At 35.5% G+C, this 57,671-nt stretch carries 58 protein-coding genes, 1 riboswitch and 2 other annotated features (2 of these 61 cut by a window edge); of the genes, 24 read left to right on the top strand and 34 right to left on the bottom strand.

From position 1 onward, the window contains the following. The 5 genes from ILT06_RS25460 to ILT06_RS25440 form a co-directional block, all read left to right on the top strand. Positions 1-266, top strand: the 3' portion of a protein-coding gene (locus tag ILT06_RS25460; protein WP_000388758.1) for a DUF3978 family protein. It extends 178 nt beyond the left edge of the window; the window shows 266 of its 444 coding nt (coding positions 179-444); the start codon falls outside the window, past its left edge; it ends in the stop codon at positions 264-266. Positions 267-296: 30 nt separating this feature from the next. Further along, the gene (locus ILT06_RS25455; protein WP_000735052.1) at positions 297-758 is read left to right on the top strand and encodes a L,D-transpeptidase; all 462 of its coding nucleotides are present in this window, start codon (positions 297-299) and stop codon (positions 756-758) included. 365 nt (positions 759-1,123) lie between these two features. Further along, the gene (locus tag ILT06_RS25450) at positions 1,124-1,789 is read left to right on the top strand and encodes a response regulator transcription factor (RefSeq protein WP_000148838.1); all 666 of its coding nucleotides are present in this window, start codon (positions 1,124-1,126) and stop codon (positions 1,787-1,789) included. Next, positions 1,767-3,209: a sensor histidine kinase gene (locus tag ILT06_RS25445; protein WP_000201984.1), complete on the top strand. Its 1,443-nt coding sequence runs from the start codon at positions 1,767-1,769 to the stop codon at positions 3,207-3,209. The genes ILT06_RS25450 and ILT06_RS25445 overlap by 23 nt, the downstream gene beginning before the upstream one ends. A 139-nt stretch (positions 3,210-3,348) precedes the next feature. Beyond that, positions 3,349-4,251: an EamA family transporter gene (locus ILT06_RS25440; protein WP_222655643.1), complete on the top strand. Its 903-nt coding sequence runs from the start codon at positions 3,349-3,351 to the stop codon at positions 4,249-4,251. 41 nt (positions 4,252-4,292) lie between these two features. Here ILT06_RS25440 and metG read toward each other — a convergent pair whose 3' ends face one another. Continuing rightward, on the bottom strand, positions 4,293-5,927 hold the full coding sequence (gene metG, locus ILT06_RS25435; protein WP_064476255.1) for a methionine--tRNA ligase: 1,635 nt from the start codon (positions 5,925-5,927) through the stop codon (positions 4,293-4,295). Positions 5,928-5,977: 50 nt separating this feature from the next. After that, positions 5,978-6,248 (bottom strand) — a binding site (T-box leader). A 112-nt stretch (positions 6,249-6,360) separates the two neighbouring features. Between metG and ILT06_RS25430 the strand changes: the two genes are divergently transcribed. From ILT06_RS25430 to ILT06_RS25415, 4 genes are all read left to right on the top strand, one after another. Continuing rightward, entirely contained in the window at positions 6,361-7,179 is an 819-nt protein-coding gene (locus ILT06_RS25430; protein ID WP_222655642.1) for a class I SAM-dependent methyltransferase, read from the top strand. Positions 7,180-7,591: 412 nt separating this feature from the next. Then, positions 7,592-9,286, top strand: a complete 1,695-nt coding sequence (locus ILT06_RS25425; protein ID WP_064476254.1) for a methyl-accepting chemotaxis protein — start codon at positions 7,592-7,594, stop codon at positions 9,284-9,286. Positions 9,287-9,511: 225 nt separating this feature from the next. Continuing rightward, positions 9,512-11,203, top strand: a complete 1,692-nt coding sequence (locus ILT06_RS25420) for a methyl-accepting chemotaxis protein (RefSeq protein WP_064476253.1) — start codon at positions 9,512-9,514, stop codon at positions 11,201-11,203. Positions 11,204-11,320: 117 nt separating this feature from the next. After that, positions 11,321-11,638 (top strand): metal-sulfur cluster assembly factor, encoded by a 318-nt coding sequence (locus tag ILT06_RS25415; RefSeq protein WP_000082523.1) that lies wholly within the window; start codon positions 11,321-11,323, stop codon positions 11,636-11,638. Positions 11,639-11,680: 42 nt separating this feature from the next. Here ILT06_RS25415 and nprB read toward each other — a convergent pair whose 3' ends face one another. The 7 genes from nprB to ILT06_RS25380 form a co-directional block, all read right to left on the bottom strand. Further along, positions 11,681-13,330: a neutral protease NprB gene (gene nprB, locus ILT06_RS25410; protein ID WP_064476331.1), complete on the bottom strand. Its 1,650-nt coding sequence runs from the start codon at positions 13,328-13,330 to the stop codon at positions 11,681-11,683. Between the two features lie 157 nt (positions 13,331-13,487). Then, a complete protein-coding gene (locus tag ILT06_RS25405) occupies positions 13,488-14,183 on the bottom strand; it encodes a pirin family protein (RefSeq protein WP_064476252.1) in 696 nt (231 codons plus the stop codon). A gap of 51 nt (positions 14,184-14,234) precedes the next feature. Next, positions 14,235-14,645: a MarR family winged helix-turn-helix transcriptional regulator gene (locus ILT06_RS25400; RefSeq protein ID WP_000845460.1), complete on the bottom strand. Its 411-nt coding sequence runs from the start codon at positions 14,643-14,645 to the stop codon at positions 14,235-14,237. Between the two features lie 112 nt (positions 14,646-14,757). After that, positions 14,758-15,192, bottom strand: a complete 435-nt coding sequence (locus ILT06_RS25395) for a DUF3920 family protein (RefSeq protein WP_000422829.1) — start codon at positions 15,190-15,192, stop codon at positions 14,758-14,760. 137 nt (positions 15,193-15,329) lie between these two features. Continuing rightward, positions 15,330-15,923, bottom strand: a complete 594-nt coding sequence (gene uptA, locus ILT06_RS25390; protein WP_000900214.1) for an undecaprenyl phosphate transporter UptA — start codon at positions 15,921-15,923, stop codon at positions 15,330-15,332. Positions 15,924-16,002: 79 nt separating this feature from the next. Then, entirely contained in the window at positions 16,003-17,202 is a 1,200-nt protein-coding gene (locus ILT06_RS25385; protein ID WP_064476251.1) for a cation:proton antiporter, read from the bottom strand. After that, entirely contained in the window at positions 17,203-17,700 is a 498-nt protein-coding gene (locus tag ILT06_RS25380; RefSeq protein ID WP_001026069.1) for a cation:proton antiporter regulatory subunit, read from the bottom strand. Between the two features lie 409 nt (positions 17,701-18,109). On the opposite strand from ILT06_RS25380, the gene ILT06_RS25375 reads away from it, so the two are divergent. The 3 genes from ILT06_RS25375 (at position 18,110) to ILT06_RS25365 (ending at position 20,842) form a co-directional block, all read left to right on the top strand. After that, positions 18,110-19,543, top strand: coding sequence for an alanine/glycine:cation symporter family protein (locus ILT06_RS25375; RefSeq protein ID WP_064476250.1), 1,434 nt, complete (start codon positions 18,110-18,112; stop codon positions 19,541-19,543). A gap of 267 nt (positions 19,544-19,810) precedes the next feature. After that, the gene (locus ILT06_RS25370; RefSeq protein WP_001041897.1) at positions 19,811-20,251 is read left to right on the top strand and encodes a Dps family protein; all 441 of its coding nucleotides are present in this window, start codon (positions 19,811-19,813) and stop codon (positions 20,249-20,251) included. A 393-nt stretch (positions 20,252-20,644) separates the two neighbouring features. Next, positions 20,645-20,842: a hypothetical protein gene (locus ILT06_RS25365; protein WP_000656328.1), complete on the top strand. Its 198-nt coding sequence runs from the start codon at positions 20,645-20,647 to the stop codon at positions 20,840-20,842. Between the two features lie 107 nt (positions 20,843-20,949). On the opposite strand, the gene ILT06_RS25360 is transcribed toward ILT06_RS25365, so the two are convergent. The 3 genes from ILT06_RS25360 to ILT06_RS25350 form a co-directional block, all read right to left on the bottom strand. Further along, positions 20,950-21,453: a DinB family protein gene (locus ILT06_RS25360; RefSeq protein WP_088047825.1), complete on the bottom strand. Its 504-nt coding sequence runs from the start codon at positions 21,451-21,453 to the stop codon at positions 20,950-20,952. 355 nt (positions 21,454-21,808) lie between these two features. Beyond that, entirely contained in the window at positions 21,809-22,087 is a 279-nt protein-coding gene (locus ILT06_RS25355) for a hypothetical protein (RefSeq protein ID WP_222655641.1), read from the bottom strand. 118 nt (positions 22,088-22,205) lie between these two features. After that, entirely contained in the window at positions 22,206-22,784 is a 579-nt protein-coding gene (locus tag ILT06_RS25350) for an LOG family protein (RefSeq protein ID WP_046955625.1), read from the bottom strand. Between the two features lie 73 nt (positions 22,785-22,857). Here ILT06_RS25350 and ILT06_RS25345 point away from each other — a divergent pair, with 73 nt between their 5' ends. Both ILT06_RS25345 and ILT06_RS25340 read left to right on the top strand, forming a co-directional pair. Beyond that, entirely contained in the window at positions 22,858-23,181 is a 324-nt protein-coding gene (locus ILT06_RS25345; RefSeq protein WP_064476247.1) for a MazG nucleotide pyrophosphohydrolase domain-containing protein, read from the top strand. Positions 23,182-23,234: 53 nt separating this feature from the next. Further along, a complete protein-coding gene (locus ILT06_RS25340) occupies positions 23,235-23,741 on the top strand; it encodes a ferritin (RefSeq protein ID WP_061678977.1) in 507 nt (168 codons plus the stop codon). A 25-nt stretch (positions 23,742-23,766) separates the two neighbouring features. Here ILT06_RS25340 and ILT06_RS25335 read toward each other — a convergent pair whose 3' ends face one another. From ILT06_RS25335 to ILT06_RS25315, 5 genes are all read right to left on the bottom strand, one after another. Then, the gene (locus ILT06_RS25335) at positions 23,767-24,000 is read right to left on the bottom strand and encodes a hypothetical protein (RefSeq protein WP_088047824.1); all 234 of its coding nucleotides are present in this window, start codon (positions 23,998-24,000) and stop codon (positions 23,767-23,769) included. Positions 24,001-24,091: 91 nt separating this feature from the next. Further along, entirely contained in the window at positions 24,092-25,273 is a 1,182-nt protein-coding gene (locus tag ILT06_RS25330; RefSeq protein ID WP_064476245.1) for a NupC/NupG family nucleoside CNT transporter, read from the bottom strand. A 353-nt stretch (positions 25,274-25,626) separates the two neighbouring features. Then, positions 25,627-26,808 (bottom strand): NupC/NupG family nucleoside CNT transporter, encoded by a 1,182-nt coding sequence (locus tag ILT06_RS25325; RefSeq protein WP_000673848.1) that lies wholly within the window; start codon positions 26,806-26,808, stop codon positions 25,627-25,629. 364 nt (positions 26,809-27,172) lie between these two features. After that, positions 27,173-28,615 carry an alanine/glycine:cation symporter family protein gene (locus tag ILT06_RS25320; RefSeq protein ID WP_064476243.1) on the bottom strand — a complete coding sequence of 481 codons (1,443 nt, stop codon included), beginning with the start codon at positions 28,613-28,615 and terminating at the stop codon, positions 27,173-27,175. Between the two features lie 332 nt (positions 28,616-28,947). Then, complete coding sequence (locus tag ILT06_RS25315; protein ID WP_064476242.1) at positions 28,948-30,378, bottom strand: alanine/glycine:cation symporter family protein; 1,431 nt, start codon at positions 30,376-30,378, stop codon at positions 28,948-28,950. A 300-nt stretch (positions 30,379-30,678) separates the two neighbouring features. Between ILT06_RS25315 and ILT06_RS25310 the strand changes: the two genes are divergently transcribed. After that, positions 30,679-31,317 carry an NAD(P)-dependent oxidoreductase gene (locus tag ILT06_RS25310; RefSeq protein WP_048542416.1) on the top strand — a complete coding sequence of 213 codons (639 nt, stop codon included), beginning with the start codon at positions 30,679-30,681 and terminating at the stop codon, positions 31,315-31,317. 44 nt (positions 31,318-31,361) lie between these two features. Here the strand turns inward: ILT06_RS25310 and ILT06_RS25305 are convergent, their stop codons facing one another. From ILT06_RS25305 to ILT06_RS25290, 4 genes are all read right to left on the bottom strand, one after another. Continuing rightward, entirely contained in the window at positions 31,362-34,550 is a 3,189-nt protein-coding gene (locus tag ILT06_RS25305; protein WP_149173749.1) for a putative mucin/carbohydrate-binding domain-containing protein, read from the bottom strand. A 550-nt stretch (positions 34,551-35,100) separates the two neighbouring features. Further along, positions 35,101-36,030: a thioester domain-containing protein gene (locus ILT06_RS25300; RefSeq protein ID WP_064476240.1), complete on the bottom strand. Its 930-nt coding sequence runs from the start codon at positions 36,028-36,030 to the stop codon at positions 35,101-35,103. A 124-nt stretch (positions 36,031-36,154) separates the two neighbouring features. Next, entirely contained in the window at positions 36,155-36,994 is an 840-nt protein-coding gene (locus ILT06_RS25295; RefSeq protein WP_000793574.1) for an aldo/keto reductase, read from the bottom strand. Positions 36,995-37,009: 15 nt separating this feature from the next. Then, positions 37,010-38,173 carry an MFS transporter gene (locus tag ILT06_RS25290; RefSeq protein ID WP_222655648.1) on the bottom strand — a complete coding sequence of 388 codons (1,164 nt, stop codon included), beginning with the start codon at positions 38,171-38,173 and terminating at the stop codon, positions 37,010-37,012. Between the two features lie 395 nt (positions 38,174-38,568). On the opposite strand from ILT06_RS25290, the gene ILT06_RS25285 reads away from it, so the two are divergent. The 3 genes from ILT06_RS25285 to ILT06_RS25275 all read left to right on the top strand — a co-directional run bounded on the left by ILT06_RS25285 (position 38,569) and on the right by ILT06_RS25275 (position 41,010). Further along, positions 38,569-38,916, top strand: a complete 348-nt coding sequence (locus ILT06_RS25285) for a winged helix-turn-helix transcriptional regulator (protein ID WP_222655640.1) — start codon at positions 38,569-38,571, stop codon at positions 38,914-38,916. A 430-nt stretch (positions 38,917-39,346) separates the two neighbouring features. Continuing rightward, positions 39,347-39,787, top strand: a complete 441-nt coding sequence (locus tag ILT06_RS25280) for a DUF1641 domain-containing protein (protein WP_001115312.1) — start codon at positions 39,347-39,349, stop codon at positions 39,785-39,787. 44 nt (positions 39,788-39,831) lie between these two features. Continuing rightward, positions 39,832-41,010 (top strand): NAD(P)/FAD-dependent oxidoreductase, encoded by a 1,179-nt coding sequence (locus tag ILT06_RS25275; protein WP_098111089.1) that lies wholly within the window; start codon positions 39,832-39,834, stop codon positions 41,008-41,010. A gap of 196 nt (positions 41,011-41,206) precedes the next feature. On the opposite strand, the gene tyrS is transcribed toward ILT06_RS25275, so the two are convergent. From tyrS to ILT06_RS25250, 5 genes are all read right to left on the bottom strand, one after another. Beyond that, the gene (gene tyrS, locus ILT06_RS25270) at positions 41,207-42,466 is read right to left on the bottom strand and encodes a tyrosine--tRNA ligase (RefSeq protein WP_064476237.1); all 1,260 of its coding nucleotides are present in this window, start codon (positions 42,464-42,466) and stop codon (positions 41,207-41,209) included. Positions 42,467-42,517: 51 nt separating this feature from the next. After that, positions 42,518-42,733, bottom strand: a binding site (T-box leader). Positions 42,734-42,830: 97 nt separating this feature from the next. Beyond that, positions 42,831-43,748, bottom strand: a complete 918-nt coding sequence (gene murB / locus ILT06_RS25265) for a UDP-N-acetylmuramate dehydrogenase (RefSeq protein WP_064476236.1) — start codon at positions 43,746-43,748, stop codon at positions 42,831-42,833. A 388-nt stretch (positions 43,749-44,136) separates the two neighbouring features. Next, positions 44,137-44,532 (bottom strand): SET domain-containing protein, encoded by a 396-nt coding sequence (locus tag ILT06_RS25260; RefSeq protein WP_000573650.1) that lies wholly within the window; start codon positions 44,530-44,532, stop codon positions 44,137-44,139. A 211-nt stretch (positions 44,533-44,743) separates the two neighbouring features. After that, positions 44,744-46,246, bottom strand: coding sequence for a DUF4077 domain-containing protein (locus tag ILT06_RS25255; protein ID WP_064476235.1), 1,503 nt, complete (start codon positions 46,244-46,246; stop codon positions 44,744-44,746). A 34-nt stretch (positions 46,247-46,280) separates the two neighbouring features. Continuing rightward, positions 46,281-47,339, bottom strand: a complete 1,059-nt coding sequence (locus ILT06_RS25250) for an endonuclease/exonuclease/phosphatase family protein (protein WP_000734839.1) — start codon at positions 47,337-47,339, stop codon at positions 46,281-46,283. A 221-nt stretch (positions 47,340-47,560) separates the two neighbouring features. Next, positions 47,561-47,620, top strand: a riboswitch (Fluoride riboswitch). 54 nt (positions 47,621-47,674) lie between these two features. Between ILT06_RS25250 and crcB (ILT06_RS25245) the strand changes: the two genes are divergently transcribed. Both crcB (ILT06_RS25245) and crcB (ILT06_RS25240) read left to right on the top strand, forming a co-directional pair. Continuing rightward, a complete protein-coding gene (crcB, locus tag ILT06_RS25245; protein WP_064476234.1) occupies positions 47,675-48,079 on the top strand; it encodes a fluoride efflux transporter CrcB in 405 nt (134 codons plus the stop codon). Next, positions 48,076-48,432 (top strand): fluoride efflux transporter CrcB, encoded by a 357-nt coding sequence (crcB, locus tag ILT06_RS25240; protein ID WP_064476233.1) that lies wholly within the window; start codon positions 48,076-48,078, stop codon positions 48,430-48,432. Before crcB (ILT06_RS25245) ends, crcB (ILT06_RS25240) begins: the two co-directional genes overlap by 4 nt. Before the next feature lie 33 nt (positions 48,433-48,465). Here crcB (ILT06_RS25240) and ILT06_RS25235 read toward each other — a convergent pair whose 3' ends face one another. The 7 genes from ILT06_RS25235 to psiE form a co-directional block, all read right to left on the bottom strand. Further along, entirely contained in the window at positions 48,466-48,705 is a 240-nt protein-coding gene (locus tag ILT06_RS25235; RefSeq protein WP_000980964.1) for a DUF3947 family protein, read from the bottom strand. 100 nt (positions 48,706-48,805) lie between these two features. Further along, positions 48,806-49,039, bottom strand: coding sequence for a DUF3955 domain-containing protein (locus ILT06_RS25230; RefSeq protein WP_080349982.1), 234 nt, complete (start codon positions 49,037-49,039; stop codon positions 48,806-48,808). A gap of 159 nt (positions 49,040-49,198) precedes the next feature. Then, complete coding sequence (locus tag ILT06_RS25225; protein WP_222655639.1) at positions 49,199-50,392, bottom strand: MFS transporter; 1,194 nt, start codon at positions 50,390-50,392, stop codon at positions 49,199-49,201. A 5-nt stretch (positions 50,393-50,397) separates the two neighbouring features. Next, positions 50,398-51,945 (bottom strand): ABC-F family ATP-binding cassette domain-containing protein, encoded by a 1,548-nt coding sequence (locus tag ILT06_RS25220; protein WP_222655638.1) that lies wholly within the window; start codon positions 51,943-51,945, stop codon positions 50,398-50,400. A 436-nt stretch (positions 51,946-52,381) separates the two neighbouring features. Further along, positions 52,382-52,897: a spermidine N1-acetyltransferase gene (gene speG, locus ILT06_RS25215; protein ID WP_000076834.1), complete on the bottom strand. Its 516-nt coding sequence runs from the start codon at positions 52,895-52,897 to the stop codon at positions 52,382-52,384. 86 nt (positions 52,898-52,983) lie between these two features. After that, positions 52,984-53,118: a hypothetical protein gene (locus tag ILT06_RS32705; RefSeq protein WP_255299509.1), complete on the bottom strand. Its 135-nt coding sequence runs from the start codon at positions 53,116-53,118 to the stop codon at positions 52,984-52,986. A gap of 140 nt (positions 53,119-53,258) precedes the next feature. Beyond that, positions 53,259-53,663: a phosphate-starvation-inducible protein PsiE gene (psiE, locus tag ILT06_RS25210; protein WP_000834706.1), complete on the bottom strand. Its 405-nt coding sequence runs from the start codon at positions 53,661-53,663 to the stop codon at positions 53,259-53,261. Between the two features lie 294 nt (positions 53,664-53,957). Here psiE and ILT06_RS25205 point away from each other — a divergent pair, with 294 nt between their 5' ends. Next, positions 53,958-54,515 (top strand): cysteine hydrolase family protein, encoded by a 558-nt coding sequence (locus ILT06_RS25205; protein WP_064476230.1) that lies wholly within the window; start codon positions 53,958-53,960, stop codon positions 54,513-54,515. 40 nt (positions 54,516-54,555) lie between these two features. On the opposite strand, the gene ILT06_RS25200 is transcribed toward ILT06_RS25205, so the two are convergent. Together ILT06_RS25200 and ILT06_RS25195 are read right to left on the bottom strand one after the other, a co-directional pair. Beyond that, a complete protein-coding gene (locus tag ILT06_RS25200; RefSeq protein ID WP_255449790.1) occupies positions 54,556-54,984 on the bottom strand; it encodes an Lrp/AsnC family transcriptional regulator in 429 nt (142 codons plus the stop codon). A 287-nt stretch (positions 54,985-55,271) separates the two neighbouring features. Beyond that, on the bottom strand, positions 55,272-55,703 hold the full coding sequence (locus ILT06_RS25195; RefSeq protein ID WP_002008929.1) for an Lrp/AsnC family transcriptional regulator: 432 nt from the start codon (positions 55,701-55,703) through the stop codon (positions 55,272-55,274). 166 nt (positions 55,704-55,869) lie between these two features. Between ILT06_RS25195 and ILT06_RS25190 the strand changes: the two genes are divergently transcribed. The 3 genes from ILT06_RS25190 to ILT06_RS25180 all read left to right on the top strand — a co-directional run. Next, the gene (locus ILT06_RS25190) at positions 55,870-56,451 is read left to right on the top strand and encodes a beta-class carbonic anhydrase (protein ID WP_000926488.1); all 582 of its coding nucleotides are present in this window, start codon (positions 55,870-55,872) and stop codon (positions 56,449-56,451) included. Between the two features lie 55 nt (positions 56,452-56,506). Further along, positions 56,507-56,956, top strand: a complete 450-nt coding sequence (gene cynS, locus ILT06_RS25185; RefSeq protein WP_033657709.1) for a cyanase — start codon at positions 56,507-56,509, stop codon at positions 56,954-56,956. Positions 56,957-57,083: 127 nt separating this feature from the next. Next, positions 57,084-57,671, top strand: the beginning of a protein-coding gene (locus ILT06_RS25180; protein WP_064476229.1) for a purine/pyrimidine permease. It continues 693 nt past the right edge of the window; 588 of the gene's 1,281 nt are visible here — the first part of the coding sequence; the start codon lies at positions 57,084-57,086; the stop codon falls past the right edge of the window.

The raw sequence follows: 57,671 nt of genomic DNA, 5'->3' as shown, positions 1-57,671 counted from the left end.
TTAATTCAAATCAAGAAAGCATGATTGGTAAAAGTTACATCATTCCAACGAAAGCTTTCCACTACTTCTTACCAATTATTTCTGAAACTGAAGATGAGCTAAATATTCAAGTTCAAAGTTTTGGACTGCATGGTGAACTTTTACTAAATGAAAGATTACTTATTGATAAAAACAACAAACAAAATCCAAAGATTACTACCTTCTTTGAAACATTAGATGAAAATGTAAATAAAGTATTACGAGGATTGCAAATTCATTGTATGTAAGACTATTACAATAGTAAAAAGGAGAATATAATGAAAAAACTATTATTAAGCGCACTATTATCATTAGGATTTTTAACTATTCCATTCACAAATGCTGAGGCAGCTACAACGAACGATCAACTGATTGTAAACACGCAGTTAAATAAAATGGATTATTATCAAAATGGAAAATTTATAAAGAGTTTTACTGTCGCTACTGGAAAAGCAGCTACTCCTACACCTAAAGGTACTTTTCAAATCGTAAATAAAATTAAAAATCGTCCTTATTATACAGGCAAAATTAAAGGCGGCGATCCACGTAATCCACTGGGTGACCGTTGGCTCGGACTAAACATGGCAGGAACTTACGGAACAACTTATGCGATTCATGGTACGAACAATAATCAGGCAATTGGCAAATGGACAACACTAGGTTGCATTCGTATGTATAACAATGATATACACTGGTTATTTGAGCGTATTCCCCAGCAGGCTACTGTCACTGTAAAATAACCTAACAACACGATTTACGTGTAGCCAAGAATTTTATATCTTGGCTTATTTTATTTCTTCATTTACAGTAGCAAAACAACTGTATTTACATATATAATAGGGATAGATTGTATTAAGTAACATCTAAACATTGATAAACATGGATATTAAAATTATACAGTTATAATATTTTATAAATTTTACAATACATACTATAATAGAATTACTGTAATTCTTAAATATTCAGTTTCACTAAAACAACTCCCCTTGCTACTTTCATGATTATTTTATGGCGGGGGCTTATTATATGTATAAACAATCTGAGTCATCGGAAAAATGATGAATTCGAATATTGCAGTAAAAAGCGTTATTTAGGAGGTGTTACTATGACGCATATACTGGTGATTGAAGACAACCCAGATATACAAGAACTAATTCGTGAATTTCTAATGGCACAAAACTTTACCGTTGATGTCGTTGGCGCTGGAACAGAAGGTATACTTCTTTTCCAAAAAAATTCATACGATCTTGTCCTCCTTGATGTGATGTTACCAGATATAGATGGCTATAGTATTTGTAAAATTATGCGAGGACAATCTGATGTACCGATTATTATGTTAACAGGCTTACATAATGAAGAAAGTGAAATTAAAGGATTTGAATTAGGTATTGATGACTATATTACGAAACCGTTTCATTACACCGTATTTATTAAACGTGTAGAAGCTGTATTAAGAAGGGCAGCAACGAAGGAAGCAGAAACCGCAACTATACTACAATTCCGTGAATTGATGTTAAATTCTACAGCATATGCCGCTTATGTTCATGGTAATCAAATTGAATTAACAACAAAGGAATTTGAAATTATTTATACTTTACTGCAAAATCGGGGAAAAGTATTATCAAGAAGTGATTTGCTGAATAAGGTATGGGGCTATGAACATTATGGTGATGTAAGAGTTATAGATACACATATTAAAAACTTAAGAAAAAAATTAGGGATTCCTTATATTAAAACGGTGAAAGGCATTGGCTACAAAATCGAATCGTAGCACAGACAACATCACCAAAAATATTTTCATCAAAACCTTATTATTTTGTATTCTTTTATCACTTTGTCTTTATCAAATTATTTACTTCCTAGCTTCAAACTACGATAAAGAACGTTTTGCAAAAGAAAATGGAGCGCTGTCTACAGAACAAGCGGATTCAGACAAACAAAACGACCAAAGTAAAACGAATCAAAATAAAGCTGTATCACAGGGAGACATTTTTAATTTCCAATCTTCTATTATAGATTATAAATCACTCTCTACAGCTATCAATCATCTTTTGCAGCCTAGCCAAACTGCAAAAGCAAAAGAACATACACAAAGTAGTACGGGGAAAAATAGCACTTCTGCTCCACTTACAGAGATGGAAAAGCAAGTCGCTACTAATGATGCCTTACATAAACAAAATGCAGCAAGTAAAACAAATGATGCACAAGATAATCCAAAATTAACAGATGTACTGCAGCAATTAGCTCCACATATTGGCGCGACAATGCTTGCATTATCTTTACTCGGATCTTTAATTTATACAAAACTAATTGCCAAACCTTTTCAATTTATGAGCGATGCTTTAAAAGATATTATGAATCTTGATTTCTCAGATAAAAAGCTACTTAACAAAAATACAGACCAAACTGATTTTAATTTACAAGTAGCTGCTTCACAGGTCCCAAATATCGTGAAGAATTTACATGCAAGCAATCAAGATTTAAGAAACGAGCTCAAGAGAGAACAACAATTAGAACAATCTCGTAAAGAATTTATGTCTATGGTATCCCATGAATTAAAAACACCAATCGCAGCCGTTATGGGACAACTAGATGGCATGATTCACGGAATTGGAGCTTATAAAGATAGAGATAAATATTTAAAACGTTCCTATGAAATGATGCAAGATATTAACATATTAACGGAAAAAATGTCGGAATTATCCAAAATACAAAACCCTCAATTTAAACCTGATTTAAAAGTTATCTCATTAACTACTATTATTGAGGATGTTATGAAGAAAGTAGATTACTTTGTATCTGTAAAGCAATTAAATGTTCAATCTAACATTAAGCAAGATGTACAAATTTTAGCTGACCCTAAATTTATTCAAACTGCTATTTTTAACATTATTTCAAATGCAATTCATTACACAATTGACCATCAGCATGTATATATAAAGCTTTATGAAAAGCCAAACGGTTACGCATTAGAAGTACTAAATACAGGTTCACAAATAGATGAAGATAAACTCGCCCATTTATTTGAACCATTCTATCGCGCAAACCCTGACAAACACGGCTTAGTACAAGGTAGTGGTCTTGGGTTATACATTGTAAAACAAATACTAGATAAGCATCAGTTTCCTTATGGGATACAAAACACACCTCAAGGTGTAAAATGCTCCATTGTATTTCCAAAAGCAATGTAAAAACCTACTACAATTTCATACCCCAAATTCATACTTCGTATGAGTGGCGGAATTTTGTAGAGTGTCTTACTCTGTTTCGTTCGCCCGTTGTCCTTATTTGGATAGCGGGCGTTTTTTATTATTTAAAAGGAGGATTTTCATGGAGAAATTTAAGTATTCATTACTTGTTTTATTCGGAGCTTGTAGCTACGGCGTACTTTCAACGATTTTCAAACTCGGATTCATTGATGGATTTTCAGCACATCAACTATTAGGAGGACAATATGTCTTCGGATGGATTGGGCTTCTTCTGCTCGTTCTTTTCGTTTCACGTCATAAAGTAACAAAAAAGCAATTCTTTTCCTTACTAACAGTTGGCACAACAATGAGTATGACTGGTATCTTCTACGCTATTTCTGTAGAAGAACTACCAGCATCTATCGCTGTTGTCCTACTCTTCCAGTTCACATGGATTGGTGTAGTTATAGAAGCAATCGCTAATCGAACATTACCAAGCCGTGAGAAAGTTATATCTATCATTATTTTATTTACTGGAACATTGTTTGCAGGCGGTGTCTTTGAAGGTCTCGGACAAAACTTTTCCACGAAAGGTATTATCTTTGGTCTATTAGCCGCTGTCTCTTTTTCATTCTATGTTTTTGCAAACGGGCGTGTTGCTACAGAAGTTCCGCCTTATACGAAAAGCTTTCTTATGACAACAAGTGCTACTCTTATCGTATGCCTATTCTTCCCGCCAACCTTTTTAACGGATGGTGCCCTGCAAGCCGGTCTTTGGAAATACGCTTTCTTCCTCGGATTGTTCGGCGTTGTCGTACCTGTCATTTGTTTTTCAATTGGTGTACCGAAAGTAGGAACAGGACTTAGTACAATACTAGGAGCAGCTGAATTACCAACGGCCATTATCGCTTCTATTACACTTGTACATGAAGTCGTAACCTTCATGCAGTGGATTGGGATACTCTTTATACTACTTGGCATTTTTATTCCTCAGATGCTTACGGCTAGGAAAGAAAAGAAACATAGTAGCGTGCATAGTGCGTAACAAAAGACCTTTCATTGATTTGAAAGGTCTTTTTCTCTATCTCACTTTACTGCTCCATATAGCTTTTCTATCTCATGCTCGATTTGTTTTACATCAATTCGTTCAAATAGTGGTTGCACACTATCAATTCTATTCGGCAACGTATTTTGAGGCTCCCAATTTCGGTTCACAATCGATAACGTGTTTCTAACTCTTTCACTTGAAAATGGTAAAAACGGTTCAAGGAGATTTGCAAAATTAGCGATAAGATACACACAGTTATAAATCGTTTCTTCGCATGAAACTGGATCATCTTCCCTTTGTTTCCAAGGCTGCCTCTCATCAAAGTATTTATTTGCAAAACGTACGGCATCGAATATTGTTTCTAGCGCCACCTTAAATGTAGTTTGCTCAATCAACTCTCCTACATTTTTATATAATCCTTCTACTTTATCTTTCAGTTCTACATCAATACTTCCCTGCGGCACAATGCCATCATAATATTTTTCAATAAACTTTAATGTCCGGTTCACAAAGTTCCCGTATGCACCTAACAATTCACTATTATGACTGTAAATGAATTCACGCCATGAAAAATCAGTATCACGATTTTCTGGTGCATTTACTGTTAAAAAGTAACGAATAGAATCTGGATTGTAGCGTTCTAATATGTCAGGCACCCATACTGCCCAGTTTTTACTTGTAGATAACTTTCTTTTTTCAACTGTTAAATATTCATTTGAAACGATATGACGAGGAATTGCTCCTTCTCCTATTCCAAGCAATACTGCTGGCCAAATGATGGAATGAAACGGAATATTATCCTTTCCGTGCACATAATATGTTTTCGCTTCTTTATCCCAAAACTCTTGATCATCTTTCCCTGTTTCTTCAGCCCAATGTTTACTCGCCGAATAATATCCTGTCACTGCTTCAATCCATACGTAAATTTTCTTATCTTCATACCCTTCTACTGGAATTGGTACCCCGATTGGTAAATCACGTGATACGGCCCTATCTAGTAATCCTTCCTTTACATATCTCTCTGTTAGCTGAATCGCATTGTCACGCCATGTTCCTTCTTGTTTTGCGATTTCTACTGCCTCTTTAATTTGCTGCTGAAATGTATGCAATGCAAAATAAAAATGCTCTGTTTCCTGTACGGATGGCGTACTACCGCATAACTTACATTTCTTTTCTAACAAATCGAGTGGATCTAAAATAGCTGAACACGCATCACATTGATCTCCTCTTGCTGCTTCATGGCAATGTGGACAAATGCCTTCTACATAACGATCAGGTAAAAACTGCGTACACGTTTCACAATACGCTTGTTCCACTGTTTTTTTATAAATATAGCCTTCTTCCAATAAACGTAAAAAGACATTTTGCACAGTTTCATGATGGTGCTCACTATCTGTACGTGTATAGCAATCATACGTAAAACCAAGGCTACGAAAACATCGCTGGAACTCTTCATGATACTTATCAGCAATTTCCTTCGCCGTCACACCTTCTTGTTTTGCCCTAATTGCAATCGGTGTTCCATTACAGTCACTTCCCGAAACATACAACACATTCTCACCTTTTGCCCGGTAATAACGTGCTAAAATATCTCCAGGTAACAAACTCGCAATATGTCCAAGATGTAACGAACCATTTGCATACGGCCAAGCGCCTCCAATAAAAATACTCATCTTACATTCCTCCTTTTAAATATAAAAAAGCCCCGCCCTTATCTTAAAAAGATAAGGGCGGGGCTGTATAAACAGTCGCGGTACCACCTTATTTCGCCAATTACTCACATAATTAGCCTTAACAAGTACGGAGCTATATGCTCTTATACTGTGGTTTTGATAACGAGTACCAACTCTCGTCGCCGCCTACTATTATCATTTGATAAGTTCAGGACGAAGCTCAAAGGCCATTGTTCAAATGAATATTCTTGCTTCTTCTCAGCTACCGAAGCTCTCTGGACAGAATGATTTCATTCTACTTTTCCTTTTCAACGCTTTTATATATAACACGTATTTTACGACTTAATTGCAGAAAAATCAAACTTAAATTCAAAAAAAAGGAAATTCCCTTCTCCCGCAGAATAAATATACGTTCACAAAAGGAGTGATACGATTGAATCAAAAACAACTAAGCACGCGTAATGAAAAAAGCTGGAATGCAGCTGCTTATGAAGCTTGGACGAATCGCCACGGGGCACCAGCCGATTATGCAAAAAAGCTTATGAAAGATCCCGTGCGCGAAGTAGAACACTATTTACCTTACATACAATCTCCAAAAGGAAAACGTATTATTAACTTACTCGGGTCAAAAGGAAATAAAGCCGTTGCTCTCGCTCTTTTAGGCGCTGATGTAACAGTTGTTGATATTTCAGCAAGTAATGCAAAATATGCAAATGAACTTGCGGAAGCAGCAGGTGTCTCTATCCAGTATGTCGTTTCTGATGTACTAAATGTGCAGCTCTCCGAATCATTTGATATCGTATTACTGGAACTTGGTGTACTCCATTACTTTCTAGATTTAAAACCGCTCTTTCAAAAAATTGCTACCATGCTTAAAGGAGATGGAACGCTTATCCTTCGTGACTATCATCCTGTTTACACGAAATTATTAGGAGTAGACCACCCACCATTTCGGGCCAATGGAAATTATTTCGATGAAGAATTGATTGAAGATGATGTGGCTTATAGCATCCTTCTTACAGAAGCGCAGAAAGAATCATTGCCTAAAACAACCATCCGTCGCTGGACGCTAGGAGAAATTATTACAACACTTGCACAAGAACATTTTAAAGTTGAAAAACTAATTGAAGAACACGGGTCTCATCAAAGGTGGGTCTTCCCTCCTACTGCACCGGAAGGAATTGAAGAACATATACCAGGTCTATATACATTAATTGCGACAGCATGCAAAAAAGGATCCCTTCACGGATAGGATCCTTTTTGCATGCTCACGCATATAAGTTGAGGTTGGAGATTACCATAATTCTGTAGAATAGGACACAAGATATTTCAACATTTCGTCTCTGACTTACGTCGTCAAAAAGGGGTATGACCAACATAACGAAGAGTAATGTTCGTAGTTGATACTGATAATCGTTATCAACTAATTAGAAGTATACATGATGTTATTTCAAATTACAATAGCATTTCTCATTTTTATTTATGAATTTTTTGATATACAAATGTATACATTTTAAGAACATTTCCTCTTATCAATCTGCCATCTTCCATTATCTGCTATAATTTTCATTGAACAGATTAATAACTTCATAATGGTGTTTTTATTAATGTCGTTCTTAATATTTATAAATCATAATAAATAGTTTTTAAAGGTAGGGATAACGATGAAATATGTTAGTATTCGCAAAAAACTACTGTTCACACTCTTAAGCATTTCTTCTTTATTTAGTATTGCTCTTATTGTTATTCTTTCATTCGCTATGAACCAAGCAAGCGAAATTGAAACGTTAAAAAATGATGTATCTAAACGAGCAACAATTTTAAAAGAACGTGGTGATTGGTTCCAAGCACAAGTTGCCGGTTTACAAGAATATTTACTGTCACATGATCAAAAAGGATTGGATAAATTCAACCGAGAAGGAAAAAAACTTGCTGATACTAGAGAGAAAGTAACAAGTGATAAAAAACTCCCAGAAGGAATGAAAGAAGCGATTTTAATGGGAGCAAAATGGCGAAGCGTCATAGATAATGAAGCCCTCCCTCTCGCTCGCGAAGGAAAATGGGACGAAGCATCCAAAATCGCTTTAGCTCAAACCGATTATGTAAACGATCTTTTAAGCCGTTTTACTAAATATGCAAATGAAGAAAATGATAAACGTGACGCATTAATTGCTGACGTAGAGTCTTCTTCATCTCTTATTCAATATATTATTTTCTTCTCTCTTATTACATGTACGTTAACATCTATTTTATTAGCATGGTGGTTCTCTGGTAAACTCGTTAAACCGATACGACAAATTGATGAGAAATTAAAAGAATTAGCCTCTCAAGATGGCGATTTAACTGCTAGATTACACGTAACGAGTAAAGATGAAATTGGTGATATCGCCAATTCCTTTAATCAAATGCTCGCTAACTTACAACGTATCATAAAACAAGTGCAACAAACATCAACAAGTGTAAAAGAAGCGTCTGAAAATGTGTTTATCGAAACCACTGCTTCTATGGAGAATACAGCCAAAACCGAAGAAACTATGAATGCTCTTGCGTATAATATTCGTTCACAAGTTTCAAGTATCGAAGAAAGTTCAACTGCAATGGACGATATGACAACGAGTGTTCAGCGTATTGCAGAATCTGCCTCCTCTGTTGCTAGCCTAGCTGTTACAACTTCAGAAAAAGCAGATAGTGGGAATAAAGTCATTGAGAAATCTATTACACAAATGCATACAATTAACGAAGCTGTTAACGCTACATCACAAGTAGTAGAGCGACTCATTACACATACGAATCATATTGATACTGCACTTCAATCCATTTCTAATATCGCGGAACAAACGAATTTACTCGCTTTAAATGCTTCAATTGAAGCAGCTCGTGCTGGCGAACATGGAAAAGGATTCGCCGTTGTTGCCGATGAAGTACGAAAACTTGCTGAACAATCTCAGCTAGCAGCAACTGACATTAACCATTTACTTCATCAAATTCAAGCTGACACAAAAATAGCAAATGAAATGATGACACAAGGTCAGTCAGAGGCTTCGGAAGGAATTACAGTCATTCGTACCGCTGGATCTTCATTCTCGGAAATTGTTAACCACATTAACAAAGTCTCTACACAAATACAAGAAATGTCTGCAACTGCTGAAGAAATGGCCGCAAGTTCAGAAGAAATGAATGCAGCTTTAAATAACATCGCTTCTATTTCAAATGAAGTTGCCGCCGAAACATCACAAACAGCAACTTCGGCTGGTGACCAAGTAAACAAAATGAGTGTCGTTGCTAAAAAAGCTTCTGAAATGAAAACGACTGTACAAGAACTTGAAGTTCTCGTTTCTCATTTCAAAACAAACGTTTAAAGCGAAACTTTCATTTATACTTCTAGGACCTACAAACTATTAAAAAGAGGGATTTACAATCTCTCTTTTTTTACTTTAAAATATCTCTTTCTATCTCTCATTCCGTCTGCTATAATTCCTAAAGGAAAGAAGAAAGCTTTATTCCAGAAGGAGTAAAGCTTTCTTTCAATTTTTTACATCAATTAATTCTAATACTAAGATTTCACAGAGGAGGCTTTTTATCATATGAATTTTATTAGCATTCGAAAAAAACTAATGTTTATGATGGGAACGATTTGCGCTTTATTTGGCATTGCCTTAGCTTTTATTTTATTTTTTACTATTGATCAATCTCGTCAAGCTCAAGCATTACAAAAAGAAATTTCCCCTTTGGCAACAGAATTGAAAGAACGTGGAGATGCTTATCAAGTACAACTTTCTGCTTTAAGAGGTTATTTATTACAACATGATCAAGTCGAATTAGACAAGTTTAATGAGATGAGTAAACGTCTGGAGGATTCAAAAGATAAACTTCTTTCTAATCCAAATGTTTCTCAGTCCATGAAAAATACAATGGAATCAGGATCGACTTGGAGAAAATTTATTGAAGAAAAAGTTTTCACTCTTGCAAAAGAACAAAAGTGGGAAGAGGCTTTACAAGTAGCTTATGCAGAAAATGGTACTGTTTATAAAGTAATTGGTGACTTCACAAATTACAGTAATGAACAAGCTAAGTTACGTGATCAATCTATCAAAAAAATTGATCAATCTTCACTACAAATTGAATATGTTGTCTTCTTATCACTTGTTATTTGTATTATCGTAGCTATGATTCTTGCATGGTGGTTCTCTGGTAAACTTGTAAAACCAATTCAACAAATCGATAGTAAACTAAAAGAATTATCATCTCAAGAAGGTGACTTAACAGCCCGCCTACAAGTAAATAGTAACGATGAAATTGGTACGATTGCAACATCATTTAATAAAATGTTAGAAAACCTACAACATATCATCAATCGTGTTCAAAAAACATCCGTGGAAGTACAAAATGCTTCTGAAAATATGCTAGAAAAGACGAATATATCACGTGAGGCAACAATAAAAGTTCAAAGCACGATGTCTAGCTTAAATGCAAGTATTCAATCGCAAACTGCTAGCATGGAAGAAAGCTCAACTGCAATGGATGATATGGCAGTAAGCGTTCAGCGTATTGCTGAATCAGCTTCATCTGTAACTGAACTTGCTGTAACTACATCGGAACAAGCTAATGATGGAAGTACTGTTATTCAAAAATCCGTTTCACAAATGACAACGATACACGACGCGGTAAATGCTACGTCAGAAGTGGTCGAACGTCTAATCACCCACACGAAATATATTGATACAGCTGTACAATCTATTTCTAATATCGCAGAACAAACAAACTTACTTGCTTTAAATGCATCTATCGAAGCAGCTCGTGCTGGCGAACAAGGAAAAGGTTTCGCTGTCGTAGCTGACGAAGTTCGAAAACTTGCTGAACAATCTAAAACAGCGGCAACGGATATTAACCAATTACTACATCAAATTCAACAAGACACTGAAACTGCTAGTTCGATGATGTCACAAGGCCGTTCTGAAGCATTTGAAGGCATTCATGTCATTCGTGAAGCTGGCAATTCTTTCACAACGATTGTGGAACAAGTAAATAAAGTATCTACTCAAATGCAAGACATCTCAGCAACTGCTGAAGAAATGGCTGCAAGCGCTGAAGAAATGAACGCTTCACTGAATAACATCGCTTCTATTTCGACTGAAGTGTCTAGTGAAACAGCGGCAACAGCACAATCTGCTGAGAAAAAAGTCACTACAATGAATGAGATGACACAAACTGCTAAACAAATGAAACAAACAGTTGAAGAATTAGATCAACTCGTATCTCATTTCAAAACTGAATAGCTTTCAAAAAATATTCCTCTTTCAAGAGGAATATTTTTTTGAGCTCATTCCCTGCATTATATATATATATCCGTTATAATGAGAACCGATATCATTAATATGTAGGGGGTGCTACACATGTCACAACAAGCATTTGAAGAAAAGTTATATGCAAACTTAGAAGCTGTTATTGATCCTGAACTAGGTGTTGATATTGTTAATCTTGGATTAGTTTATGACGTTACAGCAGATGAAAATAATAATGCTGTCATTACGATGACGATGACTTCTATTGGTTGTCCAATGGCTGGGCAAATTGTATCAGACGTAAAAAAAGTATTATCAACGAACGTACCTGAAGTCAATGAAATAGAAGTAAATGTCGTTTGGAATCCGCCCTGGTCTAAAGAACGCATGTCACGTATGGCGAAAATCGCATTAGGTATTCGCGATTAAATAAAGAAAGACCTGACATCCTAGTCAGGTCTTTTTCTCTTATTATTTTACGCCTACTGCATCATAAGCTTTCGTTACAGCTTGTACAGCTTTAGAGTTTTTACCATATAAATCTTCAGCTGACTGCAGAGCAGCTTGACGCATCATCTTAAAGTCAGAGTTTGCAGTTAAGTATTTCGTAAGAGCACGGTAATAAATTTTTTCTGTCGCTTCACGGCCTACTCCAGTTACTTTCACACCGTAATGCTCTCCGCCATCAGATACTAAATATGCAGCTTTATTGTTAATACTACTGTTAATATGAACGCCGCCATTATCAGCTGTTCCAGTGTAGCGTTTATTGTAATGATCTGGGTAACCTTCACCTGGTTTTAATGGATTTGGAATAGATGCTGGATCTTTCAGAGAACGAAGTGCATCACCAGGTTTTCCAGGTGTATAAATGTCAGCACCTAAATCCCAGCTCTTCTTCTCAACCATGACACCCATAATATCAGATAACGATTCATTTAACGCACCTGACTCATTTTTATAAACAAGGTTTGCTGTATGTTCAGTTACAGCATGCGTTAATTCATGACCGATAACATCTAATCCAGCAGATAATGGAATAAACGTCGTACCGTCTCCATCACCATACATCATTTGTACACCGTTCCAAGCTGCGTTATTCCAGCTTTCTCCGACGTGAACAGTAGAAATAAGCTTCGCACCTTTATCATCGAAAGAGTTACGATTAAATGTCTTTTTGTAGTAATCATATACTTTTCCTGCATTTACATGCGCATCAACCGCTGCTTTATCTTCGAAGAACTTAGATTTACTCTCAACTTCTTCTCCTGTGTATCCAAGCCATTGTGAGAATAAGTTAAACAAGTTTTCATCCATATTTTCTGCATCAAATGTATGAACACCTTGTCCTCGTTTACCATCAAACAAGTTGAACGCTCCTGTTTTCTCATCTTGAGCAATTTCAAATGATTGTCTATCGCCTAATACTCCGTAACCAAATCCTGTAATGTGATCTACAGCGTTATATTTCTCAATCACATTTCCATTCGTTGCATCAACAAAATAATGCCAGTATCCTGGAGCTGGTTTTGAAATCGATGCTTTAACTAAGTATGCAAGATAGTACTTCCCATCTTTTTCATACACAAATAAATCTTTTTTCACACCGTCATAATTCTTTACTTTACCAACTTCTTTTTCAATATCTGCCTTTGCAATCGTTTCAGCTTGCTCTGCACTAATATTTGCAAACGCAGGAATATTTTTATCCTCTAAATTCGGAATAACTTGTCCGAAGAATGCTTTTACATTATTTTCTTTATCTAGTGTAACAGTCTGATCTGAACCATACACAGGAATATTATTATGTTTTTCAACTAACTTCACATGTGTCGTACCAGATTCAGCATCTTTTTCCTCCCCAACGACATTGAAGTGTTTATCAATATTTCCTGCTAATTTAAACATATCTTTCTTACTCTCTAAATATTGAAAGACCGTCTCTTTTTTATCTAGTCCTTCTGGTGCTTTCCATTCTTCACCTATGTATGCAGGTGTTTTAAATTCTTGATGATATTGAATTTTTTGTTCTTCTGCTTTCGTTGTCGTTGCTCCAAATGTTCCAAATCCCCCGGCTATAACAGTTAACGCTAATGCTGATGAAATGACTTGCTTTTTCACTATAACATTCCCCATTCCCATAAAGATTTTTGACACTTTTATACAATTCTTATTTTTCGGGCTAATACCTTTTTCTAAATATTGAGAAAGTTTTTTTCTGACAATTCCACTCAAAAAAAGAGGACATCAATTCGATGTCCTCTTTTCCATAAACGTTCTATTGTCTTTTCAATTCGATTGCTAAATAGTGTGATTGCTCTTTCGCTTCAATATGAATATCTTCTACTGCTTCTGCTGCATCACGCATAACAAGATTTTCACCATTTATTACACTACTCCCTTCAATTTGTACAAGGTACAATTGACGGCCTTCTTGCACCGGGAAATGAATTTCTTTTCCAGCATCTAACGATAAAGAATATAAATTCGCATCTTGGTGAATACGAATTGGTGCCTCTCCTTCTACTGGAGATACCATATGGAACCATTCATTTTCACGCTTGCTCCAATCAAATGTAAACTCACCATAGTTTGGTTTATGATCCGCACGATCTGGTAAAATCCAAATTTGTAATAAACGTAGTGTTTCATTTCCTAAATTATGCTCGCTATGAAATACACCTGTGCCAGCACTCATATATTGAACATGTCCTCGCTCAATTGTTCCGCGATTCCCCATGCTATCCTCATGTGTTAAAGCACCATCTACAACGTACGAAATGATTTCCATATCGCGGTGCGGATGCATATCAAAACCAGTTTGTGCCGCTACTAGGTCATCATTAATTACACGCAATGCTCCAAAGTTCATGTTATTCGGGTTATAGTAATTCGCAAAGGAAAAATGAAAATGTGTATTTAACCAACCGTGATTTGCTCTTCCCATATTTTTATGATCAACTTTTCTAAACATATCCTTCACCTCATATTATCTCGAATTCAAGATTTATTTTAAAAATTTTTCTCACTGTAATTTTTTTAGTAATTGTAATAATTGATGTTGTTCTTCTACATTTAAATTTTGAAACTGCTCCGCTTGGAACGTTTCTTGAGGCGGGACGATTTCTTCATATAAAGCTTTTCCCTTTTCTGTTAACGAAATATATTTTGTAGTACCTTCTTGTTCACGATGAATCCACTCCAGCTGCTCCATTTTATTTAATAGCTGCGTGATATTTCCCTTCGTAACAAATAGTTTATTTCCGAGCTCTTGCTGCGTTAGACGATTATGTCCTCCAACTTGAGCTAGCACATCAAACTGAGCGGCAGATACATTCCATTCTTTCAAATGCTGATTCGTCTCACGAATACTTTTGTTATAAAAACGTGATAAACGAAACCATAATAGTAATCCGAGTCTATCTTCTGTCTTCATTCTATCACCTCGCTCATTTCATACCATTAGTTTAGAACTAAACTTCATAAAAGTCAATCACTTACTTTTAGTAATCAATAAAGAAAGCACAGTGCCATTTCTCCACTATGCTTTACATTAACTTTCTATTTTTATATTCATCTAACTTCCTCTCCGCGAACTTTCTCGCATCTTTCTCAATCCATCTATCTTCGTACACTTCACTTCCAACATACAATACTTCTCTCTTATGCTGCATCGCATGACGAAACTCATGCAGTAGTGTTTTGAGCACCTGCTCGTACTCTTCCCACATACAAACAAAAATTAATTGTTTTTCTTTATGATAAAAACCACCTACTGGGAATAAGAATTCCTCTTCTTCTTCTCCTAATGATAGAAGCACATGATTCGCATCACACGTATCACAAAAAACAACTGGTGTTTTACATACTTCAATCAGTGAAAACAAATCATCTCTAAGCCTTTTGACATCCCAAGGAAGCTCCGAATCCAACACATACCAATTCTCAACTTGTTGATATACATTTTGAAACTGGAGTTCCATTTCTCTATAATCCCCTTTCCAAACTCCCTTTTCCTATATGTATGCCACAATATGTAAAATATTAAACCTACTCTTTCCCCTTTCGAAAAATGACAATAAAAAAAGAATCTATGTCAGCATAGATTCTTTTTACGTAATCACTTTTTTTTCATCATTTTTTTTAATACAAAGTAACCAATTGCACAAACAATAGCTGCAAGTGCAAAGTATTTCACATATGGCCCAGCTACTTTATTAATACTTTCCCACTCTGTTCCTAATTTAAAACCTAAATATACAAATACAATTGACCATGGAATAACAGCTAATGTAGTTAGCGTAATAAACTTAGCATGTGACATTTTCGCAATACCCGCTGGTATCGAAATAGCATGACGCACAACAGGAATAAAACGCGCTGTAAAAATAACACCAGTTCCGTAACGATTAAACCAATCTTCAGCATAATCAATATGTTTCTTTTGAATTAAAATATATTTTCCATATCGCTCAAGGACGGGTCTTCCTCCGTACCGACCGATCCAATAAATGAATAGTTGTGCGATTACACCACCAATTGTACCGAACGCGACAGCGCCCCAAAACGTAATGCTTCCTGTTGATACTAAATAACCTGCATAAGACAATACGATTTCACTCGGAATAACCTCTAACATCAATCCAAGCATAATTCCCCAATAACCAAGTCCTTCTAGAAAAACTAAAACAGAATGAATCAACTCTCCTAACATCATGTACCTCTCTTTACTGTTTTCATTGCAAAAAATAAAAGTACAAGCAGTAAATATCTTGTACTTTTATTTTTAAAAATTAGTTAGTCTTCGTATCCCACTTAAAGATTCTATTTAAAAATTTATATACATTCTTTGACTCTTTCGTCAGAAGTGGACCTAAGATGGATAGTATAAGCACGTATAGTGCCGAGAATGGTTTCAAGACTGACATTAAACCACCGGCGATGCCGATATTGGCCATAATGATGGAGAATTCTCCTCTTGAAACGATTGTTAATCCAATATTTGTTGACGCTTTATGAGATAATCCAGCTTGTCGCCCTGCAATCATTCCTGCAACAAAGTTTCCGATGATTGTAAGAAGGACAGCACCTAACGTTAACCATATCGCTCCGCCTAATGAAAACGGATCAATGCTTAATCCGAAACTGAAGAAGAAAATAGCTCCGAAAAAGTCTCTAAATGGAACAACGAGATGCTCAATTCTGTCACTATGCTCTGTCTCAGAGAAAACTAATCCTAAGAGAAGTGCTCCAATTGCTTCAGCAACGTGAATTGTTTCCGAGAAACCTGCAATAAAGAATAAAGAAGCAAATACTACAATAATGAAAATTTCATCCGAACTAATATTGAGCAATTTATTTAATAACGGCGTCGCTTTTCTAGCTACAATAAAGAATAGAAGCATGTATCCTAAAGCAATCCCAATTGAAGTAAGAGCACCTAGGAAGGAAGCATGATCCCCTAGAACTAAACCAGAGACAACTGATAAATATACAGCAAGGAATATATCTTCAAACATAATAATTCCTAAAATTAATTCGGTTTCATTATTACCAGTTCTTCTTAAATCCACTAACACTTTAGCAACGATAGCACTAGAAGAAATCGTAATAATACCCGCAATAATTAAGATTTCTAGTAAAGGGAATCCCATTATAAACCCGTATAATAATCCAAGTGAAAAGTTAATTAAAATATAGATTGTTCCGCCAATCGCAATGGAACGTCCAGATTTAATTAGTTTTTTCATCGAAAACTCTAGTCCTAGGTAGAACAGAAGGAACAGAACGCCAATCCGTCCAAGGAAGGAAATTACACTCGCACTTTCAATAAATTTGAGATCAATAACACCTATTGTCGGTGCATGCGGTCCTACTAACATTCCAAGAACAATTAGAAAAGGAATTACTGAGAATTTAAACTTTCCAGCAATTACCGCCGCAATTGCTACTAAAACTAAAGCTGTACCAACTTCAAAAATTAACGTATCCATCTAGTCAGTCCCCCTATTCGAAAGTAACTCATTAATAATTTTTTTAATTTCTTCTCTCTCACCTGAAACTACAAGCATATCGCCTTCTTCAATTACCGTTTCTGGTCCTGGATTGAACAGCTTTTTCATATTCTTTTTCATAACTGCAATAATCGTTACGCTATATGTTTTTCTTATTTCAAGGTCGCCAATTGTTTTTCCGATTGCCGGAGCTGCATTCTCCACTTTAAACCACTCAATTGCTAAACCTTCAAAGACCATCTCAACATTTTCTAATGCTCTAGGTTTGTATACCATTCCACCTAATATTGCTGCAATTTGTCTCGCCTCTGAGTCACGTAATGAAATACTTGAGATACTTTCTTCATGATCTGAATCAAAATGATACATTTCTCTACGCCCATCATCATGAATGACAATCACCATCTTTTCGTTACCTTTCGTAACGATTTGAAACTTATAACCAATACCCGGAAGTTCACTTTCTCTAATATTCATATTTAGCTCCTCCATAACTTCTTTATTTTAATTTTCTGTTTTTCTGTCTTTTGTTCATCCAATCAATTTTAGAAATTCTAACCATTCAGGATACCTATGACTTGGAAATCTTTTATTGTAATAATAAGTGGCTCCTAAAAAGATACTTAAAGATGTAATGATAAAAAATATATTACTTCTCATTTTCAAACTCTTAAGGCTTATATTCAATAAAGATTCTTCTTTCAAATTATCCCCTCTTTCTCGTTTTAAATTTAGTTTTTTAAAATGTAAATAATTCTAAAAATATTACGATGTAACATAATCATAACACAAAATACGTTTATGTAACATAATTTTTTAGAAAAATTGATTCTCGTATATTTTTTGCATATAATTTTCTTATTACGGAAAAAAGGAAGTGTATTATATGGTTGATATCTTTAGCAGATTCCTTGAGGTAACGAATAATATTTTATGGTCATATATTCTTATTGCAATGCTAATCGGCTTCGGTCTTTATTTCTCTTTCAAATTAAAATTCGTCCAAATTACTCATTTCGGTGAGATGGTCAGTTTAATTAGTAAAGGGTTTAATCGAAAAGAAAAAAAGAAAGATAGCATCTCTCCATTCCAAGCATTTTGCTTAAGTGCAGCGGCACGTATCGGTATCGGAAACTTAGCTGGTGTAGCATTAGCCATTTCAATGGGTGGACCCGGCGCAATATTTTGGATGTGGTTTATCGCTATCCTTGGAGCAGCTACTAGTTTCGTAGAATGTACGCTCGCGCAAATTTATAAAGTAAAAGATGGAAGCAGGTTCCGTGGTGGACCAGCATATTACATGGAAAAAGGATTAAACAAACGCTGGATGGGTGTTTGGTTTTCACTTCTTATTACAGTTGCGTACGGATTAATTTTCAATTCTGTACAAGCAAATACAGTAACAATAGCGTTTGAAAATGCTTTTGGACTAGAGCGAACGATCGTAGGAGCTCTATTAGCTTTATTAGTTGCAGTTATTATTTTTGGTGGTATCAAGAGCATTTCACGTATTACAGAAATGATTGTCCCTCCAATGGCGATCATTTATATCGGTGTGGCTATTTTTGTCGTAATTAACAACTTCAATATGTTACCAAGCATTTTTACAGAAATATTTAACAGCGCATTCGGTTTAGACCAAGCTATCGCTGGTGGTATTGGAGCAGCAATCAAATTCGGAATTCAGCGCGGTTTATTCGCGACAGAAGCAGGTATGGGTAGCTCCCCTAACGCAGCAGCAACATCAGATGTATCTCACCCTGTAAAACAAGGACTTGTTCAAGCATTAGGTGTTTTCGTAGATACATTCTTAGTATGTACATCAACAGCGTTTATCGTATTATGTTCTGGACTTTACAAAGGATCGACTTTAGAAGGTATTGAATTAACACAACGAGCATTAAGTTCACAAATTGGACCGTGGGCAAGCACTTTCTTAGCGATTATTATTTTCCTATTCGCTTTCAGTTCTTTACTAGGAAACTACTATTATGGTGAAACAAACATCGCATTCATTAAAGAAAGCAAAACATGGTTACTGATTTATCGTGTTGCAGTTGTCGGAATGGTGTTCTTCGGATCTATCGCTGCCCTTCAAACGGTTTGGAGTTTAGCTGATTTCTTTATGGGACTAATGGTATTCACAAACTTAATTGCCATCTCATTCCTTAGCAAGTTTGCATACGCAGCCTTAGTAGACTATATAAAGCAAAAGAAACAAGGAAAAGATCCTGTCTTCATTGCAAGTTCTATCCCTGGTTTACAGAATACAGAGTGCTGGGATGGACAGGATATAGAAGAGAAGCAAAAGGCTGTATAACAATTAAAAGCGGAGGTGACTTGCTCAGAACAATCGGTCACCAGAGCTGGATAACATCTAAAAGCCAAAGCGGCTCTTTTAGAACAAGAGCTATATATCAAACAAAATCCCTATTACTCCACAGTAATAGGGATTTTTATTTATAACAGTTCATAATTTGTTCAAATTAATTCCAGCAAAAGGGTTGATTTATATCAATTACTAGATTATAATAATTATAAATTAGTAATTGATATAACATAACAACTCAAAAGGAGATTGATCATAATGAACAAACAAGTAATCGAAGTATTAAACAAACAAGTAGCAGACTGGAGCGTTTTATTCACAAAATTACACAACTTCCATTGGTACGTAAAAGGGCCTCAATTCTTCACATTACACGAGAAATTCGAAGAACTTTACACAGAATCAGCTACTCACATCGACGAAATTGCAGAACGCATTTTAGCAATTGGTGGCAAACCAGTAGCAACAATGAAAGAATACTTAGAACTATCTTCTATTCAAGAAGCAGCATACGGCGAAACTGCAGAAGGAATGGTTGAAGCAATCATGAAAGACTACGAAATGATGCTAGTCGAACTGAAAAAAGGCATGGAAATCGCTCAAAACTCTGATGACGAAATGACATCTGACCTACTACTAGGCATCTACACAGAACTAGAAAAACACGCTTGGATGCTACGTGCGTTCTTGAATCAATAATAGAACTAAAAGCGGAAGCGGCTTGCTCAGAATCGCAGGGCATTGGAGCTCTCGACCTTGAAGCGCTTTTTGCTTCGAGCGAGAGAGCGAAATGACCGGAGATTCTAGCTACTGGAGCTGGATATCACCTAAAAGCGGAAGCGGCTCGTTCAGAGTCGCTTTTTTTCTATGGAGTGGTCGCACATATCAGTACATGAAATTTATATCAGCGATTTTCCCAATATATCGACTTACCGACAAATCACGACAATATTAGCACCTCTCTCCTCTACTTTTATCAATATATTACAATCTTTTTTATGTTAAAATATAGGTAACACCCTTTAGTAAAATAGACCCAAAAAAGCTTTTCCATATTCATCATTTACTACTTAAATGGCGGGAGTGGTTCAGTTGAAAGACTACTTAATTAGAGCATTTTTTGCGTTAATAACAGTTGGGATTGTCTTACTTATAGCTAATATTTTCAATATACGTGTCGAGGTGAAAGACTATGCTTTCCTCGTTGTTGTAGCAATTGGTGGCGGCTGGGGTGGCTGGTACCTGTATAAGAAACAAAATAATAAAAGTGATAAAGGCATTCCGAAGTAATATGGAATGCCTTTTTTGTATAATACACAATTAAGCTTAAATCACTAATAAAAGCCGTCCACAAAAAACATCATATAAACCCATACTCTATGGTAAATAAAAAAAATTCATTTTGAATATAGAAATAGTCCAAAATCCTGCATAACAGAGGTATGACCCATTTGCCGCAACATTGTGGCTATATTCCCACGGTGATATGCTCCGTGGGTGACGACGTGTAGTATTGTTTCAGAAACCGTCGTATCCAGGTACCCAGCATATGGATTATCAACCTCAAACACTTTTTCATAATCTTGTTGACTACTTAAAAGTTCTTTATATCTTTTAGATAATTCATAAAAACTAGTTTCCATTTCCTCAATATTTTTTGTTTCCAGCTGTTCTTTCAATTGATCTGTGTGTACCATTGCATCACTCATGCTTTTACCAGAAATAATCTCGAGCCAGGCTAAATCTGTAAGGTATATGTGAGACATTACTTTTGCCACCGAAGAAAAACCACTATTAACTTCCTTATGGAAAATGTCTTGCGGTAGTTCTTTTAAGCGATTTAAAATAACTTCATTTGCCCATAAGTGGTAGTTATACATTTTTAATACAGCACGACCCATGCTCATTTCTCCTCCAATTTTCATTTTAATGATTAGATTATGATACATAGCTGATTAAAAATTCATAAAGGATTACATCTATAAAATTTATTCTGATTTCGATTAAAAAAACCTCTATTAACTTCATAAAAAACATTCCCTATCTTCCACAATCTGCCCCTTTAACGGAACAGTTCTATGTCACTCAATAATTCCTTACTTACCTTTTATTCAGATGTTCTTTTTTTAGTCAGCAAAACATACCTCCATCTATACTTCCACTCTTCCAACGATTTCACATCTCACTATCAATATATTTAACCAGATTAAAAACACATACCTTTTTACGATAAAAAAGACATGTGTTTCCAAAAATCTATATAAAAATCAAAATGATAAAATTCAAACCGCTAATACAACCAATTGCAATAAACATGCTAAAACTCTGTACATCACCAGCTAGACTATACTCATCAACGATAAACCCAGACATAAACAACGTTATCGCGGCCACACCGATACACAATATCGAAATAAGCCAAAGCGAAAATTCATTAATTAGCTCTTTCTTCTGTGTTGAAACAATTAGCATAACAAGAATAGATGCTGCTAAAATATTTTTAAAAACAGGACGTAAATACACAAACTCCTCCATCTATTTCTCCTTTTCCAAAAACATTACATCTTAACATTAACATATTTAACCAAATTAAAAACACATGCCTTTTCAAGATAAAATGACATGTGTTTCCAAAAACATCTATAAAATTGTATTATGATAGCTGCTTCCACTTCGTTCCTAAAACAGGACGCTCATAATTTTGGATTGCATGAATTAGTTTATCTGCCGTCTCAGCTGAAACGATCAACTCTTTATTTGATGGATTCATAAATCCTTCTTCTGCTGCACGTTCAACCATTTGCAAAATTGGCCCATAAAAGCCTTTTATGTTCAATAAACCAACCGGCTTATTATGTATACCAATTTGTGACCAACATACTACTTCAAATAGCTCTTCAAACGTTCCGTATCCGCCTGGTAATGCAATAAAAGCATCCGCAAGCTCTGCCATTTTCGCTTTGCGCTCGTGCATCGTTTCTACTTCAATTAATTCTGTTAGCCCTGTATGAACAATTTCTCCTCGGAATAGACCGCGTGGCATAACACCTGTTACACGTCCGCCTAAGCGAAGAACTTCATTTGCCACTTCTCCCATTAATCCAACGCAAGAACCACCGTATACAAGCTCATAATCGTTCTCAACAAACATTTTTCCTAACGCTATTGCCTGCTCTTTAAATTCTGGTCTCTCCCCTAAGTTGGAACCTGCAAACACACAAATCTTTCTCATTCCTACACCCCGAAACTATATATTGTTATGATACAATGAACATTGTACAACATATTGAAGGGATGAGGAAGAAATGGATATCGTCGCATTTCAAAGATGGGTGGAGGAATTTTACGAAAAACGAAGCTGGTCACAGTATAATTCCTTTATTCGCTTAAATTTCTTAACAGAGGAAGTTGGAGAAGTTTCACGCGTTGTTCGCGCCATTGAAATTGGTCGTGATCGTCCTGACGAAAAAGTGAAAACAGAAGAAGAGCTAAAACAGGAACTAAAAGAAGAACTTGGTGATGTACTATCCAACCTTATTATTCTTTCAAAAAAATATGATTTAGATTTACAAGACATTATGGAGGCTCACGTCACAAAGCTTTCGAAAAGGTTCGAGACATCAAAATGAGAATATTATCAATTATGGTATAATATTCTTGTCACAATACTAAGGGGGATTTTATGTTATCTAAAAAATTGCACGACGCATTAAACGATCAAATGAACTTTGAATTTTACTCTGCCCACGCTTATATGGCAATGGCTGCTTACTGTACATCTGAGAGCTATGATGGATTCGCTAACTTTTTCCTTGTACAAGCTGAGGAAGAACGTTTCCACGCAATGAAGCTTTATAACTACATTAACGACCGCGGTGAGCGCGCTATTGTTACTGGATTTGATAATCCGAATAACGAATATGAATCTGTACTGAACGCTTTTGAAGTGGCACTTGAGCACGAGCGTGAAGTAACGAAGCGTATTTACAACTTATCTGATATCGCTTGGGATGAGCGTGAGCACGCAACAATTACCTTCTTAAAATGGTTCGTCGATGAGCAAGTAGAAGAAGAAGCTTCATTCGATAGCATCATCCAAAAATTAAAACGTATTACAAGCGATTCAAACGCACTATTTATGCTAGATGCTGAATTAGAGAAACGTACATTTACGCCTCCTGCTGAATAGTATTTCAATCACCTTAATGAATGTATTAAGGTGATTTTTTTATTTCTTCTCTAAGCTTAATAACCTTAGCCACATCCTTCTTATAAAGCGCTGAAACCTTTTCAACAAAATCACTATGAGTAAAAGTCCCATCCCCTTCTTCTACTATGCTTAAATACCCATGTATGAATTTCAAAAAGGTTCTAGCATCTTCACCAGTTAATTGATCAATGTTCTCCATAATCTCATCAGACTCCCTTAAACTATCCCGTTCTTTCAACTTAATCCCCCTCTCTATATTATTTATCATACCAAAATAAAAAAGTCGTTCATCCCTCTAGGCGAGAGATAAACGACTTCGTTTGTTTTTATTAAAGCATAACCCCAACGATAATCGCTGATAATATACTTACTAACGTTGCACCGTATACAAGTTTTAATCCGAATGAAGATACAACGTTTGCTTGTTTGCCATCGATACTCTTCGTTGCACCTGCGATAATTCCGATTGATGAGAAATTCGCAAATGATACAAGGAAGATAGATAAAATACCTACTGTACGAGCTGATAAATCACCAGCTACTTTTCCAAGGTCAAGCATTGCAACAAATTCGTTCGTTACTAATTTCGTTGCCATAATTTGTCCTGCCGTTAGCATCTCAGATGTTGGGATACCCATTACGAATGCTAATGGTGAGAAGATATATCCTAAAATGCTTTGGAATGTGATTCCGAAAATTGAATCAAACACACCGTTAATTGCTGTAATCAATGCTACGAAACCGATTAACATCGCCGCTACTGTTACAGCGATAGAGAAACCAAGCATAATATATTCGCCTAACATTTCAAAGAATGTTTGTTTTTTATCTTCTTGTAATTCTAAAATATCGTCCTCTTCTTTCACTTCATATGGATTAATGATATGAACGATAATGAATCCGCTAAATAAGTTTAATACAAGTGCTGTTACTACATATTTTGGATCAATCATTTTCATGTAAGAACCGACGATTGACATCGATACTGTTGACATTGAAGATGCACAAAGTGTGTATAAACGATTTTTCGGTAATTTGCTTAGTTGATCTTTTACTGTAATGAATACTTCACCTTGACCAACAATTGCGGCTGCTACTGCATTATATGATTCTAGTTTTCCTAAGCCGTTAATTTTACTTAATACGAAACCGACTGCACGGATGATAATCGGTAAAACTTTAATATGTTGTAAGATCCCGATTAATACTGCTAAGAAAATAATTGGTAATAATACTGTTAAGAAGAATGGTGCTTGTCCATCATTTGCTAAACCACCAAATACGAAATTAACCCCTGCTTCCGCAAATTTTAAAATAGCGCCAAACCCATCTGCAATCCCTTTTACTAATACAAATCCGACCTTTGTATTTAGTAAGAAATACGCAAGTACCAATTGGATGACAAGCATAAGTGCAATTGGTTTATATTTAATTTTCTTACGATCTGAACTGATAAGGAACCCTAGTACAAATACTACAAGTAAACCGACTAGAAACATTACGATCTTCATATGTGAATCCTCCACTTCTCCCACGAGTTATCGGTCGTATAACGTATAACGAATGACGTCTGACCATTTGTGTTAAAAAAATTTAAAACCCCTAAATACTATTCAACTTTTATCTAAAATCAGTAAGCGTTTACATAAATTGCAATTTATAAAAGGTAGCCTCTTCTCTCCTACCATACTTGAAAGTCTGAAATTGATACCACCTACAAATCAAATTGTAAGCGTTATCTAGTCGAAATGCAATATAAATTTAAAAAGATTTTTATATGTTAATATATTCCTAAATAATTGGTTTTTTCATGCAGATTTACCATAAAAAAATAGCCCTAGCTATGAGCTAGGGCCATCTTTGTTTATAACATAACACCAACGATAATCGCTGATAGAATACTTACTAATGTCGCACCGTACACAAGGCGTAGACCGAATGATGATACAACATTTGATTGGTTTTCATCGATACCTTTCGTTGCACCTGCGATAATTCCGATTGATGAGAAGTTCGCAAATGATACAAGAAATACAGAAAGAATACCAACTGTACGAGCTGATAAATCACCAGCTACTTTTCCAAGATCCAGCATCGCAACAAATTCGTTTGATACTAATTTTGTTGCCATAATTTGTCCCGCTGTTACCATCTCTGCTTGCGGGATACCCATTACGAATGCTAATGGTGAGAAAATGTATCCTAAAATAGCTTGGAATGTAATACCGAACATGGAATCAAACAAGCTATTAATTGCTGTAATTAATGCTACGAAACCAAGTAACATTGCCGCTACTGTGATTGCAATCGTGAAACCAAGCATAATATATTCACTTAGCATTTCAAAGAATGACTGTTTTTTCTTATTTTCTAATTTCAGTGTATCTTCTTCTTCTGTAATATCGTACGGGTTAATAATATGAATAATAATGAAACCACTAAATAAATTTAATACAAGTGCTGTTACTACATATTTCGGTTCGATCATTTTCATATAAGAACCTACGATTGACATTGATACTGTCGACATGGAAGATGCACATAATGTATATAAACGATGTTTTGGGATTTTACTTAATTGATCTTTTACTGTAATAAATACTTCCGCTTGCCCAACAATGGCAGCCGCTACTGCGTTATATGATTCTAGTTTTCCTAGACCATTTACTTTACTTAGCGCAGTACCAATAGCACGAATAAATATCGGTAAAATTTTAAAGTGTTGCAGAATTCCGATTAAAACGGCAAAGAATACGATTGGTAATAACGCTGTTAAGAAGAATGAAACCTCTCCTTTATTAACAAGACCGCCAAATACGAAAACGATTCCAGCTTCCGCATATCCAAGAAGCGCGCCAAATCCATCTGAAATTCCTTTTACTAAAATATAACCAACTTGCGTATTTAATAAGAAATAACTTAACGCTAGCTGAATAACAAGCATAATTGCGATTGGTTTATACTTAATCTTCTTTCGATCGGCACTTATAAGAAAACCAAGTACGAATACAACGAGCAATCCTACAAGAAACATAACAAACTTCATTAATAAAATCCTCCATTTAACTCTTCATTAACGTTGAACGTCTGACCACTTGAAATAAGAAATAATCCGAACTTTCCATTTCTCCTCTAAAACCTTCAATCGGATAGGAAAGATCATAAAACCTCTTGTTTCAAAGGCATTTTCCATTCTAACACAAATCACAACTCATATCCGCACTTTTCTTAAAAAAATACATTTTATTATAAAGCATTCATGAATGTTCGTCTTTTACATTATATAGCGAAACTTTAATCAGTGTCATCCCCACTAATTATTAGCCCGTATCAATCGAGAGTTTTACTGTTCACAAATAGCGGAATAAAACAAAAAAATGAGCATCAAGTTTCACTTGATGCTCACCTCATTATACTGCTTTTTCTTTATCAGCTACTGCTGGCTTATCCCAGCACTCTGTATTGCTCAAACCTGGAATAGACTCCGCATAGAACACTGGATCTTTTCCTTGTTTCTTTTGCTTAATATAATCTGATAACGCTGCAAAAGCGTACTTAGAAAGGAATACGATCGCCACTAAGTTAATAACAGCCATAATCCCCATAAATAAATCTGCTAAATCCCAAACGATTTGAATTGTTGCTACAGATCCTAAAACAACCATACCAAGTACAGCAATGCGGTATGCATTTAATAACACTTTACTTCCATTTAAGAATTCAATATTCGTTTCACCATAGTAGTAGTTACCTACTAATGAACTAAATGCAAACAAGAAGATTGCAACTGCTACAAATATAGAAGCCCACGGTCCGATATGTTGACTTAATGCTTGTTGCGTTAATTGAATTCCGTTTAAATCAGCCGCTCCAGGCACATCTGATAATAAAATGATAAATGCTGTACAACTACAAATTAATAATGTATCTGTAAATACCCCTAAAGTTTGAATGAAACCTTGTTTAACTGGGTGCGTTACGTTTGCAGTCGCAGCTGCGTTCGGCGCACTACCCATACCTGCTTCATTTGAGAATAATCCACGTTTTACCCCTAGTAAAATCGCAGCTCCTAATCCCCCACCTACTACTTCTTTAATTCCGAAAGCATGTAAGAAAATTTCTTTAAATACATACGGAATTGCCGTAATGTTTGTTACAACAACGAATAATGCCACTGCTACATATATAATTGCCATTACTGGAACAATCATTTCAACCGCACGTGCAATACGTTTTACTCCGCCGAAGATAATGATTGCAAGTAAACCAGCCATAAACAGACCTACAAACTTACCATCTGTGTTAAATGCTCCATCAAAAGCCGCTGCTACTGTGTTTGACTGCACAGCGTTGAAAATTAATCCGAAACTAACTGTTATTAGAACAGAGAAGACAACTCCTAGCCAGCGTTTCTTTAAACCCTTTTCCATATAATAAGCTGGACCACCACGGAATGCATTCCCATCTTTTACTTTATAAATTTGCGCTAATGTGCTCTCTACAAATGCAGAAGCACCCCCAATTACCGCAATTAACCACATCCAAAATACTGCTCCTGGTCCACCTGCTGAGATTGCGATAGCTACACCAGCTAAGTTACCAGTACCTACACGAGAAGCTGTACTCATACAAAAAGCCTGGAACGACGATACACCACTCTTCTCTTTTTGTTCTTTCCTCGTTTTCGAACTTGCCCCGTCCCCAAGCAATCGAATCATTTCACCGAAGTAACGAACTTGGACAAATTTCACACGAAATGAAAAGTAAAGCCCTAACCCAATTAACATCGCAATAATGATATATGACCAAAGGACATTATTTACATCCCCAATTACCTTAGCTAAAAAATCCATAATTGCATTGCCCCCTCTTCCTAACAATAAGAAAATTATATTCTAAAAACTTTTAGTAATCAAGAACTTTATGTTAGGTTTTATGACATGAGCACGTTAAACTTCTTAACATATATGTTTTTTTACGTAAAAATATAACCAGTACGTGCATTTATCCAATACTCAATCACTCATCACATTCGACCGGTCATGCTTTTAAGACAGTGCGTTCTCTACAAATAACGAGAATAATGAACAAACAAAATTATATTAATAATTCCCTCTCACTCTTTTCATCATTCACTACAACAAAAAAGACGAGCATCGATTTTATCTCGACGCTCGCCTTTTCATTACACTGCTTTTTCTTTATCCGTTACCGTTGGCTTATCCCAACACTCTGTATTCGTTAAACCAGGAATAGAATCTGCACTGAAGACTGGATCTTTCCCTTGTTTCTTTTGCCTTACATAGTCTGCCAAAGCAGCATATGCAAATCGGCCAAGAAGCGTAATCGCAATTAAGTTTGTGATTACCATTAGTCCCATAAATAAATCCGCCATATTCCATACAACTTGAAGTGTAGCAACAGAACCGAATAATACCATTGCAACCACCGCAATACGGTAAATTGTTAACCAAGTTTTACTTTGTTTAATGAATTCAATATTCGTTTCACCATAATAGTAGTTTCCTAGAAGTGAACTAAATGCAAATAAGAAAATAATAATCGCTAAGAAGCTACTTGCCCACGAACCGATTTGTGAACTTAACGCCACTTGCGTTAATTCAATACCTTCTAAATTCGTTGCCTTATATGCACCAGAACATAGTACGATAAATGCTGTTGATGTACATACTAAAAATGTATCTACTAATACTCCAATTGTTTGAATAAATCCTTGTTTCGCTGGATGTGTTACATCCGCTGTTGCTGCCGCATTCGGCGCACTACCCATACCTGCTTCATTCGCAAATAATCCGCGCTGAATACCATATTTCATCGCAGCACCAATACCGCCACCTACAGCTGAATCTAAACCAAATGCACCTTTAAAGATTTCTGTAAACATGTCCGGTATTAAATAATAATTTTTAATAACAACGAAAACTGCTACTGCAATATAAATAAGTGCCATTGGTGGAACGATCATTTCCGACATACGCGCAATACTTTTCACACCGCCAAAAATAATAACTGCCACTAATGCAGCTAATGCAATCCCAACAATGTAACGCTCAATACCAAATGCATTTTTAAATGCTAAAGTAACTGTATTCGCTTGTACGGAGTTAAAAATTAAACCGTAACTAATTGTAATTAGAATAGAGAACCAAATCCCCATCCAGCGTTTATTTAAACCTTTTTCCATATAATAAGCAGGACCACCACGGAAGCCACTGCCATCTTTTATTTTATAAATTTGCGCAAGCGTACTTTCCACGAAACTTGAAGACGCTCCGACAATCGCAATAACCCACATCCAAAATACCGCTCCAGGTCCTCCCATAGAAATAGCTAACGCTACACCGGCTAAGTTCCCGATTCCAATACGAGCTGCTGAACTCATACAGAACGCTTGGAAAGAAGATACACTACCTTTTTTACGCGTCTTTCCAGTTAATCCATCACTCATTAGTCGAACCATTTCCCCTAAATGAGTAATTTGTACGAATTTCAATTTAATAGAAAAATAAAGACCTAAACCAATTAACATTGCAATAAGAATATATGACCAAAGAATTGTATTCGTTGATGAAACAAATTGCTCTAAAATATTCATACAATTAACCCCTCCTTTTCTCCATAAAACGAATTATATTTAAAAAACATTTAAAAATCAACATTTTTCGACAATTTGCAATTTCCAAATATTAGCCAGACACGAAGTAACAATATCTTTATGACTCTCCTCCCTCTAACTGTGCATACTAAAATAAAAAGTAAATCTACAAACTATCCCATTGACAAAAACACCAACCTGTAACTATAATGATTACATCAGGTTGTAACAAACCTTATTACAACAAATTCATTTACTTTCAGATATACACTTTAACAAAACACTTTGGAGGGATTTATTATGAAAATCGGAATCATCGGAGCAACTGGTAAAGCAGGAAGTCGTATTTTAAAAGAAGCATTAGATCGCGGACATGAAGTAACTGCAATCGTAAGAAACGCTGCAAAAATTACAGAAGAAAATATAAAAGTTTTAGAGAAAGATGTATTCGCTCTTACATCTAATGACCTACAAGCATTTGATGTAGTTGTAAATGCATTCGGCGCTCCAGCAGGAGAAGAACATCTTCACGTAGATGCAGGAAACGTACTAATTGAAGCTATGAAAGGTGCACCTAACACAAAATTACTTGTAGTTGGCGGCGCTGGAAGCTTATTTGTAGACGAAGAGAAAACAACGCGTGTATTTGATACGCCAGGTTTCCCAAATGAATACCTTGCAACAGCTCAAAACCAAGGTAAAAACTTAGAAATTCTGCAACAAACAAACGATATTACTTGGACATTCATCAGTCCTTCTGCACTATTCGCATTAGGAAAACGTACTGGTTCTTATACAGCTGGACAAGACAATCTTCTTGTTAACGCAAAAGGTGATAGCTACGTAAGTTACGAAGACTTCGCAGTTGCAGCACTTGATGAAATCGAAAATCCAAAACACGTAAACGAACGCTTCACAGTAGTTTCTGAAGCTGAGTAATAAAAAAAGCTCGTAAAACATAATGTTTTACGAGCTTTTTCTTATTATTGCACTTGTTCTAAGCCATTTGGAGTAATCTTGAAAGAAATTTCTTTAAACTTTTTCTTATCTCCTTTTCCTACTAACTCACTATTTTTATACCAAATTAAACGACCTAATTCGGCATGATACACTTTCACTACATCTCCATACTGGAATGAAGTTCCATTTACTTGCTCAGCAAAATTCTTTGAAGTTTCTTGTCCTTCTGCTGTTACATGTTTTTTCCCCATTCCGTTTTGATCATATAGCGTAATTCCCATATATAATTCATTCTTAAAGTAGCTATGAATTTGTTCATTTGTATACGTCACATGTAGTTTCTTATCGTCATGATTTACCGTTACAATAGAACGGATAACGTCACTAAGCCCTTGGTATACAAAACTGTCTCCATACGTTACTTCTAATGCTACTTCTGTTACTTGCTTATTTCCAAAACGATCTTTCGTTTCTACTTTCACTGTTTGCTGACCAATTTTTGTCGTATCTGGTTTCCCTACAAAACCTACCACTTCTCCATCTTTTACTTCAACAAATTTTTTCGCGTCTAACTTTTCAACATCTGTTCCGACTACTACTTGTTGCGGTTTCGCTGTTACTTCTTGCAACATATCCATTCTCTCAAAGCCTTTTTCTGTCACTTTGAAGAATAGTTCTTTTGCCCCTTTTTTCTCACCTTGACCAGTAAGGGTATTATTTTGATACCATTTCAAACGATCCGGTTCTGCGTGGAATACTTTTACTACATCTCCATACTCGAATTGCATACCATTCACTTGCTTCGCAAAGTTCTCTGATGTTTCTTGTCCCTCTGCTGTTACATGTTTTTTCTCTTTTCCATCTCGATCGTATAACGTGATACCCATGTATAACTCTTTATTAAAATACTCATGAATCTCGCTATCCATATCAGTCACATGGAATTTCTTCTCTTCGTGCTTTAAAGTTACAATTGAAGCAATATCATCGCCATATCCTGCGTATACAATACTATCTCCATAAACCACTTCTACAGGTACCTCTGTCACTTGCTTATTCCCAAAACGATCTTTCGTTTCTACTTTTACTGTTTGCTTTCCGATCTTCGTTGTATCAGGATTCTCCACAAACCCGACTACTTCTCCTTCTTTTACCTCAACAAAGTTTTTCACATCTAACTGGGCAATGTCCGTTCCGACTACTACCATTTGTGATCGTGCCGTTACTTCTTGCAAACCATCTTTTAATTCAAAGCCTTGCGGAGTAATTTTAAAGAATTTCTCTTTTTTATTTTTAGCTTTCCCTTGATCTACAAGTTCGTTATTTCGGTACCATTTTAAACGACTCGGTTCTGCATGGAATACTTTTACTACATCACCATATTCAAAATTCAATCCATTTAGTTCCATCGCAAATCGTTTTCCACTTTCTTGCCCTTCTGCTGATACACTTTTCTTTTCAATCCCATTTTGATCATATACTGTTAAACCTATATATTTTTCTTTATCAAAAAGGTAATGTATTTCATTACTAATAAAAGCGACATGTAATTTTTTTTCATTGTGACGAAGCTCCACTGTCGACATTACATCATTTGAAATTCCTTGAAAAATCATACTGTCACCATAAACAGCATTGACTGGAACAGTAATTAAATTTTCATTCCCTTTTTCATCCTCAATTTCTACTAACACTTCCTGTTTTCCACTCTCTAATTTAGACCATATAATCTTACCTGTTACTTTTACATTCTCACCTAAATTTTGAACAAGTTTACCCGCTTGCTCTTCATCAAAATTGGTACCAACTACAAGGTTTTTTACCTCATTAGCAGGTTCACCATACGGAACTTTATACGGTTCAACTTGCTTCTCGCGAATATCATTACTATCTGTAGCTTTCCATATTTCTTTTTCTAATTTAGGTAAATTTAATTTTTCTATTTTTTCTCTAGTCTCATCACTTGGAGTTAATCCCCATTCTTTAAAGAAAGGAACTAAATTTTGTCCTGCTACTTTTGATGTCATATAAACAAACATTTGCTTTTTCTCTTCATCAGAAGTAGGCAATTCCTCCTTAGGTAACATACGATAAGCTTGATGCAGTCTCGGATAAAAATGTTCTCCGTAAACAACATTTAATTGCCAAAACATTGTAAGAGGATCAAATTCATCAATTATTCTTTCTTCTATAGGTTTCTCTAAGTACTCAAATGACTTTTTATAGTGCCCATCCATTTCTAATTCATTTCCTAATGCTTTTTGCACCATTAAAGAATAAATATTGACTGTTACTTCTCCAATAGCATCCCAATCCCAAGGACTTTGCTGATGTAGATGTCCAACTTCATGCCATGGTCCCCAGCCATCCTTTTCAAGCACTTCTATATCTAAAACTCTATTCATTGCGCTTGGAATATATCCTGTATGATAATTTGTTGCAAACATAAAATCATCTTCAGCAGGCTTCCGTTTTTCAACAAACTGAACATAATGAATTGGAGATTTCGCGAGTCCAATTCCACCCTCTGATAAACCAGCTACTGCATTTTCTATTCGAATAATCTTATCATGCAATTTCATTAACTCTATCGGGCTTGTGTTTTTCATAAACTTTTGTATAGAGCTCGGACTAGCAGTAACTAAACTCCGCTCACCTTTTAATTCAACCGCATAAGGATCTTTATATTTCTTTAACATTTCATCCCAATCTTTTTTCGTATGCTTACCTAAAATAAACAAAGGAAAATGGCTACCACCCTTCGTAACTGAAGCAGTTACCTCCCCTTCGTTATTCATATTGTAAAAATATAAAATACCACCTCTTGGCGATGAAATAACGTTTTTTCCAGGTTTTAAATCAAATTTTTCAGGTGCCTCTTCATCATAAGATCTCGTTCCTATGAAAGCTTGAATAGACTGTGTTCCTTTTATTTCAACTGTAATTTTTTCATTTGCCGCTGCATAAATTCCAGTCGGTTCATTAACAGAAAGATCAAAAGTTACTTTTAATCGTTCTGTTTCCTTGTCTATATCCCCTTTTCCAGGTACCTGGAACGTCCTTTGCTCAAATTTGTTCTCTTCCAAATTCCCACCTTTAACCTCTTCTAAAGGTGCTGCATATCCTTTCGATGCTTCGAAAGCTACTGGCGATAATAATGTAGATATACATATTCCAGCTACTAATACCCTACTCGTCTTTTTCTTCGACATAATCTGTGTCCCCTATTCCTTTATTTAGAGAAACTATCCTATATATTCATTTAATAAGACATCCTATTATTTTTATAAAAACATTTAACGAATAGACTAACACCTCGCACACCTGTATCAATTACTACCGCATTCCTCTCAATGTATTCGCTTTCTTACATTATAAAATTTTTATGTACTGTATCCCCCTCACTTCTCTCTACATAAAAAGAGAATAGTAAAAGATATATTTCAGTATTGTCATCTATACATCTAAAATTGTGAATAATAATAGAATCTTACATTTTCTTCATATATGACCATCAATAGGTAGTTTTTCCAACTGAATTTTACACGCTTTCTACTTTGTTTGATAGCCTTTCCAATCAGAATAATGTTACGATTTTGTGAATACAATCTATTAATTGTAACGTTTGAATTTTAGTATATTTATATTATTTCTAAATAGAGTTCAAACTGTATAAACAGTAATTTTATCCCGCATTTAATTTTTTCAATATAATTTTATCAGCCATATAAAAAAGCACTGGCACAAGCCAATGCTTTTTCATTATCTCTTTTGATTCGGTTTATGTGGTTCATTTGGAGTATGTGGTTTATTATTATCATGACCATTTGTTGTTTTCCAACTTACCGATAACTCCGGACTTGTTTTTTCTTCACTACGCTCAAGTAATACAACTGCATTTTGAATAGTCGGTGTCCCTTTATGTGCAATCCCTTGTAACTTTGTTAAATTCCCTAATACTTTAAAGCTAAACCCACCAGCTGGTGTTTGTTTCGGAATTAAGATGCGGAACTTTTCTCCTACATTAAATTCCGTTTTTGCTTCGCCCTTTTCATTTACAAATTTCGCGCCTTCTGGTGCACCTGTTGCTTGCACTTTATATGTTCCGCTTTTCGCATTTGTTTCTACTGTATATAAACCTGTTTCAAAGAAATCATTTTTCAACACTGCTTGTTGCTCTTCTGACGGCACGACACTCATCGTAATTTCTTGTAATTCTTCACTAGCGCTTGCCTTTGCAACGATATCTTTCGTTACCTTTTCTACATTTTTATTTCGAAAATCTAAATCATTAATATCAATTTGTTTTAACGCATTCCATACTGCAAGCTGCGTTGCATAATGCGCTTCTCTCCAATCAGAAACACCTAATTCTTGTGGGCTCTTTTGTGGATATCCATTTAATAGTACACGATACACATTAATATCCACTTTCCCCATTTCCGGTAAATCTTGACCGCTTGGAGATTTCAAATCTACATTTAAGCAAAAGGCAATTTTACCATCTGCTGTTTTAATAAGCTCTGTTCGAATTGGTTTCTTCTTTGACTTACTATAACTCCAATCCATTTCATACTTTGTATGATCCATAACTTCCGCGAATGCTTGTTGAAGTGGAAATAATAAGTTCGCAAATACAAATAAAACACTCAAAAAAGCGGCCATTAGCTTGAAAGATCTTTTTATATTCATGTTTACAACCCCTTATGAAATAACAAATTTTCTTCTGTTTATTATTTAGTTAGAAACTTTTTTTATGCATAAACAAAACAAAAAAGAGTGCAAACTGTTTGCACTCTTTCTCTCCACTATAAGTTTAGAAATCAAAGTTATCAGGATCTGGACCAACACGATGATTTTCATTTAACGCATCGATTTTCTCCATATCTTCTTTCGTTAATTCAAAGTTAAACACATCAGCGTTTGCAATGATACGGTGTTCTTTCGTTGATTTCGGAATTGTGATTACTCCATTTTGAAGATCCCAACGTAAAATAACTTGAGCTGTCGTTTTACCGTGTTTCTCAGCAATTGCTTGTAATGTTTCGTTATCTAACAATTGACCTTGCATTAATGGTGACCATGCTTCCATTTGAATACCTTGTTCTTTACAGAAAGCTTGTAATTCTTTTTGTGTTAAACGAGGGTGGTATTCTACTTGGTTAATCATTGGCTTGATTTCCGCATCTTTCATTACATCTTGTAAGTGATGAACTTGGAAGTTACTTACGCCAATTGCACGTACGCGTTCTTCTTTATAAAGTGTTTCTAATGCTCTCCACGTATCTTTGTATTTCCCTTCTACAGGCCAATGAACAAGATATAAGTCTAAATAATCTAGCTCTAATTTTTTTAAGCTCTCTTCATATGCAGCAAGTGTCGTTTCATATCCTTGATCTGCATTCCACACTTTTGAAGTAATAAATAAATCTTCTCGAGAAATCCCTGCTTCTTTTATACCAGCACGAATTCCTTCTCCTACAGCTTTCTCGTTTCCATAAATCGCAGCTGTATCGATACTGCGGTATCCTGCTTTAATCGCCGATTTTACAGCTTCTACAAGTTCTGGTCCATCTTCTACTTTAAATACACCTAAACCGAACCAAGGCATTTCTACACCGTTATGCAATGTTGTTGTACTTTGTAAATTTTTCATTATATTTTCTCTCCCTTATTTCACTTGATCTCTTTTTTCTAATGTCATACTCCACGCTGTTAAAATAACAGCACCTACTACCATAATGCCTCCTACCCAGGCCGTATGAATTAACCCTAACGAGTTCGTTACAATACCGCCCAAGTAAGCACCAAGAGCAATTCCTGCGTTAAATGCTGCAATGTTAATCGCTGATGCCACATCAACAGCACTTGGAACAAATCTCTCAGCCAAGATAACGACATACACTTGTAGCCCTGGAACATTCATAAACGCAAATAGTCCCATAAAAATAATTGTGATGAGTCCAGCGACTTTAAATGGCGCTGTAAATGTTAAAACAAATAATACAATTGCTTGAATAAAGAACATGTAAAATAATGCTCGAATCGGATTATGATTTGATAATTTCCCGCCAACCATATTCCCAATCGCAATTGCAATTCCGTACACTAACAAAATAATTGTAACGGTACTTGATTTAAATCCTGTTACTTCTTGTAATAGCGGAGATAAATACGTAAATGTTACGAATGTCCCCCCGTACCCTAATGCAGTAATAGTAAATACAAGTAATAGTCTTCCATTCGTAATCAGTTTGAATTGATCACGAAATGATACGGATGTACCTTTTTTCAAGTTAGACGGAATCAGCATACTGTTAGCGATTAAGGCAACGATTCCAATTACCACAATTACCATAAACGATGCTCTCCAACCAAATTGTTGACCGATAAATGTTCCAATCGGTACACCTGTAATGGTCGCAACAGTTAAACCAGTAAACATAAATGCAATTGCACTTGCACGTTTATTCTCTGGTACAAGCGCAGCCGCAATTGTGGATCCTATCGACATAAAAACACCATGCGCAAACGCAGATACAACCCTCGCGATAAGTAACACAGTAAAACTTGTTGCCACTGCCGCAATTCCATTACCAATAATGAAAATAATCATAATCCACATTAATAACGTCTTTCGCGACATACTAGCTGTTAACGACGTTAATACTGGGGCACCAAACGCTACTCCTAATGCATATAAAGAAACGGTTAAACCCGCTGTTGTAACAGAAACATGTAAATCCTCTGAAATAGATGGTAATAAACCGACACTAATAAATTCGGTTGTACCAATTCCAAACGCACTAATTGCTAGTGCTAATAAAGCAAACATACTTCTTCGATTCGTCTGTACCGCTGAAGAAGATACTGTATATGAATTCAATTGAACTCCTCCTTAATGCGAGAAATCCAATCATAATAGTGTGATAAAAAGGCCTTTTTATCTTCTACAAACATAACTTTACTGCTGATATATGCTATTATGAATGGCTTCACTCTTTTTTTGAAGAACGCACTTTAAAGTACGATAGGTACCAAAAAGTAACATAGGCACTTTTTAGTACCGTACTACTCATTTCCCTCTTACATATGCTATTATGGAACATATTCAACATGATAAAAAGTACGTACTTTAAAGTGCTATAGGTACTTTTTAGTAACATTTAAATTATTTAGCTTCTTTTGTTGGAGAACTGCAATCTATATTCATCAAAGGAGATTTTTTATATGAAGAAATATAATATTCCCGTTGAAGCGACTTTAGAGGTTATCGGCGGAAAATGGAAAGTCGTTATTCTTTGCCACTTAACGAAAGGTACAAAGAGAACGAGTGAATTAAAACGTCTCATGCCTGGTATTACACAAAAGATGTTAACACAGCAATTACGCGAATTAGAAGAAGACGGAGTTATTCAAAGAAAGGTATACAATCAAGTACCACCGAAAGTAGAATATTCTCTTACAGACTACGGTTGTTCTTTAGAATCCATTCTCGATTCTCTTTGTACTTGGGGCGAATGCCACCTTGAAAAAAGCGGTAACACATCGATGCTAATTACAGAAGGTGAACAATAAAAAAAGGAAAAAATGAACATAAATTTGTCCATTTTTTCCTTTTTTTATTTATATATACGTACATTTCCTACCTTATCAAAATAATTTATGCGCTTTCACGCCTTGTCAGTACTACGTTATACGCTTAATATCAAATAATTAGGAATCATTTTTATGTTAACATAGGTGTATATAGTATATAATATAGGATATATATTATATACACTTTCCGATAAAGGAACTTTCCATTATGCGGACAAGCCATGTATCGGACAGTTCATAAATAATAGGTAGGACATTATGGTTTTGGATTTATGATTTCAGCTTACTTGCTGGCATAAATTTAAAGGCATTTTATTGTGCTTTGTGAAACTTTGTATAAAGTTTCGCAAACGTTTACTATCTTACCTATCAAAAATAAGAGTATTGCTATCGTAAAGGAGAATTGGAGATGCCAGAAACTATGACTCAAACAAAGCCAGAACAAGAAACTGTACAAATTTCTGCTAGCCAAGGACAACTTGATGTACTTGATCAGTTGTTAAAACCTGAGGTACAAGAATCATTAACAACACTAGTAGAACAGCTTCCAAAATTAACTGAGCTTGTTAATATTTTAACTAAGTCTTATGACTTCGCTCAAACTGTTGCTACTGATGAAGTATTAAAAAGCGACACTGTTAGTGCAATCACAGAGCTTGTAGAACCTGTAAAAGATACAGTGAAAGGCATGGCTGCAACTGCTATCGAAGCGAAAGATCGTGCTGACGAAAGCAACGAAGTTATCGGCCTGTTCGGTCTATTAAAATTACTAAAAGACCCACAAGCACAAAAAATGTTCCGCTTTGTGAACGCATACCTTCAAATTAGTGCAGAACGTAACAATAAATAATTTAACTTATAACAACAATTAGTAAAGACGGGGGATATCATACTATGTCAAAACAAATTGTCATCTTAGGCGCTGGTTATGGCGGTCTTCTTGCCGCTTTAAACGTACGTAAATATTACAGCAAATCAGAAGCACAAGTTACAGTGATTAACCAATACTCAACACACCAAATCATCACTGAACTACACCGCCTTGCAGCTGGTAACGTTGCTGAGCAAGCAATTGCAATGCCACTTACAAAGCTTTTCAAAGGTAAAGACATCGATCTTAAAATCGCAACAGTTGAGTCATTCTCAGTTGATAGCAAAGAAATTAAACTAGCTGGTGGCACTACTTTATCTTACGATGCACTTGTAGTTGCTTTAGGAAGTAAAACTGCTTACTTCGGTATTCCAGGACTAGAAGAAAACAGCATGGTATTAAAATCTGCTGCTGATGCAAACAAAATCTACAAACACGTTGAAGACCGTATTCGTGAATACGCAAAAACGAAAAACGAAGCTGATGCTACAATCGTAATCGGTGGTGGCGGATTAACTGGCGTTGAGCTAGTTGGTGAGCTTGCTGACATTATGCCTAAACTTGCAAAAAGCCACGGCGTAAATCCAAAAGAAGTTAAACTTCTTCTTGTTGAAGCAGGTCCAAAAATCCTTCCAGTATTACCAGACCACTTAATCGAACGTGCAACTACTAGCCTAGAAGCACGCGGCGTTACATTCTTAACAGGTCTTCCTGTAACAAACGTTGCTGGCAATGAAATCGACTTAAAAGACGGTCAAAAACTTGTTGCTAACACATTCGTTTGGACAGGCGGCGTACAAGGTAACCCATTAATCGGTGAATCAGGTCTTGAAGTAAACCGTGGACGTGCAACAGTTGATGCATACCTACAATCTACTTCTCACAAAGACGTATTCGTTGCTGGAGACAGCGCTGTTGTCTTCGCTCCAGACGGACGTCCATACCCACCAACTGCACAAATCGCTTGGCAAATGGGTGAGTTAATTGGATACAACTTATACGCAGCACTAGAAGGCAAAGCTTTCGAAGAGTTCGCACCTGTAAACTCTGGAACACTTGCTAGTCTAGGACGTAAAGATGCTGTTGCTACAATTGGAGCAAGCAATACTCCACTTAAAGGCTTACCAGCATCATTAATGAAAGAAGCAAGTAACGTTCGTTACTTATCACACATTAAAGGTCTATTCAGCTTAGCTTACTAATCTGAATATAAGCCCGAATCATGCCCTGCATGGTTCGGGCTATTTTTATCCGTAACATTCTCTACTTACTTATATTCGGCAAAGAATTACTATAACCCTTTTCAATTATCTAAATATACTGACTTTTTTGTGTCGAAATTGTGTATATGAAAAGAGTGAAAGCATCTTTCTTACTTCCACTCTTCCACAAAAATTATTATCCCAATTTCACTAAGCTGTAGTTCTTCTTCCCTTTACGAATAATAATAAATCGTCCATCAAATGAATTTTCTACAGTAACATCTGTACCCACATCCATTACTTTTTCACCATTCATCGAAATAGCTCCATTATTAATATCTTCACGTGCTTGTCGTCTAGATGGTTCAATCCCTAAATCAACTAGCCATTCTACGATGTTTTTCGTCTCCTTTGAAGACTGGAATGTTGGCATCTCTTTAAAGCCTTGTTCAATTTCATCAGCTGTTAACGATTTAATATCTCCGCTAAATAACGCTGCTGTAATCTTCTCAGCTTGCAGTAGTGCCTCTGCTCCATGAACGAATTTCGTCATTTCTTCCGCTAATACTTTTTGCGCTTCACGTTTATGAGGCTCTGTTTCTACCTTCACTGCCAATTCATCAATGCGCTCTTTCGTTAAGAACGTAAAGTATTTCAAGTATTTCACTACATCACGGTCATCTGTATTCACCCAGAACTGGTAAAATTCAAATGGTGTTGTTTTTTCAGGATCAAGCCAAACCGCACCACCTGCAGATTTACCAAACTTCGTACCATCTGATTTCAATAATAATGGAATCGTTAATCCGAATACCTTCGCTTCGTGCCCTTCTAACTTACGAATTAAATCTAAACCACTCGTAATATTTCCCCATTGGTCACTACCACCAATTTGCAGTTGAACATCTTCTTTCGTGTATAAATGATGGAAGTCCATCGCTTGCAAAATTTGGTACGTAAATTCTGTGAAAGAAATACCTGTATCTAAACGACTGGCTACAATGTCCTTCGCTAACATGCTATTAATGCTAAAGTTCTTCCCGTAATCACGTAAAAACTCAATAATGTTTATTTCATGTGTCCAGTCGTAGTTATTTACCATCTTCACTTCGCTATTTCCGCCAAAATCAAATAGCTTTTTCATTTGCGCTGTTAACGCATCCACATTATGCTGAACTACTTCTAACGTTTGAAGTTGACGTTCTGATTGACGTCCGCTCGGATCACCAATTGTTCCTGTTGCCCCACCAATTAAAATAACTGGATGATGGCCAGCTAACTGGAATCTCTTCATCATCATAAACGGAATCAAATGTCCAATATGCATACTATCACCAGTCGGATCAACTCCGCAGTATAGTGAAATCTTTTTCTCTTCTACTAGCTTACGTAAACCTTCTTCGTCCGTCTGTTGATTAATGGCACCGCGCCATTCTAATTCATCAATAATATTCATCTTTTTCATCCCTTCTACTTTTTTGAAAACAAAAAGTCCCTATGTCTATGACATAGGGACGATTATTCACCGTGTTACCACCCAGTTTGTATAAATAGCATAGCTACTCATACCACTCTTAGCAATAATATCGATTGCCAATCCGCTTAGCATTACCTAAGATACTCCAGAGTGTAATTCGCAAGTTTGTTTGTGCTAGGTTCCAGCAACCCCTAGCTCTCTCGTTAACAGTGACAAACTGCTACTGGGCTCTTTCAACGTATATTATTTGTTAAATTATTAGCCATTATATTGAATTAAAAACAAATTGTCAACAATACCCAAATGTTATTTTAAAATAATTCACATTTTCATACGGATTTCGTTACTCTTTATCTTCTCCAATAATCCTTACTTCTCGCTCTAACTTCACGCCAAATTTCTCTTCAACGGTCTTTTGTACAAAATGGATTAAATCAATGTAATCTTGTGCTGTTCCGTTATCAACATTCACCATAAATCCAGCGTGTTTTAAAGAAACTTCCACTCCGCCAATTCGCTTACCTTGTAGACCTGATTCTTGAATCAATTTACCAGCAAAGTTATTTGGTGGGCGCTTAAATACACTACCACATGAAGGGTATTCTAAAGGCTGTTTTGATTCACGTTTAAACGTTAAATCATCCATTTTTTCTTTAATTTCTTCACGCACACCTTCTTGAAGCTCAAATCTCGCTTCAAGAATAATGTAATGGTTGTTTGCAAATACACTCTTACGATATCCAAATTCAAATGCTTCTTTCGTTAAAGTACGTAGCTCTCCATCACCTGTCATTACGACAGCTTCTGTTAATACAAACGATACTTCACCGCCGTAAGCACCAGCATTCATATATAATGCTCCGCCAACTGAACCTGGAATACCACAAGCAAACTCAAGACCCGTTAAATTATGATCTAATGCAATACGTGATACATCAATAATTGCTGCACCACACTGTGCTACAATCGTCGTTCCTGTTACAGTCACACCTGTAATGTGAATTAAACTTACTATAATCCCGCGAATTCCACCGTCTTTAATAATGACATTCGATCCATTTCCTAAAAACGTAACTGGAATATTATATTCGTTAGCATATTTGATAACTTCTTGAATTTCATCATAATTCGTCGGCGCAACGAACACATCTGCTTTTCCACCAACTTTAATATGTGTATGATTCTTTAACATTTCATCTTGTTTCACATGACCTTCAGGCAATACCGTACTTAAATATTCATAAACCTCTTGCATATTCATTTTACGATTCCTCTATTTCTATATTCTTTTTATCCCGTTATACGGGCCCATAATATCCCCACATACATGAACGAACCTAAAGTGGTGGATACAGTGTACCCAAAATCAATTCGAGACACCTATAAACCTCTTAATTTATAAGAGGTGCCACTCATATTAAAATATATATTGCATAATAAAGCAACCCAAATGGGCTACTAAACTTGACATGTCATCAGAAAGACAACAATTTGTAAAATATATTACTTTTTCAAAACACTATCCTTCAGTATCTTACTATACCATACGAAAATAAAGTGGTATTTTTTTGTAACCTTTACTTTATTTTCATCAATAAAAAAGATGCTTTTACATAGGTAAAAGCATCTTTTTTATTACTTATTATAATTTACTTTTCGTTCTCTTCTTTTTCCTTATCAAACCATAATAGCTCATCGTCATCAACTTCACCATTATAATTGATTAGAATCTCTTCTCCCGCTTTTATATCTTTGTAAGCAAAGAAGTTAAACGTATGATTCTCGAAGACAATATCATACGTTGCATTCGGATTATATGCATGATTAAATAACATGCCGTATCCTAAAAGGAATGCCGTATGATTTACCCCATACTCAAATGCGTAGTCAGCAAGTAACGTTTTCTCAATGTGTTCATGCTGTTCATTCGGATAAGAGATAACTGGTGCTGAGTGAATCAACTCACCCTTTTTAATATCACGAGTTGCAAATACCCCTCTATTAAATTCTCCATCACTAAGTTCAGAAGTCTTAACTTCGATCATATGCGTCACCTATATAATTCTTTCTTTGAAGTATTTTATTCCGCTATTTGCGGGGTTCAACTAATAATCAGTAGCGTATAGCCCCACTAATTAAAGTCTCAGTTTATCTCCTTAAGCTTGGCAGAAAACGCGCAGAAAAGCAATTAAATTACTATTAAGTATTCGTTTAAATGAAAAAAGAGCACACATGGTGTGCCCTTTTCAAGAGATATTACTTTTCTAAAATATCTTCTAGTAACTTCACTTGCTCGCTAACAGTATGTAACGTCTTCACCGATATATCATTTCGATGTTTTTCTTCTTCCACACTTGCTAACACTTCTTCCGTAGCCGCAGAAGTTTGCTGAATTACATTAGAAGCATGTGTAACATCCTTTACGATATTCGTCGTTTTAACCTGCAAGTTTTCTTGATGACCAACAATCTCTCTCATTACATCATTAATTGCATCAATAAACTTCCCTAAATCCGTTACATTTGTTAAAACACTTGCTAGCATTTCATTACATTCTTCTTGTACTTTTTCTGATTTCTCTACCTGCACTTCCACTTTACTTGCTTGATTACTAAACTCCTTCAAAATACCTTGAATTCTCCCCGCAGAACGATTCGATTCTTCGGCAAGCTTTAATACTTCATTCGCTACAATAGCAAATCCTTTTCCATGCTCTCCTGCTCTTGCAGCTTCTATATTTGCATTTAAAGCTAGCAAACTCGTCTGACTTGAAATATTCGTTATTACATCTACAATTTCGTTAATTTGCTTCGACTGCATCATTAAATCTCTAAATATAATTCCTGATTGTGAAACAACATCATTTAAACTTCTCATATTCGCTTCAAAATTTCGTAAAGTATGTACACTACCCTTTGAAATCTCTAAACTTTCATCAACACGAATCGATGCACCTCTTACTTGAGAAATGATTTGTTCAATATTTCCTTCCATATCATTCAATACTTCTACTGAACGATGCATCATCTCTGATTGTGATTGAGTACCAACTGCCACCTCTTCAAAAGCAAAATTAATTTCACTCATCGACTCCATCGATGTATTCATATTTTGTCTTAAATGATTGAAATTACTATCTAGTTTCACAACAGTTTCCTCAATAAGTCTTTGAGTCTCTTCTAGCTCCTGAGCTTTCCTCATCACTTCTTGCTTCTCATCACTTAAACGAGCTAGCAGATTAGAGCCAATCTTCGTTACGCCCCACATAGCGATCGTTACGATTGCTAACAAGCTTGCGAAGTTTGCAGCTTCAGATGCCGCTGTATAAGCAAAAAATTGCTCCGGCCAATAACTACAAAGAATAAATGTGATAACAACCGCCACTCCGCCAAGAATGATAACGAGACGTTCACTTAAATAAATAAGTGAAACTGCTAGTGTAAAGTAGATCATTTGAAACACAGCCGGACTTTCGTTAAAAGCTTGTACCATAATGAAAGACATAATAAGCAACATAAATGTCATGATATATTTATACATCGCTTCCATGCTTTCTATAAAAGTAAGAAGCGTTCCAAATACAACAACTGAAATGCCACAAACCCAAAACGCTATTGCTCTCTCTGTAAAAATATATCCGTAATACCCAATCGCGATGATTCCAAGAAAGAAACTACAAATCGTAATGAACAGCAATAAATGATTTTTCTGTGATTCTTTCTCAAGGTTAGAAAAACAAGTTCTCTTTAACCACTCCATATATGAAGCCCCACCTTCTACTTATACATATCGATTACTTCAGCTTAAATACCGCACTTACTGGGTTATGATCGCTATTTTCAAACTTTAAATCTTTCCCTTGTACATTTACAATTTCCACATTCGGTGAAACGATAAAACCATCAATAATCGTGACGAAGTTTTCACCCTCCACATATTTCTTCACATCATCTCTCACCGTCATAACAGACGGATCTACAGCCCACTTAAAGCCACCATCAGTAAAGTCCTTTGGTAACTCTACTAACCACTCTGGGCGCTCTTTCACAAACTTCGGATCACTTAACTGAGCGTTCGAAAGTAATTGATTCCAATCTCCGCCCATTATTACGTAATCACCATTTTCATAATGCTTGTTCATATATTCTTTTAAAAACTCTACTTGCTGTTTTCTAATTTTCCCGCCTTCATCATACGCAGACAAATGTAAATTTACGAGTCTCACAAACTTCCCATTATTAACAGGTATTTTATGCTCAACAATCGCTCGATCTAAATCAAACAAACGCTTTGGCCAAGGCTCCATTCCAGGAAGTTGGAACCTCTGCGCTGTTTGGACTGTATATTTAGAAAACGTACTTAGTCCAGCCTCCGCATATCCCATTGGACTTGTAATTGGTACAGGGACCCATTTTGTATCATAGTTCTTTCCGAACGACGAAGCATAATCAGGTAATCCTTTTTTCAAAAATTCATGTCCATTTACATCAAAAGATCGCAGTGATTTTATATCAACCTCTTGTAATAACGTAAAATCACTATTCTCATTTTGTAAAAACGAAAGCATATTCTTTAAATTCGTTTCCGTTTGCTCTTTACTACTTGAACCAGATCTCTTTCCACCATCCATAAAGAAGTCTTGATCCTTATCTAATCCAGCATAGCCAATATTAAATGTTGTAACTTTAAATTCATTTCCAAGCGCTAACACGCGTTCCTTATTATTCTCCACCTTCAAACTTATAACATTAGCCGGCTGTTCTTTTGTAAGTGTCATATACGCTAAAAAACCACCTACAACTCCCAATCCTACTAAAATACATATAAGTACTATTTTTAATAATTTTTTCAAACGAACGACTCCTTTTCTAAAACTACCAATTTTACTTTTCTTTATTTTCAGTTAACTAAAAACAAATGACAGACATAAGAAACATTTTATCACATCAAAAACCTTATATCACTATATTTAGTTTATAAACAGAAGTTCCCTATCTTAAAGCATCACATACATACAAAACAGCTCCACTTCTTCACTGGAAATTCTACGCAATTTTTAGTACACTATATGTAATAATTATAGGCGATGGAGTTCGCCATAACTGCTGCTTAGCTAATGACTCCTACCAGTATAACTACTGGTAGGAGTCTATTTTTTTGAGCAAGCTATTTAAAGAGGTGAAGAAATTGATTTATATTATCGTTGGCATAGCCGGTATATTAGGAGCCCTCTCTCGTTATTATTTAGGTCTTACTATTCATACTTCATGGCATCATTCATTTCCATTAGCTACGTTACTTATTAACTTAGCCGGCTGCTTCTTATTAGCGTGGCTAACTACGTATATCGCTCGAAGAAATATCTTGCCTTCAGAAATTATCACAGGCGTTGGAACTGGATTCATCGGTTCCTTTACGACGTTTTCGACATTTAGTGTAGAAACTGTGCAATTAATCAATCATTCTGAATGGAATACGGCTTTCTTATATGTATCATGCAGCATACTTGGTGGACTCATTATGTCTGGTCTTGGCTATACATTAGGTGATTTCTTACTTAAGAAACATCTTACGAAAGGTGATCACTTATGATGGAAGCTTTATTAGTGGCAACTGGAGGTTTCTTCGGTGCTATTACACGATTTGCAATTAGCAATTGGTTTAAAAAAAGAAATAAAACTTCCTTTCCAATTGCTACATTTCTCATTAATATAACAGGGGCGTTTTTACTCGGATATATAATTGGCAATGGCGTCACTACAGGTTGGCAATTATTATTAGGTACTGGATTTATGGGTGCCTTCACGACATTTTCAACATTTAAACTAGAGTCCATTCAGCTCTTCAATCGTAAAAACTTTTGCATACTATTTCTATATTTAAGTGCTACTTATATAATCGGTATCCTTTTTGCATTCCTTGGAATGAAGCTAGGCGGAATATAAAAAAAGAAAGCGACTCTTATCAGTCGCTTTCTTTCATAAGAAGTATGTCCCGCCATATGGAATGGAGAATAAACCCGCTGGATGCACATCGTAATGTACAATTTGCATCGGAGGCTGTGAGTACGACATATACTGCCCTTGCATCATTTGTGCAAAATATGCTTGCTGCTGCATTTGAATCGCTTGATTCACAGCATGAATTGTCCCCTGTGCTCCTGCCAGTGTAATAGCTGCTCCCACTTGTCTACCACTATAAAAATAATGATTCATCATGATTCAGCTCACTTATTATTTTTCTTCCATATAGTATGTTTCTATTTCATGGTGAGTGTTTTGTCCCGATTAATGAATCCCTCACTACTTAAACTTCATTTTATCTATTACTTTTTTTCAGCTTTGAAGTAATAAATCCAAATAGTAATACACCAATACCACTCAAGAACAATACATAACTTATCGGTACTAAGAAAAAGAAAGGTTCTTCAAGGAATCCATTCGCTCCCACTTTACTGTTTGAAGCATGTATAGCTAAAGAAATGATCGCTAAAATCATGAAAGAAATAGCTACTACGTATTTATTTATCATTTCACATTCTCCTCTATTCATATAATTACCCTTAGATTATTAACATCATATTACCTAAAACAAAATCATTCGTCAATAATTTTTTATTGTTTTACAATAAAAAATTATTGATTATTATAAATAGAAAAAGGTTTATGAAGCACCTTAAATCGCCTCACAAACCTTTTCAAACATAAATATTTACACTTCAAACCTCTTGCTTACTACAACATAAATCGCACACAATAGCACGAATATCCCAGCATAAATTAACAAAATTTCTACACTAAACATATCAGCCAATGGACCAAATATTATCATTCCTAAAGGAAACGCGCATGAATTAGCGATTTGTACAAGACTAAACATTCGTCCGTGCATAGAAGGTTCTACTTTTTCCTGCAATAACACGGTAACCGGTGTATTGAAGCACGGCATTGTTATACCAATTAAAAAGTTAAATACTAAATACACAATAAATACCGGAGCAATCCCTAGTCCAATCATAAGCAGTCCATACAACGCACAAGCTAGCGCTGTTGTATGCATACGATTACGGAAACCACCCCATGCCGCAATCAATACGCCACCAGCTGCCGCCCCCGCACTAAAAGTCATCTCACTAGCAGTAAGTCTCCACATTTCTGCACCGAAAGAACGAGTTACCATTAAAGGTGTTAAAAAGGCGGCTGGACTTATTAAAATCATGACAATGATTAATAAAAAGAGTAGCCTCTTAATAAATACATTTTCTTTTAAGTAAGCAAAGCCTTCTTTTATACCTTGTAAATTAGATTTTTGCTTACTCTCTGTATTCACATGTCTCTCCACTTGAATGATAAACATAATACTAATTCCAATCATAGCCGTAATAACATCAATAAAAAATGTCGTTTCAATGCTAGCAATAGAAAGAATTGCAGCACTTGCTGCTGGAGAAAGAAACATAATTAAAGATGTAATACCGCTATTTATCCCATTTACTTTCATAAGATAATCTTTCGGAACGATTTGTGGGATTAACGCATTCACAGCTGGCGTTTGTACCCCTGTCCCAGCTGAACGAATGAGTAGTACTATAAAAAGGAACCAAATACTTTTATATCCTGTTAAAAATAAAACTGCTAAAACTAACGTAGCAATTGCTATACTCCCGTCCGATAACATAATCATCTTTTTACGGTCGTAACGATCAATCCAAACACCTGCAAATAAAGATATTGCAATTTGTGGTAGGAATCCGCAAACAGTTGAAATGGTCAACATTAACCCTGACGATGTTGTTAAGGTGATATACCATATAATCGCGTATTGCACGAGAGAGGAACCGAACAAAGAGATCGTTTGAGCGGTCAAAAATAAAATAATTTTCTTTTTCCAATCATTTCTACTCATATGTTTCACACCCCCTTAACTAATCCTGTCTCTATATTAAAAATACTATCTGCCCAATCAAGATAAAAACTTGCTTCGTGAGATACGAGTATAATGCTACCTTTAAACTGAATGAGTGCCTTTTGCAAAGCTCCCTTCGCTTCTGCATCTAAATGATTTGTCGGCTCATCTAAAATTAAGAAATTACAAGGTGATAATAATAATCCGCATAATTTAACCTTTGATTGTTCACCACCACTCAACGTACGAATTTCTTGTGAAACATGAGTATCCTTCACACCACATGCAGCTAAATGATGACGTATCTCCTTCACGTTTAGTTTAGGAAACTGTTCTGAAATAATTTGCAGCGGCGTTAAAGAATCGTTGCTCCAATTCAGATCTTGCTCATAATATCCAATCTTTATTTGCTCTGAGAAGTGAAATTCTCCGGCAATACTAGAAATAGTTCCAACGATTGTTTTTAATAAAGTAGATTTCCCTACTCCGTTGAACCCTGTAATAACAAGTTTTTGCCCACCCATCACTGAAAAATTCAATTTTGCTAAGAGAGCAAAATCGTAACCAACTTCAAGATTATTTACTTCCAGAACTGTCTGAACCGAAATAGGAAGTTCCTGAAAATGAATAGACGGTTTATGAGTAAAACTTGGTGGCGCAATTTTTTCCATACGTTGCAACTGCTTTCTACGTCCTTGTGCTATTTTTGAATTCAATCCAGCAATATTTCTACGAATATACTCTTCCGTTTTTTCAATTTTCTTTTGCTGTGCATAGTATTGGCGCATATAATCTTTTCGCAAATGCTCCTTTTGTCTTACAAAATCTGAGTATTTGCCGTAATACTTCTTCACCGTTCCAAACTCTATATCACATATGCAAGAAGTCACTTTTTCTAGAAAGTCAAAATCATGTGACACGACAATAAACGCCCCTTCAAAATTCACTAAATAATTAGCAAGCCATTCAACATGCTCTTTATCAAGAAAGTTTGTCGGTTCATCTAGTAATAAAATAGTAGGCTCTTCTAATAAAAGCTTTGCTAAAATTACCTTTGCCCGTTGTCCTCCGCTTAATTCATCAATAACACGATCCATCCCAATCGCATCAATACCTAAACCGGCTGCCACCTTATTTATTACGCTGTCTACTGAATAAAAATCACGAGCCTCAAGCTGTTCTTGTATTTCAGCTGCTTTCAATAGTTGATTCTCATCTCCAGTCATCGTACTTTCTTCATATAACTTATTCATTCTCTTTTCCATTTCAAACAAATCATAAAAGGCTCGCTTTGCATATTGTGAAATGGTATAGCTCCCATCAATTTCTGCATATTGATCAAGATGTCCAATTTGAATATTAGGTTGCCACTTAATGCTCCCCTTATCAGAAATAATTTCCCCCACCAATATTTTCATTAATGTGCTTTTCCCTGCACCATTCTGTCCAACAATCCCCATATGTTCCCCTTTATACAAATCAAAAGAAGCATTTTCGTATAATACTTTATCTATAAAACTATGTGATAAACGTTCAACTTTAAGTAAACTCATTTTTATTCCTCTTTTCCTGAAATTAAAAAAAGCAGAGAGATAGCGTCATTCGACACTAGCCCTCTGCTTCGTGGTTTTTCCCATACTACTCCAATTTACAGTAAAAGCTCATTGGAATAATATACACAAAGGGCCATAGACAAAGCATTGTCTATGGCCCCTTAATCTATTTTATACATCAACTGAAAAACCATAACCAAATAAGCATAGATAAACTATACTTTTTTAGAAAAGTTATTCAGTCGATGAATATAGGGATTTATGCCCCTTGATTAAGCTCCGTACAACGCTTCACCGTATACATTTGTGCGGAGCAAAGTTTTCTAATGAGTTTTACAAATTTTATATAAAGCATGTTCTGCACCTTCCTTAATACTTAAAAGGGATTTTAGCATACAGTTTTACGAAGCGTCAACATTACCTCCAAATCATTCAACTACTTATTTTTAAAATATTCCTTCTGGAACATACACATTCTTATCGCATTATGATAGTTACCATCAACGAAAAACTCGTCTAAAAGCTCGCCTTCCACTATAAATCCAACCTTTTTATACACATGGACTGCTTTCTCATTTTCTTTATCCACAACTAAATAAATCTTATGCATATTTAATACAGAAAAAGCGTAATCCATCGCTAAACGCGTCGCTTCTGCTGCGTAGCCATGCCCTTGATAATTAGGATCAATAATAATTTGGAATTCAGTTCTTCGGTGAATATAATCGATTTCCACTAATTCGACCAATCCAACCATCTCATTATTTTTCTCAACGATAAACCGGCGTTCACTTTGATCATGTATATGTTTATCGTATAAATCCTGCAGCTCCACAAATGCCTCATACGGCTCTTCAAACCAATACGACATAATATGGGCATTATTATTAAGTTCGTGTACAAACTTTAAATCTTCCCGTTCTAAAGGACGTAACTTCAATTCCTGACTCATTGTTATAACCTCCAAGTAAAAGAAACCTCTTCACTTAATTTCTCAATTTTTTTCAATTTCAAACGCCCTATTTACATTGTAAACTTTCAAGCCACTTGAAGGTCAAGACATAAAAAGTTAGTGCAAGCTACGCCTGCACTAACTGACCCTAACGACGAAAAACCTATTAAAGTTGCTAATGCCCCAATTCCACAAATCTTTTTTGCTCTTGAATTCCCCAAAAATTTATTAAACATGAATCACATCACTCCTTTTTAGATTTCCTTATTACAAAAACATGATAAACTAATATAAAAATTTCATGTCGAAATTTACAACTTATTAACGAAAAAATGAAAAATAGCGCAAACTTATGTCTGCACTACTCTTTTCTCAAATCTCTCATATTCGATATGTATAAAGCAATAACTAAAACAAGAATGGATCCCGCATATAACAACGTCTCCATCGGTTCCTCATGAGATACAATAATTAATCGAATTAAAGCCGTAATTCCGATATAAATAAAATAACGTAACGGAAAATGATAATTCGACTTAAAATACTTAATAATCAATGCGATGAACTCGAAGTATAAGAAGTAGACGATAATACTTTCAACCAATTTATACGATGTATACTCCTTTTCCGAAAAGATATACTGCACAAATGTGATTGTCTCATTCACTAAGAAAATCGATAACACAATGGATAATATAATTAAAGCTATATTTAATATCCATTGCAAAACACTAGCTATAAGATGATCGATATTAAACGACTTCATTTTATCTTTAAACTCCCCTTCGTGTAAGTACGCATTTATTATAGCAAAATTATACTAGCAAAAGTGTTAAATCAAATATGATCGTCCTCTTTCACTATCACTTCACCATCCTGATATTTACGCTTAATATAGCCGTTTCCCCAATCTTTACTTTGTATCTTTTAGCTTTTTCACACTGAAACTATATGCGTCAAAATCGTTTCATGACATTATTACCTGCACATACCTACACTTTATATAATAACGGTACAGTACAAACAACGTACTGTACAAATATATGTGGGGGGATTAACTATGAACGAAGCGTTACTATTAATCGACATGCAAAATGATTACTTTGAAGGCGGCAATATGGAATTGCATCAACCTGAAAAAGCCGCACAAAAAGCGAAAGAAGTCTTGAAAGTATTTCGTGAAAAATATAACACAGTTATTCACGTACAACATATTGCGAACAATGAAGGAGCTACTTTCTTCTTACCTGAAACAGTAGGTGTTCAAATTCATGATGATGTACAACCGATTGCTAACGAAAGAGTCATACAAAAACATCATCCTAATAGTTTTTTAAGAACCAATTTATTTGAAACATTAAAAAAAGAAAAAATAGATCAACTAGTCATTTGCGGTATGATGACTCACGTATGTATTGATGCAACAGTACGTGCTGCCAGTGATTTAGGATTTCAATGTGTTGTAATTGAAGATGCTTGTACAACAAAAGATTTAGAATTTCAAGGAAATCTAATCCCCGCAGTACACGCTCATCAGTCATTCATGAGCGCATTAGAGTTTGGTGATATTTATGCAAAAGTCATGTCAGCAAACAGTTTTATAAACAAAAATAAATAAAGAATTCCATTTCCATATAAAAAAAGAAAGGATAAATATCTTATTCTTTCTTTTTTTCAATTGTCTTAATGACAGTATTTATACGATAATCACCATAATGTAAAACATCTGCAAGAGTCTCTTCTAATTGTTGATGTGAAGATGTGTGAAGAATCATGATATAACAGCCATCGCCACTTATACGATACATTTCAGTAATTACGTCCGTTTTTTCAAAAAAGGTTTGAATTTGATTATGATAATGTGGTGCATGCAGAAATAGTGTAACAAACGTCATAATAGCCCCTTCTAACTTAGCCCTATCGATATCTATCGTATATTTTTGAATGACACCTGCCTCTTCTAATTTATTAATTCGTTTCCCAACAGCCTGGCCAGTCAAATGTACTCTCTCTCCAATTTCCTTCCAGTTCATTCTAGCGTTTTCTTGTAGTAACTTTATAATTTTAAAATCTGTTGAATCGAACATGGACATCCCCTTCCTATAAGAATCCCTTCTATAAGATCTTCATTTCCCCTACAATTCATCTCAAAAAATTTTACAATACAATCAATTAACTCTATTAGAAATTACATTATTGTTAACGGCTTTCCTTCTTCCTTACAATATATTTTTTAACAACTTTAAAAAGCCTTACTACAAATAAATTGTAGTAAGGCTCTGACTATTTAAGATAAACATGAAACGACTTCATTATCTCTATACAAATAAAGTTTAGCAAATAATGTTGCCATCCCCTCCAAGGAAAAGAAACCTTATTTCAACTTTCCTATTGATAAGTTAACACGATAATTCCCGTATTTTAATAGTCGTCCTAGAAAGTTATCTAAGTCTTCATTGGACGCAAAATGTGTTTTTAATAAATAACACCCCTCACCACTTATACGGTGTACTTCAGAAATCCCTTCTTCTCCTTGAAAGAAATTCATAAACTCTTGGTGATTAGCTGTTGTTACGAACAAAGTAACAAATGCAGTCACTACTTGTCCTAATTTGATTCGGTTTATTGCAATTGTATACTGTTCAATAATCCCTAAATCCTCTAATCTTCGAATTCGATTTCCTACGGCCTGCCCCGTCATATGTATTTTTTGGCCAAGCTCTTTCCATTGTATTCTTGAGTTTTCTCCTAATAATTTCAGTATCTCAAAATCTGTTTGATCAATGATATAAACCAATCCTTTCACCGTGAAAGTAGAAAGCCCGAAAGTGTTTCGCCAACTTATTCTGCTTATCAATACAATTCACTATACTTAGTTTATCCTCTTACATCACATTATTTATCAGTTATATTTACTTATAACACAGAGGACGCAACAAAAAATACATCTAGATTTAAAGGAGGTTACAAATATGTTATTACAAGAAATTCTATCGTTCAATGAACAATTTGTAGAAAATAAGGAATACGCTCCTCGTGAAGCGACAAAAATGCCTAAAAAACGTATGGTTGTTGTTTCTTGCATGGATGCTCGTTTAATTGAGCTACTTCCAAAAGCTTTAGATATACACGATGGTGATGCAAAAGTCATCAGAAATGCAGGTGGTAAAATTGCTTCTGCTTTCGATAGTGTTATGCAAAGTGTTGTCGCGTCAGTATACGATTTAAATGCAGATGAAATCTTCCTTATTGGACACCATAGATGTGGTGCGAGCCAAACGAATCCAAAAGGAACACTTCAAAAAATATTAGATCGTGGAGTAGCTTCACCAGAAATTTTATCAGCGATTGAATATGCTGGTGTTGACCTTAAAAAATGGTTATTCGGATTCGATGATGTTTGCGATTCAACACAAGCTAATGTTGATTTAGTAAGAAATCACCCACTTATTCCAAAAGATGTTCCTGTACACGGTTTAGTTATTGATCCACATACAGGGAAATTAGATGTAGTGGTAGATGGATATAAAGCATTACATGGTGAAACAAAATAATTAATATTACTTACACGAAGGGAAGTTATTAGATATGAAAAGACAAGTATTAGATATGAATCGACCGGAAGCTACAAAAAAAATTTTAGAAGCAAAAATTGCAAAAGGTTTAACATGGGAAGAAATTGCAAAAGTAAGTGAAAACTCTGAGACTTGGGTTGTAACAGCGTTATTAGGACAAGCTACAATGACACGTCCAGAAGCAGAAAAAATCGGTAAACTATTAGAATTAGATGAAGAAGTAGTTCAAGCATTAACAGTAGTTCCACTTCGCGGCCAAGTAATGGAAATGCCTCCTACTGACCCGATTGCATATCGTTTATATGAAATGATGTTACAATATGCACCAACTATTAGAGAGTTAATCTTAGAAAAAGCGGGCGAAGGTGTAATGAGTGCGATTAACTTCAACCTAGGTGTGGATACACAAGAAGATCCAAAAGGTGGCGATCCTCGTATCGTGATTACACTTAATGGGAAATTCTTGCCATTCCGTACATGGTAATTAATTAAAAATCTATCTATATAATTAAAATAATTTTATAGATTTAATAAATCCATCCTTTTTAATCTAACTGTGTAGAAAGGATGGATTTTTACTATGATATTCTTTTTCGGCAAAGGAGAATAATATGAATAAAAAACACTTTGATACGAGTTTTAGTATTCTACAATGGTTTGTGTTTCTATTAGCAAATGCAATTGCATTACCTATCATTATTGGTGGCATATTCCATTTACCAATAGAAGATATCTCAACATTAATGCAGCGGACTTTTTTAGTCGTGGGAGTAAGCTCGTTTCTACAAGCGTGGTTTGGGCATCGCTATCCCATTGCGGACGGGCCAGCCGGTTCATGGGTAAGTATATTTGTCATATTGGGACAAGTTGCTATGCATCAGGGACAAAGCGCAAAAGACGTGTTGCAACTTTTAGAAGGCGGATTAATTATTGCAGGTATATTACTCTTCGTTCTTGGTATAACAGGGCTTGTTCATCGAATCTTACGTTTATTTACACCCTTGGTTACAGGAACCTTTCTTTTAATATTATCTCTTCAGCTTAGTGGTGTGTTACTAAAAGGAATGATGGGATTACAAGGACCTGCAACTCATCCTGACTATACAACAGCTACTATTGCGCTCTTTGTTTTTGCCCTTATTACTTTCTTATCAATTAAAGGGAAAGGATGGATGAAAAGTTACGCTGTGTTACTTGGA

Source organism: Bacillus sp. 17RED48 (assembly GCF_019837545.1).
Taxonomy (GTDB): domain Bacteria; phylum Bacillota; class Bacilli; order Bacillales; family Bacillaceae_G; genus Bacillus_A; species Bacillus_A wiedmannii.
The sequence above is the reverse complement of the archived record's forward strand: the minus strand, read 5'-3'. Positions and strand labels throughout refer to the sequence as shown.

Coding starts and splice junctions, on each gene's coding strand:
- ILT06_RS25350 (WP_046955625.1), bottom strand. CDS start 22,784: ATGAGAAAGATTTGTGTGTTTGCAGGTTCCAACTTAGGGGAGAGACCA.
- ILT06_RS25380 (WP_001026069.1), bottom strand. CDS start 17,700: ATGAATATTAGAGAAAGTGAACTTCCGGGTATTGGTTATAAGTTTCAA.
- ILT06_RS25455 (WP_000735052.1), top strand. CDS start 297: ATGAAAAAACTATTATTAAGCGCACTATTATCATTAGGATTTTTAACT.
- ILT06_RS25260 (WP_000573650.1), bottom strand. CDS start 44,532: ATGATCGAAGTTAAGACTTCTGAACTTAGTGATGGAGAATTTAATAGA.
- ILT06_RS25320 (WP_064476243.1), bottom strand. CDS start 28,615: ATGGATTTTTTAGCTAAGGTAATTGGGGATGTAAATAATGTCCTTTGG.
- psiE (WP_000834706.1), bottom strand. CDS start 53,663: ATGAAGTCGTTTAATATCGATCATCTTATAGCTAGTGTTTTGCAATGG.
- ILT06_RS25230 (WP_080349982.1), bottom strand. CDS start 49,039: ATGAATAGAGGAGAATGTGAAATGATAAATAAATACGTAGTAGCTATT.
- uptA (WP_000900214.1), bottom strand. CDS start 15,923: ATGTTAGGAGAGTTGATTCATTCTGTTTTAGTTTTTCTAGAAGGACTT.
- ILT06_RS25315 (WP_064476242.1), bottom strand. CDS start 30,378: ATGAATATTTTAGAGCAATTTGTTTCATCAACGAATACAATTCTTTGG.
- ILT06_RS25285 (WP_222655640.1), top strand. CDS start 38,569: ATGAAGAAATATAATATTCCCGTTGAAGCGACTTTAGAGGTTATCGGC.
- ILT06_RS25305 (WP_149173749.1), bottom strand. CDS start 34,550: ATGTCGAAGAAAAAGACGAGTAGGGTATTAGTAGCTGGAATATGTATA.
- murB (WP_064476236.1), bottom strand. CDS start 43,748: ATGAATATGCAAGAGGTTTATGAATATTTAAGTACGGTATTGCCTGAA.
- ILT06_RS25405 (WP_064476252.1), bottom strand. CDS start 14,183: ATGTTTAGAAAAGTTGATCATAAAAATATGGGAAGAGCAAATCACGGT.
- ILT06_RS25225 (WP_222655639.1), bottom strand. CDS start 50,392: ATGAGTAGAAATGATTGGAAAAAGAAAATTATTTTATTTTTGACCGCT.
- ILT06_RS25325 (WP_000673848.1), bottom strand. CDS start 26,808: ATGAAGTTTGTTATGTTTCTTGTAGGATTGCTCGTTGTATTCGTACTT.
- ILT06_RS25300 (WP_064476240.1), bottom strand. CDS start 36,030: ATGAATATAAAAAGATCTTTCAAGCTAATGGCCGCTTTTTTGAGTGTT.
- speG (WP_000076834.1), bottom strand. CDS start 52,897: ATGAGTCAGGAATTGAAGTTACGTCCTTTAGAACGGGAAGATTTAAAG.
- ILT06_RS25355 (WP_222655641.1), bottom strand. CDS start 22,087: ATGGAGGAGTTTGTGTATTTACGTCCTGTTTTTAAAAATATTTTAGCA.
- ILT06_RS25220 (WP_222655638.1), bottom strand. CDS start 51,945: ATGAGTTTACTTAAAGTTGAACGTTTATCACATAGTTTTATAGATAAA.
- ILT06_RS25415 (WP_000082523.1), top strand. CDS start 11,321: ATGTCACAACAAGCATTTGAAGAAAAGTTATATGCAAACTTAGAAGCT.
- ILT06_RS25440 (WP_222655643.1), top strand. CDS start 3,349: ATGGAGAAATTTAAGTATTCATTACTTGTTTTATTCGGAGCTTGTAGC.
- ILT06_RS25450 (WP_000148838.1), top strand. CDS start 1,124: ATGACGCATATACTGGTGATTGAAGACAACCCAGATATACAAGAACTA.
- ILT06_RS25310 (WP_048542416.1), top strand. CDS start 30,679: ATGAAAATCGGAATCATCGGAGCAACTGGTAAAGCAGGAAGTCGTATT.
- cynS (WP_033657709.1), top strand. CDS start 56,507: ATGAATCGACCGGAAGCTACAAAAAAAATTTTAGAAGCAAAAATTGCA.
- ILT06_RS25255 (WP_064476235.1), bottom strand. CDS start 46,246: ATGGAGTGGTTAAAGAGAACTTGTTTTTCTAACCTTGAGAAAGAATCA.
- crcB (WP_064476233.1), top strand. CDS start 48,076: ATGATGGAAGCTTTATTAGTGGCAACTGGAGGTTTCTTCGGTGCTATT.
- ILT06_RS25375 (WP_064476250.1), top strand. CDS start 18,110: ATGGTTGATATCTTTAGCAGATTCCTTGAGGTAACGAATAATATTTTA.
- ILT06_RS25280 (WP_001115312.1), top strand. CDS start 39,347: ATGCCAGAAACTATGACTCAAACAAAGCCAGAACAAGAAACTGTACAA.
- ILT06_RS25360 (WP_088047825.1), bottom strand. CDS start 21,453: ATGGGTCGTGCTGTATTAAAAATGTATAACTACCACTTATGGGCAAAT.
- ILT06_RS25235 (WP_000980964.1), bottom strand. CDS start 48,705: ATGATGAATCATTATTTTTATAGTGGTAGACAAGTGGGAGCAGCTATT.
- ILT06_RS25420 (WP_064476253.1), top strand. CDS start 9,512: ATGAATTTTATTAGCATTCGAAAAAAACTAATGTTTATGATGGGAACG.
- ILT06_RS25340 (WP_061678977.1), top strand. CDS start 23,235: ATGTTATCTAAAAAATTGCACGACGCATTAAACGATCAAATGAACTTT.
- ILT06_RS25295 (WP_000793574.1), bottom strand. CDS start 36,994: ATGAAAAATTTACAAAGTACAACAACATTGCATAACGGTGTAGAAATG.
- ILT06_RS25345 (WP_064476247.1), top strand. CDS start 22,858: ATGGATATCGTCGCATTTCAAAGATGGGTGGAGGAATTTTACGAAAAA.
- ILT06_RS25425 (WP_064476254.1), top strand. CDS start 7,592: ATGAAATATGTTAGTATTCGCAAAAAACTACTGTTCACACTCTTAAGC.
- ILT06_RS25205 (WP_064476230.1), top strand. CDS start 53,958: ATGAACGAAGCGTTACTATTAATCGACATGCAAAATGATTACTTTGAA.
- ILT06_RS25275 (WP_098111089.1), top strand. CDS start 39,832: ATGTCAAAACAAATTGTCATCTTAGGCGCTGGTTATGGCGGTCTTCTT.
- tyrS (WP_064476237.1), bottom strand. CDS start 42,466: ATGAATATTATTGATGAATTAGAATGGCGCGGTGCCATTAATCAACAG.
- ILT06_RS25370 (WP_001041897.1), top strand. CDS start 19,811: ATGAACAAACAAGTAATCGAAGTATTAAACAAACAAGTAGCAGACTGG.
- ILT06_RS25190 (WP_000926488.1), top strand. CDS start 55,870: ATGTTATTACAAGAAATTCTATCGTTCAATGAACAATTTGTAGAAAAT.
- ILT06_RS25400 (WP_000845460.1), bottom strand. CDS start 14,645: ATGAAGACAGAAGATAGACTCGGATTACTATTATGGTTTCGTTTATCA.
- ILT06_RS25200 (WP_255449790.1), bottom strand. CDS start 54,984: ATGTTCGATTCAACAGATTTTAAAATTATAAAGTTACTACAAGAAAAC.
- ILT06_RS25330 (WP_064476245.1), bottom strand. CDS start 25,273: ATGAAGATCGTAATGTTTCTAGTCGGTTTACTTGTAGTATTTGTACTA.
- metG (WP_064476255.1), bottom strand. CDS start 5,927: ATGAGTATTTTTATTGGAGGCGCTTGGCCGTATGCAAATGGTTCGTTA.
- ILT06_RS25385 (WP_064476251.1), bottom strand. CDS start 17,202: ATGGATACGTTAATTTTTGAAGTTGGTACAGCTTTAGTTTTAGTAGCA.
- ILT06_RS25290 (WP_222655648.1), bottom strand. CDS start 38,173: ATGTTTGCTTTATTAGCACTAGCAATTAGTGCGTTTGGAATTGGTACA.
- ILT06_RS25395 (WP_000422829.1), bottom strand. CDS start 15,192: ATGGAACTCCAGTTTCAAAATGTATATCAACAAGTTGAGAATTGGTAT.